At 69.6% G+C, this 57,671-nt stretch carries 44 protein-coding genes, 2 pseudogenes and 1 riboswitch (1 of these 47 running past the window's edge); of the genes and pseudogenes, 26 read left to right on the forward strand and 20 right to left on the reverse strand.

Translation table 11 applies throughout. The features are described from left to right. The 3 genes and pseudogenes from AC1RN5_RS12480 to tauD all read right to left on the reverse strand — a co-directional run. A pseudogene (locus AC1RN5_RS12480) lies at positions 1-574 on the reverse strand (hypothetical protein); the annotation flags it as partial. 96 nt (positions 575-670) lie between these two features. Beyond that, entirely contained in the window at positions 671-1,069 is a 399-nt protein-coding gene (locus AC1RN5_RS12485; protein WP_493041490.1) for a hypothetical protein, read from the reverse strand. Beyond that, entirely contained in the window at positions 1,066-1,944 is an 879-nt protein-coding gene (tauD, locus tag AC1RN5_RS12490; protein WP_493041491.1) for a taurine dioxygenase, read from the reverse strand. The genes AC1RN5_RS12485 and tauD overlap by 4 nt, the downstream gene beginning before the upstream one ends. A gap of 88 nt (positions 1,945-2,032) precedes the next feature. On the opposite strand from tauD, the gene AC1RN5_RS12495 reads away from it, so the two are divergent. From AC1RN5_RS12495 to AC1RN5_RS12550, 12 genes are all read left to right on the forward strand, one after another. Further along, complete coding sequence (locus tag AC1RN5_RS12495; protein ID WP_493041492.1) at positions 2,033-2,302, forward strand: hypothetical protein; 270 nt, start codon at positions 2,033-2,035, stop codon at positions 2,300-2,302. Positions 2,303-2,534: 232 nt separating this feature from the next. After that, complete coding sequence (locus AC1RN5_RS12500; protein WP_493041493.1) at positions 2,535-4,451, forward strand: methyl-accepting chemotaxis protein; 1,917 nt, start codon at positions 2,535-2,537, stop codon at positions 4,449-4,451. A gap of 271 nt (positions 4,452-4,722) precedes the next feature. After that, positions 4,723-7,419, forward strand: coding sequence for a TonB-dependent receptor plug domain-containing protein (locus AC1RN5_RS12505; RefSeq protein WP_493041494.1), 2,697 nt, complete (start codon positions 4,723-4,725; stop codon positions 7,417-7,419). A gap of 66 nt (positions 7,420-7,485) precedes the next feature. Next, positions 7,486-9,168: a CocE/NonD family hydrolase gene (locus tag AC1RN5_RS12510; RefSeq protein WP_493041495.1), complete on the forward strand. Its 1,683-nt coding sequence runs from the start codon at positions 7,486-7,488 to the stop codon at positions 9,166-9,168. Between the two features lie 143 nt (positions 9,169-9,311). Beyond that, a complete protein-coding gene (locus tag AC1RN5_RS12515) occupies positions 9,312-10,334 on the forward strand; it encodes an aromatic ring-hydroxylating dioxygenase subunit alpha (protein ID WP_493041496.1) in 1,023 nt (340 codons plus the stop codon). 9 nt (positions 10,335-10,343) lie between these two features. After that, on the forward strand, positions 10,344-11,462 hold the full coding sequence (locus AC1RN5_RS12520) for a CapA family protein (RefSeq protein ID WP_493041497.1): 1,119 nt from the start codon (positions 10,344-10,346) through the stop codon (positions 11,460-11,462). A gap of 72 nt (positions 11,463-11,534) precedes the next feature. Further along, positions 11,535-12,026: a TRAP transporter small permease subunit gene (locus AC1RN5_RS12525; RefSeq protein ID WP_493041498.1), complete on the forward strand. Its 492-nt coding sequence runs from the start codon at positions 11,535-11,537 to the stop codon at positions 12,024-12,026. Beyond that, positions 12,016-13,320 (forward strand): TRAP transporter large permease, encoded by a 1,305-nt coding sequence (locus AC1RN5_RS12530; RefSeq protein WP_493041499.1) that lies wholly within the window; start codon positions 12,016-12,018, stop codon positions 13,318-13,320. The genes AC1RN5_RS12525 and AC1RN5_RS12530 overlap by 11 nt, the downstream gene beginning before the upstream one ends. A 2-nt stretch (positions 13,321-13,322) precedes the next feature. Beyond that, complete coding sequence (locus tag AC1RN5_RS12535; RefSeq protein WP_493041500.1) at positions 13,323-14,441, forward strand: 2-hydroxyacyl-CoA dehydratase; 1,119 nt, start codon at positions 13,323-13,325, stop codon at positions 14,439-14,441. Further along, a complete protein-coding gene (locus AC1RN5_RS12540) occupies positions 14,438-16,747 on the forward strand; it encodes a CaiB/BaiF CoA-transferase family protein (protein ID WP_493041501.1) in 2,310 nt (769 codons plus the stop codon). Before AC1RN5_RS12535 ends, AC1RN5_RS12540 begins: the two co-directional genes overlap by 4 nt. Before the next feature lie 5 nt (positions 16,748-16,752). Then, a complete protein-coding gene (locus AC1RN5_RS12545) occupies positions 16,753-18,069 on the forward strand; it encodes a 2-hydroxyacyl-CoA dehydratase subunit D (RefSeq protein WP_493041502.1) in 1,317 nt (438 codons plus the stop codon). A 19-nt stretch (positions 18,070-18,088) separates the two neighbouring features. Then, positions 18,089-18,583 carry a MarR family winged helix-turn-helix transcriptional regulator gene (locus AC1RN5_RS12550; protein ID WP_493041503.1) on the forward strand — a complete coding sequence of 165 codons (495 nt, stop codon included), beginning with the start codon at positions 18,089-18,091 and terminating at the stop codon, positions 18,581-18,583. A 112-nt stretch (positions 18,584-18,695) separates the two neighbouring features. Here the strand turns inward: AC1RN5_RS12550 and AC1RN5_RS12555 are convergent, their stop codons facing one another. The 6 genes from AC1RN5_RS12555 to AC1RN5_RS12580 all read right to left on the reverse strand — a co-directional run bounded on the left by AC1RN5_RS12555 (position 18,696) and on the right by AC1RN5_RS12580 (position 26,236). Next, positions 18,696-19,622: an aldo/keto reductase gene (locus tag AC1RN5_RS12555; protein ID WP_493041504.1), complete on the reverse strand. Its 927-nt coding sequence runs from the start codon at positions 19,620-19,622 to the stop codon at positions 18,696-18,698. Positions 19,623-19,690: 68 nt separating this feature from the next. Next, complete coding sequence (locus AC1RN5_RS12560; protein WP_493041505.1) at positions 19,691-22,081, reverse strand: ATP-binding protein; 2,391 nt, start codon at positions 22,079-22,081, stop codon at positions 19,691-19,693. 78 nt (positions 22,082-22,159) lie between these two features. After that, entirely contained in the window at positions 22,160-23,632 is a 1,473-nt protein-coding gene (locus tag AC1RN5_RS12565; RefSeq protein ID WP_493041506.1) for an amino acid permease, read from the reverse strand. Positions 23,633-23,745: 113 nt separating this feature from the next. Beyond that, positions 23,746-24,522, reverse strand: coding sequence for an ethanolamine ammonia-lyase subunit EutC (gene eutC, locus AC1RN5_RS12570; protein WP_493041507.1), 777 nt, complete (start codon positions 24,520-24,522; stop codon positions 23,746-23,748). Beyond that, a complete protein-coding gene (locus AC1RN5_RS12575; RefSeq protein WP_493041508.1) occupies positions 24,519-25,898 on the reverse strand; it encodes an ethanolamine ammonia-lyase subunit EutB in 1,380 nt (459 codons plus the stop codon). The genes eutC and AC1RN5_RS12575 overlap by 4 nt, the downstream gene beginning before the upstream one ends. Positions 25,899-26,086: 188 nt before the next feature. Then, a complete protein-coding gene (locus AC1RN5_RS12580; RefSeq protein WP_304699850.1) occupies positions 26,087-26,236 on the reverse strand; it encodes a hypothetical protein in 150 nt (49 codons plus the stop codon). Positions 26,237-26,482: 246 nt separating this feature from the next. Here AC1RN5_RS12580 and AC1RN5_RS12585 point away from each other — a divergent pair, with 246 nt between their 5' ends. Genes AC1RN5_RS12585 through AC1RN5_RS12595 form a run of 3 tightly spaced genes read left to right on the forward strand, consistent with a single transcriptional unit; the run spans position 26,483 to position 31,211 of the window. After that, positions 26,483-28,324 (forward strand): FAD-dependent oxidoreductase, encoded by a 1,842-nt coding sequence (locus AC1RN5_RS12585; RefSeq protein ID WP_493041509.1) that lies wholly within the window; start codon positions 26,483-26,485, stop codon positions 28,322-28,324. Then, on the forward strand, positions 28,312-30,159 hold the full coding sequence (locus AC1RN5_RS12590; protein WP_493041510.1) for a 2-oxoacid:acceptor oxidoreductase subunit alpha: 1,848 nt from the start codon (positions 28,312-28,314) through the stop codon (positions 30,157-30,159). Before AC1RN5_RS12585 ends, AC1RN5_RS12590 begins: the two co-directional genes overlap by 13 nt. Then, positions 30,156-31,211, forward strand: a complete 1,056-nt coding sequence (locus AC1RN5_RS12595; protein WP_493041511.1) for a 2-oxoacid:ferredoxin oxidoreductase subunit beta — start codon at positions 30,156-30,158, stop codon at positions 31,209-31,211. Before AC1RN5_RS12590 ends, AC1RN5_RS12595 begins: the two co-directional genes overlap by 4 nt. A gap of 7 nt (positions 31,212-31,218) precedes the next feature. On the opposite strand, the gene AC1RN5_RS12600 is transcribed toward AC1RN5_RS12595, so the two are convergent. Continuing rightward, entirely contained in the window at positions 31,219-32,007 is a 789-nt protein-coding gene (locus AC1RN5_RS12600) for a phytanoyl-CoA dioxygenase family protein (protein ID WP_493041512.1), read from the reverse strand. Positions 32,008-32,063: 56 nt separating this feature from the next. Here AC1RN5_RS12600 and pseH point away from each other — a divergent pair, with 56 nt between their 5' ends. Together pseH and AC1RN5_RS12610 are read left to right on the forward strand one after the other, a co-directional pair. Further along, the gene (gene pseH / locus AC1RN5_RS12605) at positions 32,064-32,624 is read left to right on the forward strand and encodes a UDP-4-amino-4,6-dideoxy-N-acetyl-beta-L-altrosamine N-acetyltransferase (protein WP_493041513.1); all 561 of its coding nucleotides are present in this window, start codon (positions 32,064-32,066) and stop codon (positions 32,622-32,624) included. A gap of 118 nt (positions 32,625-32,742) precedes the next feature. Then, complete coding sequence (locus tag AC1RN5_RS12610) at positions 32,743-33,207, forward strand: hypothetical protein (protein ID WP_493041514.1); 465 nt, start codon at positions 32,743-32,745, stop codon at positions 33,205-33,207. A 7-nt stretch (positions 33,208-33,214) separates the two neighbouring features. On the opposite strand, the gene AC1RN5_RS12615 is transcribed toward AC1RN5_RS12610, so the two are convergent. Next, positions 33,215-33,907: a cytidylyltransferase domain-containing protein gene (locus AC1RN5_RS12615; RefSeq protein ID WP_493041515.1), complete on the reverse strand. Its 693-nt coding sequence runs from the start codon at positions 33,905-33,907 to the stop codon at positions 33,215-33,217. A gap of 46 nt (positions 33,908-33,953) precedes the next feature. Between AC1RN5_RS12615 and AC1RN5_RS12620 the strand changes: the two genes are divergently transcribed. Then, positions 33,954-35,342, forward strand: coding sequence for an AMP-binding protein (locus AC1RN5_RS12620; RefSeq protein ID WP_493041516.1), 1,389 nt, complete (start codon positions 33,954-33,956; stop codon positions 35,340-35,342). Between the two features lie 12 nt (positions 35,343-35,354). On the opposite strand, the pseudogene AC1RN5_RS12625 reads toward AC1RN5_RS12620, so the two are convergent. The 6 genes and pseudogenes from AC1RN5_RS12625 to AC1RN5_RS12650 all read right to left on the reverse strand — a co-directional run. Then, positions 35,355-35,453, reverse strand: a pseudogene (locus tag AC1RN5_RS12625) (hypothetical protein); the annotation flags it as partial. Positions 35,454-35,459: 6 nt separating this feature from the next. Next, a complete protein-coding gene (locus AC1RN5_RS12630) occupies positions 35,460-35,822 on the reverse strand; it encodes an MmcQ/YjbR family DNA-binding protein (protein WP_493041517.1) in 363 nt (120 codons plus the stop codon). Beyond that, the gene (locus AC1RN5_RS12635; protein ID WP_493041518.1) at positions 35,809-36,399 is read right to left on the reverse strand and encodes a TMEM175 family protein; all 591 of its coding nucleotides are present in this window, start codon (positions 36,397-36,399) and stop codon (positions 35,809-35,811) included. Before AC1RN5_RS12635 ends, AC1RN5_RS12630 begins: the two co-directional genes overlap by 14 nt. A gap of 172 nt (positions 36,400-36,571) precedes the next feature. Further along, positions 36,572-36,955 (reverse strand): GFA family protein, encoded by a 384-nt coding sequence (locus AC1RN5_RS12640; protein WP_493041519.1) that lies wholly within the window; start codon positions 36,953-36,955, stop codon positions 36,572-36,574. Between the two features lie 51 nt (positions 36,956-37,006). Then, entirely contained in the window at positions 37,007-39,610 is a 2,604-nt protein-coding gene (locus AC1RN5_RS12645) for a DEAD/DEAH box helicase (protein WP_493041520.1), read from the reverse strand. After that, the gene (locus tag AC1RN5_RS12650) at positions 39,607-40,662 is read right to left on the reverse strand and encodes a HamA C-terminal domain-containing protein (RefSeq protein WP_493041521.1); all 1,056 of its coding nucleotides are present in this window, start codon (positions 40,660-40,662) and stop codon (positions 39,607-39,609) included. The genes AC1RN5_RS12645 and AC1RN5_RS12650 overlap by 4 nt, the downstream gene beginning before the upstream one ends. A 259-nt stretch (positions 40,663-40,921) precedes the next feature. Next, positions 40,922-41,114: riboswitch (cobalamin riboswitch) on the forward strand. A gap of 147 nt (positions 41,115-41,261) precedes the next feature. Between AC1RN5_RS12650 and AC1RN5_RS12655 the strand changes: the two genes are divergently transcribed. Both AC1RN5_RS12655 and AC1RN5_RS12660 read left to right on the forward strand, forming a co-directional pair. Further along, the gene (locus AC1RN5_RS12655; protein ID WP_493041522.1) at positions 41,262-43,244 is read left to right on the forward strand and encodes a TonB-dependent receptor plug domain-containing protein; all 1,983 of its coding nucleotides are present in this window, start codon (positions 41,262-41,264) and stop codon (positions 43,242-43,244) included. Between the two features lie 57 nt (positions 43,245-43,301). Then, positions 43,302-44,765: a cobyric acid synthase gene (locus AC1RN5_RS12660; RefSeq protein ID WP_493041523.1), complete on the forward strand. Its 1,464-nt coding sequence runs from the start codon at positions 43,302-43,304 to the stop codon at positions 44,763-44,765. Here AC1RN5_RS12660 and AC1RN5_RS12665 read toward each other — a convergent pair. Both AC1RN5_RS12665 and AC1RN5_RS12670 read right to left on the reverse strand, forming a co-directional pair. Then, entirely contained in the window at positions 44,743-47,082 is a 2,340-nt protein-coding gene (locus AC1RN5_RS12665) for a TonB-dependent receptor (protein ID WP_493041524.1), read from the reverse strand. The two genes, AC1RN5_RS12660 and AC1RN5_RS12665, sit on opposite strands and share 23 nt — an antisense overlap. A gap of 150 nt (positions 47,083-47,232) precedes the next feature. Then, the gene (locus AC1RN5_RS12670) at positions 47,233-49,197 is read right to left on the reverse strand and encodes a tetratricopeptide repeat-containing sulfotransferase family protein (RefSeq protein WP_493042136.1); all 1,965 of its coding nucleotides are present in this window, start codon (positions 49,195-49,197) and stop codon (positions 47,233-47,235) included. Between the two features lie 171 nt (positions 49,198-49,368). On the opposite strand from AC1RN5_RS12670, the gene AC1RN5_RS12675 reads away from it, so the two are divergent. Genes AC1RN5_RS12675 through AC1RN5_RS12695 form a run of 5 tightly spaced genes read left to right on the forward strand, consistent with a single transcriptional unit; the run spans position 49,369 to position 55,412 of the window. Next, positions 49,369-50,175 carry a class I SAM-dependent methyltransferase gene (locus AC1RN5_RS12675; RefSeq protein ID WP_493041525.1) on the forward strand — a complete coding sequence of 269 codons (807 nt, stop codon included), beginning with the start codon at positions 49,369-49,371 and terminating at the stop codon, positions 50,173-50,175. Next, a complete protein-coding gene (locus tag AC1RN5_RS12680) occupies positions 50,175-52,298 on the forward strand; it encodes an alpha-galactosidase (RefSeq protein WP_493041526.1) in 2,124 nt (707 codons plus the stop codon). Before AC1RN5_RS12675 ends, AC1RN5_RS12680 begins: the two co-directional genes overlap by 1 nt. Further along, entirely contained in the window at positions 52,295-53,428 is a 1,134-nt protein-coding gene (gene galK / locus AC1RN5_RS12685; RefSeq protein WP_493041527.1) for a galactokinase, read from the forward strand. Before AC1RN5_RS12680 ends, galK begins: the two co-directional genes overlap by 4 nt. Further along, positions 53,425-54,438, forward strand: a complete 1,014-nt coding sequence (locus AC1RN5_RS12690) for a UDP-glucose--hexose-1-phosphate uridylyltransferase (RefSeq protein ID WP_493041528.1) — start codon at positions 53,425-53,427, stop codon at positions 54,436-54,438. The genes galK and AC1RN5_RS12690 overlap by 4 nt, the downstream gene beginning before the upstream one ends. Next, a complete protein-coding gene (locus AC1RN5_RS12695) occupies positions 54,435-55,412 on the forward strand; it encodes an aldose epimerase family protein (RefSeq protein WP_493041529.1) in 978 nt (325 codons plus the stop codon). Before AC1RN5_RS12690 ends, AC1RN5_RS12695 begins: the two co-directional genes overlap by 4 nt. Here the strand turns inward: AC1RN5_RS12695 and AC1RN5_RS12700 are convergent. Beyond that, a complete protein-coding gene (locus tag AC1RN5_RS12700) occupies positions 55,409-56,635 on the reverse strand; it encodes an MFS transporter (protein ID WP_493041530.1) in 1,227 nt (408 codons plus the stop codon). The two genes, AC1RN5_RS12695 and AC1RN5_RS12700, sit on opposite strands and share 4 nt — an antisense overlap. A 182-nt stretch (positions 56,636-56,817) precedes the next feature. Between AC1RN5_RS12700 and AC1RN5_RS12705 the strand changes: the two genes are divergently transcribed. Beyond that, on the forward strand, positions 56,818-57,671 hold the 5' portion of the coding sequence (locus AC1RN5_RS12705) for an aldo/keto reductase (RefSeq protein WP_493041531.1). Its footprint extends 40 nt past the window's final position; only the first 854 of its 894 coding nucleotides appear in the window; it begins with the start codon at positions 56,818-56,820; its stop codon lies off the right edge, out of view.

Consider the following 57,671-nt stretch of genomic DNA (forward strand, 5'->3'; position numbering starts at 1 on the left):
GCGCACGAGGGGTCGCCCTGGGCGCCGCGAGAGCGGGTTTGGCGGGCGGCGCTTGCAGGACCGGGGCGGGCGGGGGCGCGGCCGCCGGCGGCGCGGGGAGGGCGGCGACGGGCGCCGGGACGGGCGCCGCGGCCACCGGGTCCGGCTTCCTGGGCGCCAGCAGCAGGGCGGCGATCACGGCGGCCGCGGCGATCAGGACGCCGCCGCCGGCGATCAGCGGAATCCGCGACCCCCCGGCCTGGGCGCCTGCGGCCTGGCTGGTGCGGGCCAGGACCGAGTCGCTCACCAGGGTCCGGTCGGGCGCCGGAGCCTCGACCGGGGGCGGGGCGACCGGGGCGGCGACCGGCGCGGGCCGTGCCGCCGGGGCGGGGGCCATTCCGCCGCTGAGGATGCCGCCGCTGAGGATGTTGCGCGGGGCCGGCGCCTCGGCGCGGGGCGCCGGGGCGCGGATCAGGTTGGGCCGGGCGGGAGGCCGCGGCCGGGGCGTGATCGTCCGGCTGAGGCCGAAGGTGGTGGGGGGCTGGCGGCCCCAGGCGCCGCGGGGCGTTCCAAACGGGTTTTCGTCCTGGGACATGAGACCTCCCCCGCCGCCGCGGGCGGCGCGCTGCAGATCCCCCGACCCGCCCCCTAGGTCGCCCGGGACTTCGGCGGTTCTATGACGCCGCGCGCCTCAGGCGGGGCGGGGCGCGAACATCCGCCGGAACCGCTCCACCACCACCGGCGCCAGGGCCGCCGCCGTGCCGCCGGCGTCGGCCACCCAGTTCTGGACCGCCACCTCCAGGCTGGCCCCGCGCGCGAACTGGGCGACCGCCAGGACCAGGGCGAAGACCAGGTAGCCGATGGCGATGCGGCGGATCTGGGTGCGCGGCATGGCCGCCAGACCGGCGCAGGCGGCGACATAGAAGGCCGCGAAGTGCTGCAGGTAGTGGGAACGCAGCAGCTGGGGGGTCAGCCAGCCCGGCGCGATCACCGCCAGGAAGATCGCCAGCACGCAGAGGCCGAACCCCAGCCGGGCCAGGACGGCGAGAAGGCCGGTGTCGGGATAGTAGGTGACGGGCGTCTCGCTCACGCGGCGGCCGCCTTCATCCCAGCCGGCATGCGCGAGCGGTGATAGGGCCGGTCCCCCAGCACGGTGGCCCGGTTCATGATCCGGCGATGGGGCAGGTAGTCGTTGACCGCGTAGTGCTGGGTCACCCGGTTGTCCCAGAAGGCGATGGCGTTGTCCTTCCAGCGCCAGCGGACCAGGAACTCCGGCTTCTGGATGTGCTCGAACAGCATGTTGAGGATGGCGTCGCTCTCCTTGCGGCGCAGGCCCTTGATGCGGTCGGTGAAGCCGTAGTTGATGAACAGGCCGTCCTCGCCGGTCTCGGGATGGGTGCGCACCACCGGGTGCAGGACCGGGGGATTGGCGGCGAGCGCCTTGGCGTGCTTCTCGGCGCCGGCGCCGGCCGCCACGATGCCCTGCTGCGGGAAGCCGCGGGCGAAATCGTGCACCGCGTCGAGCCCCGACAGGAACTCGCGGAAGGTGGGCGACAGGGCCTGATAGGCCGCCCTCATGTTCGACCAGATGGTGTCCCCGCCGCTGGGGGGCAGGTGCTTGGCGTAGAGGATCGAGGCCATGGGCGGGGTCTCGATGAAGGTGACGTCGGTGTGCCAGCTGTCGTTGTCGGTGGGGTTGTCCTTGTGGTTGTCCAGGATGAACAGCTCCGGCGCCTCCGGCACGCCCGGATAGAGCGGGTGGGTATGGAGCGCGCCAAATCTCGCGGCGAAGTCGCGATGTTGAACGGGCGTGATGTGCTGGTCCTCGAAGAAGATCACCTGGTGGGCCAGCAGGGCGGCGCGGACCTCCGCCAGCTCTTCGTCGTCGAGCCGTCGCGACAGGTCGATTCCCTCGACCACCGCGCCGATGGTGGGGGTGAGCGGCGTCACCTGGAACTTGGCCATCCTTGATCTCCCTTAACGCCGGCATCTAAGCGCGCCTCGCCCCGGCTTGCCAGGGGTCGGGGGCGGGGAATCATGCGAGTTTGCCGCCATGTCCAGCCCGCCCGGCCTTCCCGAGTTCGACCTGCCGATGATCTTCGCCGACAAGGTCGCGGGCCTGGGCTTCCAGTCGGGGGTCTTCCGGGTGGCCCTGGCGGCCAGCGTGGCGGGCGCCACCGGCGAGACCGAGATCATCAAGTCGGGCTACCTGATCCTCAGCCCCGAGGGCATGCTGGAGCTGCGCAGCCAGGTCGATCAGCTGATCGGCGAGCTGGAACGCCGCGGCCTGATGAACCTGAAGCCCGCCAAGCTGGACGGCTAGCGCGCCGGATATAGTTGTCTGCGACAATCTGTCGTGCGCGCCCTGAATCCCGGTAAGTGAGCTGTTAAGTCGGGCGCCGCACGTTGCGGGACGGCGTCCGGTCTGCGTGCGCCGCGGAGGCGAATATGCGGACTTCAGGCCCCGTGGCGTCGGCGCGTCCACCTCGCCTTAACCCTGTCACTTTACCCAGGATTGCGATTCCGAGTGCGCGCTCGGTCCAAGGACATATTTCATGAGCTTCATTTCAAACCTCCGCATCCCCGGCAAGATTCTGCTGATCGTGGCGATGCTGCTGTCCCTCACCGCGGCCATGACCGCCTTCGCGGTGATCAAGGCCAACGAGATGGCCGCCGCCACCTCCCGCCTGGTCAATGATCCGGTGAAGGGCAATTCCCTGGCCGCCCGCGCCGACAGCGCCTTCACCCGCATGCACCAGATCGCCTACGAGAGCGTGGTGGAGACCGACGACGCGGCGCTGGACGGGCTGAACAAGGAGTTCGACGCCCAGGTGGCCCAGGTCCGCGCCGCCCTGACCGAGATGAAGCCGCTCATCGATGGCGAGCATGTCGCCCCCTACAACACCCTGCTGCAGAGCCTCGACGCCTATGTCGCCCTGGACAAGGAACTGCGCGACCAGCGGATGATCCACCTGCTGTTCGACTGCGAGACCACCCTGCAGGACAAGATGACCCCGGTCTTCGACAAGGCCGACGCCGCCGTCACCCTGCTCACCAAGCAGCAGCAGAAGGATATCGACCAGTCGGCGATCGACGCCGACGCCGACCGCCATGCCGTGCTCTGGTGGCTGGTGGGGGCTGGCGCCCTCGGCGGCCTGCTGATCGGCGCCCTGTCGCTGTACATCTCCCGCAAGGAGATCGCCGGCCCCATCGCCGGCATGACCGACGCCATGGAGCGGCTGGCCGGCGGCGACCTGTCCACCCACGTGGCCGGCAAGGAGCGCCACGACGAGATCGGGGCCATGGCCCGCGCCGTCCAGGTGTTCAAGGAGAACGGCCTGGCGCTCACCACCGCCGAGGCCGAGAAGGTCCGGCTGGAGGCCGAGACCGCCCAGGAGCGCCAGCGCGCTGAGGCCGAACGCGCCGCGCTCGCCGCCGAGCAGGCCCATGTGGTGTCGGCCGTGGGCGAGGGGCTGTCGCGCCTGTCCGACGGCGACCTGCTGCACCGCCTGCCCGACGATTTCCCCGCGGCCTATGTGAAGCTGCGCGACGACTTCAACCGCGCCATGAGCGGCCTGGAGGAGGCCATGCTGGTGATCGCCGCCAATGCGTCCAGCATGCAGAACGGCGCGGGCGAGATCTCCGGCGCCGCCGACGACCTGTCGCGCCGCACCGAACAGCAGGCCGCCTCCCTGGAGGAGACCGCCGCGGCCCTCGACGAGATCACCGTGACGGTGAAGAAGTCCGCCGCCGGCGCCGAGCAGGCCAATGCGGTGGTCAACGCCGCCCGCGGCGACGCCGAGCGCTCCGGCGCGGTGGTGAGTGAGGCCGTCGCCGCCATGGGCGAGATCGCCTCGTCCTCCACCCAGATCAGCCAGATCATCGGCGTCATCGACGAGATCGCCTTCCAGACCAACCTGCTGGCCCTGAACGCCGGGGTCGAGGCGGCTCGCGCCGGCGACGCCGGCCGCGGCTTCGCGGTGGTCGCCTCCGAGGTCCGGGCGCTGGCCCAGCGCTCGGCGGAAGCGGCCAAGGAGATCAAGACCCTGATCGCGGCCTCCACCCGCCAGGTGGAGAGCGGCGTGCGCCTGGTGGGCGAGACCGGCCAGGCCCTGTCGGGCATCGTCGACAAGGTCAGCGAGATCTCGGGCCTGGTGTCGGAGATCGCCGCCTCGTCCCAGGAACAGGCCACCGGCCTCAACCAGGTCAACGCCGCGGTCAACCAGATGGACCAGGTGACCCAGCAGAACGCGGCCATGGTGGAGCAGTCCACCGCCGCCAGCCACAGCCTGGCCCAGGAAGCCCAGGAGCTGAACCGGCTGGTGGCCCGCTTCAAGACCGGCGGCGCGGCCGCCGCGCCGCAGTCGGCCCGCCGCGCGCCGCCCGCCGCCGCCCACGCCCCGCGTCCGCAGATGCGCGCCACCGCCCAGGCCAAGGCGCGTCCGTCCGAAGACTCCTGGGAGGAGTTCTAGGTCCTCCCGGACGAACCCTTCTAGCCGCCGCCCCCTCCAGATGCGCGGCTAGGCGTAGAGCCCTTCCCCTCCCCAGGGGGAGGGCTTTTTCTTGCGCCGTCGACGCGAGACTGCGGCGCCGGCGCCACGGTTGGCCCATGGTGAAGCTCGGGCTTCGCGAGCGGCTTGCGTGCATTTAGTTTGTCGAACATACTAATTGTCAGGACAACGGTTGAGCGATAGCTCCATCGGCCCGCAGCTTAGACGGGACAACACGCCACGGGAGGGCGTCATGGGTATGAAGCGGCCAGTTTCACTGCGTCTCGGCGCATCTGTCATCGCTTTGGCGGCGGGCCTCGCCAGCCAGGCCTGGGCTCAAGACGCCAGCGAAGTCTCCGAAATCGTCGTCACCGGCACCTCGATCCGCGGGATCGCGGCCACCGGCTCGCCGGTCACCGGGGTCGACCAGGAACAGCTCAAGGCCTCGGGCGTGGCCTCGGCCAGCGAGGTCACCAAGCTGTTGCCGGTGGTGCTGAACCTCGGCGCCGACGAGGCGCGCAACTCCTTCACCGGCGGCGCCCAGGACGCGGCGGCCAACGGCACGGCGGTGCGCACCGTCAACCTGCGGGGCATCGGGCCGGAGGCCACCCTGCTGCTGTTCAACGGCCGCCGCCTGGCCCCCAACGGGGTGATCAAGGCGCTGTCGGACATCGACCAGATCCCCGCCGTGGCCCTGGCCCGCATCGAGGTGGTGGCCGACGGCGCCTCGGCCATCTACGGCTCCGACGCCGTGGCCGGCGTGGTCAACCTGATCACGCGCAAGAACTTCGACGGGGCCGAGACCGCCTATCGCTACGGGGCGGCCGACGACCTCTATCAGCGGGTCTATTCCCAGACCTTCGGCAAGACCTGGGACGGCGGCAGCGCCTTCTTCGCCTACGAGCACAACGAGCGCAGCCATCTCTCCGGCGCCGACCGCCCCTGGGCCAGCCAGGATCGCCGCGCCCGCGGCGGCTCCGACGCCCGGCCCTTCACCGCCGCGCCCGGCAACATCGTCATCTCCGGCGTCCGCTACGCCCTGCCCAACACCAATGGCGTGGGCGTCAGCCCGGCCGCCCTCGTGGCCGGCACGGCCAACCGCTATGACGAGGCCGCCGCCGCCGACCTGCTGCCCGCCCAGGAGCGGGACACCATCCTGTTCAACGTCCACCACAAGGTCGATGACCGGCTGGAGCTCTGGTACGAGGGCTTCTATTCCCGCCGTAAGTTCGACCTGGCCGCCCCGCCGGCCCTGTTCAGCCTCTCGGTCCCCAACACCAATCCCTGGTTCGTGGCCCCGGCCGGGGTGACCCCGACGCCCACCAGCGAGACGGTGGAATACCGCTTCGTCGACGACCTCAATCCCAACTCCACCGGCTGGGAGAACTCCCAGCAGAACGCCGTCGGCTTCGTCTTCGACATCACCGACGACTGGCAGATGCAGGGGTCGATCGACCACGGCGTGGATCGCGGCTTCCAGTCGCGTCAGAGCGTGCTGAACAATGTCGTGCTGGGGGCCGCCCTGCGGTCATCCAATCCGGCCACCGCCTTCAACCCCTTCGGCAACGGGACCTTCAACCGGGGTAACAACCTGGCCCTGCTCAACCTGATCGACGGCGAGCGCGACCAGTACGGCACGGCGATCAGCAAGGACTTCCAGCTCAAGGCCGACGGCCCGCTGATGAGCCTGCCGGCCGGCCAGGTGCGGCTGGCCGTCGGCGCCGACTACCATAACAACAGCTTCCGCCAGTCCCTGTTCGCCACCAATGTCGCCGCCGACGGCAGCGTCACCTCCAAGCTGGTGGTCAACCGCCGCAATGTGCGCGGCGTGTTCGGCGAGCTGTTCATCCCCCTGGTGGGGGCCGAGAACGCCGTCCCCGGCGTCGAGCGCCTGGACCTGTCCCTGGCGGGCCGGGTGGAGAAGTACTCCGACTTCGGCCGCACCTCGAACCCCAAGGTCGGCCTGGTCTATTCGCCCTTCGCGGGGCTCAGCCTGCGAGCCACCTACGGCACCTCCTTCCGCGCCCCGTCCCTGGTGGACGGCGCCGACCAGATCCTCAACATCTTCATCCAGAACCTCACCGACCCCACCTCGGGCTCGGGGACGACCCGGGGCATCTTCTACAACGGCGGCAATTCCAAGCTCGGTCCGGAGGAGGCCACCACCTGGTCCTACGGCCTGGACTGGAACCCCTCGTTCCTGAACGGCCTGCGGGTCTCGGCCACCTATTACAAGATCGACTACACCAACCGCATCGACGTGGTGCCCAACAGCGCGCTCACCAACGCCACGGTCTACGGGGCCTACGCCCTGCGCCGGCCGCCGGCCTCGGACGTCGCCGGCAACGCGGCCTTCGACGCCCTGGTGGCCACCTTCATGACCAGCCCGGACCTGCAGAACCCGGCCGAGCCGGTGACCAATATCAGGGCCATCATCGACGGCCGCCGCCAGAACCTGGGCAGCCTCAAGCAGGACGGCCTGGACGTGAATGTCGGCTACCGGATGGAGACCGGGATCGGCGAGTGGAGCGCCTCGGTGGACGTGGCCAAGATCTTCAACGTCAAGCGGCGCACCGCCGCCGGCGCGCCGGAGATCGACGTCAACGACACCTTCGGCAATCCGGTGGACCTGCGGGTCCGCTACGCCCTGGGCTGGCGGCTGGGGGGCTGGAGCGCCAACGCCTTCGCCAACTATGTCGACAGCTTCAAGAACACCGCCATCACCCCCAATGTCGAGGCGCCCAGCCAGACCACCTATGACGCCACGGTCTCCTACGCCTTCCCGGAGACCGCGCCCTATCACCTGGACGGGGTGCGCCTGACCCTGTCGGCCCAGAACCTCACCGACGAGGATCCGCCCATCGTCCTCAACGGCACGGTGAGCTGGGACAGCCAGACCGCCTCACCCATCGGCCGGATGGTGGCCTTCGAGATCAGCAAGAGCTGGTAGCCGACCTCCGTCCCCTGGCGGCGCGGCCCCCAGCCGCGCCGCCGTCTTTCCCTCGTGGAGCCCGCGATGCGCCTTTCAGCCCCCCTGGCCTGGCTGGCCGCCGCCGCCCTCCTGGTCCTGGGCTCGCCCGCCGCCGCCGCGGCCTTCGGCGAATATCATCCGGCCCCGCGCTACGACGAGGAGGTGGTCACCTCCTTCTACCTGCCCCTGCGCGACGGCACGCGGATCGCCGTCTCCCTGCATCGTCCGTCCAAGGACGGTAAGGCCGTCGAGGCCCGTCTGCCGGTGATCTGGCACAATACGCTGGCCATCGACGCGGCCGGGACCGGCAAGCCGCCGCCGGGCCTCGCGAGCCTGACCCGCCAGGGCTATGTGGTGGCCGTGGTCGCCCGGCGCGGCAATGGCGCCTCCTTCGGGACCCGGCGCGGCTATGAGGACCTCACCGAGGGCTTCGACGCCTATGAGGTCACCGAGTGGCTGGCCGCCCAGCCCTGGTCGGACGGCAAGGTGGGCATGTTCGGCTGCTCCAACACCGGCGAGGCGGTGATGCACGCCATCAGCGCCCGGCCGCCGCACCTGGCCGCGGCCTGGGCCGGCTGCTTCGCCTGGGACCGCTTCGACGGCCATACGCGCGGCGGCATCATCGCCCAGTTCGGCACCGGCCCCAGCCGCACGGTGGAGCAGGACCTGCAGACCAACCCCGTCCAGGGCGACGAGTCCATGACCCTGCTGCGCCAGGCGGCCGAGGAGCACCAGCTCTCCACCAACCTGCTGGAGCTCATGAAGGGCATGCCCTATCGCGACTCCTACTCGACCCTGGTGATGAGCCGCTTCTGGTACGAGGTCAGCCTGGGAGCCGTGGCCGACCAGGTGAGGCGGGCCAATGTCCCCCTCTATATCCAGGGCGGCTGGCTGGACGATTTCCGCACCCAGGGCCTGGTGACCATGGCCAACCTGCCCGGAACCCGGATGCTGATCGGCCCGTGGCGCCATTGCCGCAACGAGGGCTTCGACCTGCAGAGCGAGCAGCTGCGCTTCTTCGACTATCACCTGAAGGGGATCGACACCGGCATCGCCGCCGACGCCCCGCTGCACTATTTCACCATGCGCGGTCCCAAGGGCGGGGAATGGCGCGCCACCCGCCAGTGGCCGCTGCCGGCCGCCAAGGCGACGCCGGTCTTCCTCGACGGCGGCAAGCTGGCGGCCAGGGCCGGCAAGGGCGCAACCCCCTTCACCGTCACCTACGACACCCCGTGCCCGGCCGAGCCGGTGGGCGCCTTCTCGGTCTCCTGCCATCCGGTGGGCGGGGTGAGCTTCAGCCAGGCGCCGCTGAAGGCGGACACCGAGATCACCGGCCACCCCATCGCCGACCTCTGGATCACCTCGAGCGCGCCGGACGCCAATCTCTTCGTCTTCCTGGAGGACGTGGCCCCGGACGGGACGGTCACCGTGGTCACCGACGGCCGCCAGAAGGCCTCCCTGCGCAGGCTCAACCCCTCGCCCTGGCCGCTGCTGGGCCTTCCCTGGCATCGCAGCTGGAAAGAAGACGCGCAGGATTTGAAGTCCGGCGAGCCGGCCCAGGTCACCTTCGACCTGCTGGCGGCCTCCTATGTCTTCAAGGCCGGCCATCGCATCCAGATCACCGTGGCCGGCGCCGACTACCGCGAACGGGCCCAGCCGCGGTTCACGCCCGCGCCCACCCTGACGGTGCTGGCCAAGTCGTCGGTGAGCCTGCCGGTGGTGAAGTAGCATCCCAGCGTCATCCCGGGTCTCCGCTACGCCTCGCCCGGGATGACGGGATTTTTGCTCGCACGCTTGACCCGACCGCGCCGTCCGTAAATAGTATGTAGAACATACAAACTGACTTTTCGACCTATCTGGGAGGCCGCGCCATGTTCATCCGCAATCGCTGGTACGTGGCCGCCTGGGACAAGGAGGTCGGGCGCAAGCCGCTCGCCCGCACGATCTGCGGCGAGAAGGTGGTGCTGTACCGGCGGGCCGACGGCTCGGCCGCGGCCCTGGCCGACTTCTGCCCGCACCGCCTGGCGCCCCTGTCCCTGGGGACCGTGGAGGGCGACAACCTGCGCTGCGGCTATCACGGCCTGGTGGTGGACGGGTCCGGCGCCTGCGTGGAGATGCCGGGCCAGGACGCGCCGCCGCGGCTCTCGGCCCGCGCCTATCCCCTGGTGGAGCGCTACCGCTTCGTCTGGGTGTGGATCGGCGATCAGGCCCTGGCCGACCCCGCCCTGATCCCGAACTTCTGGTTCTGCGAGCACCCCGACTGGACCTTCGACGGCGACGTCTACGCCGTGGCCTGCGACTACCGCCTGCTTGTCGACAACCTGATGGACCTCAGCCACGAGACCTATGTCCACCCGTCCTCCATCGGCCAGAAGGAGATCGTCGAGGCGCCCATCGACACGCGCCTTGAAGGTGAGCACGTCGTCGTGGAGCGCTGGATGAGGGGCATCGACGCCCCGCCGTTCTGGCGCACCTTCCTGGGCAAGGAGGGCCTGGTGGACCGCTGGCAGATCTGCCACTTCGCCCTGCCGTCGGCCGTCACCATCGAGGTGGGCGTGGCGCCGGTGGGGACGGGGGCGCCGGAGGGCGACCGCTCCCAGGGCGTCGAGGGGGTGGTGGTCAACTTCATGACCCCGGAGAGCGAGACCACCTGCCGCTACTACTGGGGCATGGCGCGGAGCTTCGACGTCGGCGACGCCGGCCTCACCGAGCGCATGCGCCAGAGCCAGGCGGGCGTCTTCGACGAGGACGTGGTGGTGCTGGAGGCCCAGCAGCGCAACATCGACCTGCGCCCCGACCTGCGCCTGGTGACCCTGGCCATCGACGCCGGCGGGGCCCATGCCCGGCGGCTGATGGAGCGCGCGGCCCTGGAGTCGGCCCCGGCCACGGCCTAGGCTGAACCCATGACCCTGAGACTGATGCTGGTGGGCGACCTCGTCCTGGACGAACCCAAGGCCGACTTCTTCTTCGACCTCTCCCGGGACGCCCTGGCCCAGGCCGACATCCTGGTGGGCCATGTGGAGGTGCCCCACACCGATCGCGGGACGGAGTCGGTGGGGGACATCCCGGCCCCCGGCGCCCCGCCGGAGAACCTCGCCGCCCTCGGCCGGGCCGGGTTCCACATCGCGACCCTGGCTGGCAACCACATCCACGACCGGGGCGCCGAGGGCATCGCCGACACCGTCGACGGCCTGCGGGCCCTGGGGATCGCCACCACCGGCGCCGGCGCCAACCTGGCGGCCGCCCGGACGCCGGCCATCGTCGAACGCGGCGGGCTGAAGGTCGGCGTGCTCTCCTACAACTGCGTGGGGCCCAGGGAGGGCTGGGCGGCCGAGCGCCGCGCCGGCTGCGCCTATCTCAAGATCATCAGCCACTATGAGCCGGAGGGCGCCAATCCGGGCGGCCCGGCCAAGGTCTACACCTTCGCCGATCCGGATACGGTGGACGCCATGGCCGCCGACATCGCCGCCCTGCGGCCCCGGGTCGACGTCCTGGTGGTCGCCTTCCACAAGGGCGTGGTCCACACGCCGTCGCACCTGGCCATGTACGAGCGCGCCGTGGCCCGCGCCGCCATCGAGGCCGGCGCCGACATCGTCACCGGCTCCCACGGCCACGTCATCCAGGGGGTGGAGACCTACAAGGGCAAGCCGATCTTCCACGGCCTGGGCAATTTCGTGGTGGTGACCCGGGCCCTGTCGGTGGAGGGCAATGACAGCCCCGAGCGCAAGGCCTGGGCGATCCGGCGCAAGGCCGTGTTCGGCTTCGAGCCGGACCCGGACTATCCCCTCTATCCCTTCCATCCGGAGGCCAAGAACCTGATCCTGGCCGACTGCGCGATCGGCGACGACGGCACGGTGAGCGCCGGCTTCCGGCCGGGCTGGATGGCCCCCACGGGCCAGCCGCAGGTGCTGGGGAACGACCCCCGCGGCCAGGCGGTGGTGGACTATGTGGCGCGCATCGGCGCGGCGGCGGGGCTGAGGACGAGCTTCGCCTGGGACGGCGATCGGGTCACCTTCTCCTGACGTTGACACGGCCTGCCGAAAACCGTTTACTCAACAAACGATATAACAAACAAACGAATTGGGAGTGGCAAGGTGGCGGAGGGAGAGGACAGGCTCGGCCGTCCGGCGGCCGTCTGTTTCGCCCTCGGCGGCGTGGGCCTGTTCGCGGCCATGGCCGTGGACTTCCTCAGCGTGGTGGGCCGCCACATCGGCCTGCCCTTCGCCGGCGCCATCGAGATCGTCCAGGTCTGCGTGGTGATCGCCGCCTCGGCCGCCCTGGTGGGGGCGACCCTCGCCGGAACCCATGCCGCCGTCCATGTGATCACCGAGCGCCTGCCCGCCGGGCCGCGCCGGGTCCTGGCCCGCCTGGCCGCCCTGCTGGCCACCCTGTTCTTCGCCGGCCTCGCCCTCGGCGGGCTGTGGCTGCTCTCCGACACCCTGCCGGGCGATGAGCGCACCGACCTGCTGCACCTGCCCCTGGCCCCCCTGCGCCTCCTCTGGTGCGGCGCCTGCGCCGCCGCGGCCCTGCTGTTCCTGATCCAGGTCTTCCGCCCCAAGCCCGCGGAGGCCGTCCTTGAGCCCTGACATGATCGGCGTCCTGGGCGTCGTCGCGCTCCTGGTCCTGCTGGCGCTCGGCGCCCCCATCGCCGTGTCCCTGGGCGTGGTGGGAATGGCGGGCCTGGCGGTGTTGATCTCGCCGGAGGCGGCCCTCATCAAGGCCGGGGTGGTGGCCTTCGACATGGTGTCGAAGTACGAGCTCGGCGTCCTGCCCCTGTTCCTGCTGATGGCCCACCTGTGCTTCGCCGCCGGGGCCAGCCAGAACTTCTACGACTCGGCGGCCAAGTTCATCGGCCACAAGCCCGGCGGCCTGGCGCTCGCCTCCATCGTCGGTTGCGCGGGGTTCGGGGCCATCTCCGGCTCCAGCCTCGCCACCGTGGCCACCATGGGCCTGGTGGCCCTGCCGGAGATGCGCAAGCGGAACTATTCGCCGGCCCTGGCCACCGGGGCCCTGGCGGCCGGCGGCACCATCGGCTCGCTCACCCCGCCCAGCGCCGCCCTGATCGTCTACGGCATCCTGGCCGAGCAATCGATCGGCCGGCTGTTCACCGCCGCCATCATCCCGGCGGTGACCCAGGCCCTGTTCTACATGGCCGTCATCTGGATGATCTGCAAAGTCCGCCCGTCCATGGGCCCCCCCAGCCCCCGCGTCGCCTGGCCCGAACGGATCGCCTCGCTCAAGGGCCTGATCGATGTGGGCCTGCTGGTCCTGCTGGTGATCGGCGGGATCGCGGCGGGCTGGTTCTCCCCCACCGAGGCCGCCAGCATCGGGGCCGTCGGCGCGCTGGCCATCTGCGCCTGGCGCCGCCGCCTGACCCTGCCGGCCCTGTCCAAGGCCGTGGGCGACACCCTGCGCACCACCGGCATGATCTACGCCATCATCATCGCGGCCATCATCTTCTCGACCTTCATCAGCGCCACGGGCTTCGGCGAGCTGATCAGCGGCGCCATCGCCGACGCCGGCCTCTCGAAGCTCGGCGTCATCGTGGCCTTCGTCATCCTGCTGCTGGCGCTGGGCATGTTCCTCGACGGCCTGGCCATGATGACCCTGGTCATTCCGATCTTCCTGCCCATCACCCATCAGATGGGCATCGACCCGATCTGGTTCGGCATCCTGATGGTGCGGACCATGGAGATCGGCTTCGTCCACCCGCCGGTGGGGATGAACGTCTACGTCATCCACAACCTGGCCCGCGACATCCCGCTGATGACCATCTTCAAGGGCATCGTGCCCTTCCTGCTGGCCGACCTGGCCCACGTCGCCCTGATCGTGGCGGTCCCGGCCATGGCGCTGTTCCTGCCCAAGCTGCTCGGAGCCTGATGATGGCCGACGCCTATTCGCCCTTCGTCGCCGCCCTCGCCGACCGGGAGGCCGCCGCCCGCGCCCACAAGGCGGCCGGCGGCAAGGTGGTGGGCTGGCTCACCAACACCAGCCCCACCGAGCTGATCGCCGCCACGGGCGCCTTCCCGCTGCAGCTGGCGGCCGGCGCGGACGCCACGCCGCTCGGCGACCGCTACATGGAGGACCTGTTCGACCCCATCGTGCGGGCCGTCTTCGAGGGCCTGTTGGCCGGCCGCTACGACTTCCTCGACGCCGTGGTCCTGCCGCGCACCTCCGACTCCGTCCAGCGCCTCTACTACTATCTCTGCGAGGTCCGCCGGATGGGGGAGGCCCACGTCCCCGAGCCCCTGCTCTTCGACCTGCTGCACACCCCCTGGTACTCCAGCGCCGAGTACAATTTCAGCCGTATCGGCGAGCTGAAGGCCGCCCTGGAGAGGGTCACCGGGACCGCCGTCACCGGCGCCGGCCTCACCGCCGCCATCGCGGACTCCAACGCCCGCCGCGCGGCGATGCGCGGCCTGGTGGCCCTGCGCCGCGAGGGGCGGATCACCGGCGTCCAGGCCAACAGCGTCTTCGCAGGCAGGGGCGCCATGGCCGGACCCGCCTTCGATGCGGCCCTGGCCCAGGTCCTGGCCGCCCCTGGACCGGTCTCCCGGGCCCCCCGCATCGTGCTGGCCGGCAGCCCCCTGGACACACCGGCCCTGCACGCCCTCGTCGAGGCCGTCGGCGGGCGGGTGACAGGCGACTTCCACGAGTTCGGCGAGCCGATGATCGGCCCCGATGTCGAGGCCGGCCCCGATTCCCTGCGGGCCCTGGCGGCCCACTATCATCGCGACGTGGCCTCCAGTCGCACCTTCCCCCAGTCGCCCAAGCCCCTGGCCGACTTCGCCCGGGCCTGCGGGGCGCAGGGCGTGATCTTCAACTTCTACGCGGAGGAGGAGGCCCTGACCTGGGAGTACCCGGCGCAGCGCCGCGCCCTGGAGGCCCACGGGATCGCCACCCTCTGCTTCGAGGGCCAGCCGCACCATCCCGACGCCGCATCCCTCGCGCCCCTGCTGGCCAATTTCATTGGTGGGCTGACGACCCGCGTGCCGGCATGAGCGGCCTGCTCGCGGGCTATCGCGTCCTCGACCTGGGCGGGGGCCTGGGGGCGGCCTGCGGCCGGTTCCTGGCCACCCTGGACGCCGACGTGGTCAAGGTGGAGCCCCCCGGCGGCGACCCCGCCCGCACCGATGCCCATGGCCGCGCCGACCCCGCCTGGATCGCGCGCAACCTCGGCAAGCGCTCGGTGGTGCTGGATCTGGACGGGCCCGATCTCAAGGCCCTGGCCGCCAAGGCCGACATCCTCATCGACGCCCTGCCGGCCGCCCGGCGGACGGCCCTGGGCCTCGACCACGAAACGCTGGCGAAGACCAATCCCGGCCTGATCGCCGTCTCCATCACCCCCTTCGGCTCGGCCGGCCCCTATGCCGACTGGGCGGGCGGCGAGCTGGTCTGTTCGGCCCTCGGCGGGACCCTGGCGGTCACCGGCTATCCCGACCGCGCCCCAGTGAAGGAGGCCGCCGACGCCTGCGTCTTCCACGCCAACGGCGCGGCCGCCGCCGGCGCCCTGTTCGCGCTGGTCGAGAGAGCGACCTCAGGCTTGGGGCAACAGGTCGATGTCTCGGTCCAGGAGGTGGCGGCCAGCCGCAACACCAACGGGATCCTCGCCTGGCAGTTCGACCGCAAGCTGCTGCCCCGCACCGGGGTCCAGATCGCCTATGGCATGGCCAGGATCCGCTGCATCTGGCAGCTGGCCGACGGCTACGCCTTCCACAGCCTGGCCTCCGGCCGCGCCGGCGCCGCCCCCAACGCCGCCCTCTGCGCCTGGATGACCGAGGCGGGGTTCGACTGCCCGATGGCCGATGTGGACTGGCCCACCTACAACCGCTCCACCATCGCCCCCGAGACCCGCGCCCAGTGGGAGGCGGCGATGGACGCCTTCTTCCAGACCCGGACGAAGGCGCAGGTCGCCGCGCGGCGCGAGATCAACGCCACGGTCGCCAACGAGCCTGGCGATGTCCTGGCTGACCCCCATCTCCTGGCCCGCCAGCTGTTCGCCCAGGCCGGCGACGTGGTGGCGCCCAAGGCCTTCATCCGGGCGGGCGAGCTCTCGGTCGGGACCGCGCCGCAGATCGGCCAGCACACCGCCGAGGTCCTGGCCGGGTGGCGGGCCGCGCCGACCGCGCCTGGCCTCGCCAAGCCCAGCCACGAGCCGCCGCTGAAGGGCTTGAAGGTCCTCGACTTCTCCTGGGCCCTGGTGGGCTCGGTCACCACCAAGAACCTGGCCGACTACGGCGCCACGGTGATCAAGGTGGAGAGCTCGACCCGCCCCTGCCTGTCGCGCATCGACGTCCAGGTGGCGGCCTCCAAGGCCGGCCAGTTCGACGACAAGCCCTGGTTCATCCACATGAACACCTCCAAGCAGGGCCTGCGGATCAACATGAAGCACCCCCGCTGGCGGGAGGTGATCGACCCGCTGATCGCCTGGGCCGACGTGGTGGTGGAGAACTTCTCGCCGGGCACCATGGCCTCCCTGGGCCTCGACTATGAGACCCTCAAGGCGGGCCGCCCCGACCTGATCATGCTGAGCGGCTCCATCTACGGCCAGACGGGCCCGCTCGCCCGCACCCCCGGGGTCGACGGCACCGGCGCGGCGCTTTCGGGGCGCCTGTTCATGACCGGCTGGCCCGACCGCCCGCCGGTGACCCCCAGCGCCGTGCCCTATGGCGACCTGCTGCTGCCCCCCTACATGGCCGCCGCCCTGGCCGCGGCCGTCGACCACCGCCGCCGGACGGGGGAGGGGTGTCACATCGACGCCTCGATGTACGAGATCTGCGTCCAGCAGATGGCCGGCGCCATGCTGGAGGCCCAGATCGACGGCCCGCCCCAGCGCACCGGCAACGCCGACCGCGCGGTCCGGCTGCAGGGGGTCTATCCCACCGCCGGGGACGACCGCTGGATCGCCATCAGCGCGCAGGACGAGGCCGCGGTCGCAAGGCTTGCGGGCCTGATGGGCGCGCAGCCCAGCGACGACACGATCGCCGCCTGGACGCAGGGCCAGGAGGGCTACGGCCTGATGGCCCGGCTGCAGGCCGCCGGGATCGCCGCCGGGGTGGTCCAGACCTGCGCCGACCTGGTGGACCGTGACCCGCAGCTCCGCGAACGCGCCTTCCTCACCCGCCTCGACAACCCGGTCCTGGGCGCCTTCGAGCACCAGGCCCTGCCCTACAAGCTCTCCCGCACCCCCGCCCTCATGACCACGGCGCCGGGCCTGGGCCAGCACAACGAAACCATCTGCCGCGACCTCATCGGCCTCTCCGCCGAGACCTATGCCGAGCTCGCCGCCGCCCAGCTTTTCGAGTAGCCGCCATGACCGACAAGACCGACGACATGATCCGCCAGACCGGCGAACGCTCCAGCAAGCGGCTCAATTCCACGGCGCTGGCCACCCGCTTCCAGCGGGAGTTCGTCAAGGAGCTGCAGGAGCGCGTCGTGGAGAAGGGCGAGCCCTTCGCCATCGTCCAGGCCGACACCCCGCACGAGATCTTCCACGTGATGGACATCCCCATGGTGACCAACCAGTGGTGGGCCGCCTACATCTCGGCCAAGCAGCTCTCGCCCTATTACTTCGAGGTGATGGAGCGGGAGGGCTTCCCCGCCTCTTCCTGCCGCTACTGCTCCCTGGGCCTGGCCTGCACCCTGGACAACGATCCGGAGAAGGCGCCCTGGGGCGGCCTGCCCCGGCCCACCGTCCTGGTGGCCCGGCTGACCTGCGACTGCATCCAGCGGGTCTTCTCCCTCTGGGCCGAGGCGCTCGGCTCGCGCTTCTATCCCCTGGAGGCGCCCGGCTGGGAGCACAAGGACGGCCAGTGGTTCACCAAGGGCAAGCTGGAGTGGGACGAGGTCTACACCGCCCAGCGCATCGACCTCCTGGTGGAGGAGATGAAGGGCCTGATCCGCTTCCTGGAGGCCGAGACCGGGCGCACCTTCGACAACGGCAAGCTGCTGGCCCTGATGCACAGGATCAACGAGCAGGAGGAGCTGATGGAGGAGGCCGCCCACCTGGCCACCCGCACCATCCCCTGTCCCGTCGGCATCGCCGAGCAGATGCCCAACGCCATGATCCCCCAGTGGCATCGCGGCGCCGACTGGGCCGTGGAGCACGCCCGTCTGTTCCGCGACGAGGTGAAGGCCCGGGTCGAGGCCGGGGCGTCTGTCGCCAGGACCGAGAAGATCCGGCTGATGTGGATCGGCGCCGGCCTCTGGCACGACCCCGGCTTCTACGACGCCCTGGAGGAGCGGCTGGGGGCGGTCTTCGTCTGGTCCATGTACCTGCCCTTCACCGGCGCCAAGTACATCCGCTACAATCTCGACGATCCGCTCCGCGCCCTGGCCAGCCGAATCTGCGGCATGAACGAGGTGCTGCACCTGCCGCCATGGATGAACGACTGGATGGTGTCGGAGGCCAAGGCCTGCCAGATCGACGCCGCCGTCATCCTGCAGCCCACCACCAATCGCCTCTCGGTCTCCGGCACCAAGTTCACCAAGCTGGCCCTCGAAAAGGCCGGGGTGCCAGTCTACGAAATGCCTGCCGACATGGTGGACGCGACGGAATGGAGCCACGAGAGAATGGTTGACGATGTCGCCCGTTTCCTCAAGGAACGGACATCCGCCGCGCGCGAATAGCGCTGAAAGTTAGCCGCCCATGCCGCCAGTCTCCCCCAAGGCCGCGCCGGTCGTCGACCTGCCCGCCGACGTCGATCTGGGCGTGCTCAAGGACATCATCGGCTTCCGCATCCGGCGCATCCAGAACCACCTGTCGCGGTCCTTCATCGATCGCATCAACCGCAAGGAGGTGCGGCCCGGCGTGTTCAGCGCCCTGGCCCTCATCGCCGCCAATCCGGGCCTGTCCCAGACGACGCTCGCCCGCGAGATCGGCTTCGACAAGGCCACGGTGGTGGCCCTGCTCGACAGCCTGGAACGCCTGGGCTGGGCCGAGCGCCAGCGTTCCACCGAGGACCGCCGCCGCCACTCCCTCTATGTGACCCCGGTGGGGGAGAAGGCCCTGGAGGACCTGCGCGAGGTGGCGGTCATCAACGAGGCCAAGATCCACGTCGCGCTGAACAAGGACGAACGCGCCCAGCTCTTCAGCCTGCTCGACAAGCTCTACGTCGCCTGCTTCGCCGACGAGGAGATCTAGTCAACCGCCGTCATCCCGGCCGCAGCGCAGCGGAGAGCCGGGACCCAGGGGCGGTGCGCACGGCCCCTGGGTCCCGGATCGGCCTGACGGCCGTCCGGGATGACGATATTGGTCAGTCCTTGCCCACCAGCTTGGTCACTTCCTCCACCTGGTCGGGCGTCAGCTTCCAGTCGCCGGCCTTGGCGTTGGCGACGATCTGCTCGACCTTGGTGGCGCCGGCGATCACCGAGCTCACCACCGGGTGACCCAGGATCCAGGCGAAGGCCAGCTCCAGCAGGGTGTGGCCGTTGTCCTTGGCCCAGGCGTCCAGCTTCTCGATCCGGTCGAAGTTCTTGTCGTTCAGGGCCGCGGCGCCGCGCGGGCCCCAGGCGGCCAGGCGGGTGCCCTCGGGCGGGGCCTCGCCGCGGCTGTACTTGCCCGACAGCAGGCCCGAGGCCAGGGGGAAGAAGGGCAGGAAGCCCAGGCCGAACCTCTCGCAGGCCGGCAGCACCTCGCGCTCCACATTGCGCTCCAGCAGGCTGTAGTTGTTCTGGGCCGAGACGAACCGCTCCAACCCTTGCGTCTTGGAGATCCAGTCCGCGTCTGCGATCTGCCAGCCGGTGAAGTTGGAGTTGCCGAGGTAGAGGACCTTGCCGTCGCGCACCAGGTCGTCGAGGGCCCTCAGGGTCTCCTCGATGGGGGTGTCCGGATCGGCGCGGTGCATCTGGTAGAGGTCGATGCGGTCGGTGCCCAGGCGCTTGAGGCTGGCCTCCACGGCGCTCACCACATAGCGGCGCGAACCGCCGGCGTTCTCGCCCATGGCGAACTTTGTGGCGAGCACGGCCTTGTCGCGCTTGCCCTTCAGGGCCGCCCCCAGGAACTCCTCGGACTTCGTGCCGCCATAGACGTCGGCGGTGTCGAAGAAGGTGATGCCGTTGTCCAGGGCCGCGTCGACCACGACCTGGGTCTCCTCGGCGCTGATCCGCATCCCGAAATTGTTGCAGCCCAGGCCGATGGCGCTGACCTTCAGCCCGCTGGTTCCCAATCGCCGCTGTTCCATGTCGCCGCTCCCAAATGCATTTGTGTGAATGCGGGGAACATAGGACCGGATTGCGCGGCCGCGCTAGCTCAGCCGCAACTCACCGCGGCCTGGGGTTCGGCGTCGGTCGCCTCCAGCACGGTCTGGATGGCGATCAGCAGGCGCTCCAGCTCCAGCGGCTTGGGCACCAGGACGTCCATGCCCACGGCGGCGTACTCGGCCTCGTGGTGGGCCATGGCGTTGGCGGTGAGCGCGATGATCGGGGTGCGGCGGCGGCCCTCGGCCTGCTCCCACTGGCGGATCAGCCGGGTGGCGGTGGGGCCGTCCATCACCGGCATCTGCACGTCCATGAGGATGGCGTCCCAGTCGCCGCTGGCCGCGGCGGCGACCGCCAGCTCGCCATTGTCGACGCAGGTCACCTCGACTCCGACCTGGGCCAGCAGGGTGCGCAGCACCAGCTGGTTCATCGGATTGTCCTCGGCCGCCAGGATGCGCAGGGCCGAGCCGTCCCGCAGGGGCGGGGCCTCGAAGGCTTCGTCGCGGACGGCGTGGGGCTCGGAGTCCCCCAGCCGCGTCAGGGGCAGGCGCACGGTGAACACCGAGCCCTCCCCCAGGCGGCTGGCGACCTGGATGTCGCCCCCCATCAGGGTGGCTAGCTCTCGGCAGATGGCCAAGCCCAGGCCCGAGCCGCCGAAGCGCCGGGTGGTGGAGGTGTCCTCCTGGACGAACTTCTGGAACAGGGCGCCCTGGCGGTCGGGATCGATGCCGGGGCCGGTGTCGGCGACCTGGAACACCAGGTGCGGGCCGGCCACCGAGACGCCGACCCTGACCTCGCCGGAGCCGGTGAACTTCACGGCGTTGGAGACCAGGTTGTAGAGGATCTGGCGCACCCGGGTCGGGTCCCCGGCCCAGACGCCGCGGGCCTCCGGCGCCACCTGGACGGTGAAGCTGAGATCCTTCTCGGTGGCCAGCGTGGTGAAGGTGGCCTGGGCTCCCTGGACCAGCTGCAGGACGTCGAGGCTGGAATCCTCCAGCTCCAGGCGGCCGGCCTCGATCCGCGACAGATCCAGCAGGTCGTTGAGCAGGGCCAGCAGGGTCTCGCCGGCCTGGCGGATCACCATCAGCCGGTCGCGCTGCTGCGGCGGCAGCTCGTCGCGGGCCATGGCCTGGGCCATCCCCAGCACCCCGTTGAGCGGCGTGCGGATCTCGTGGCTCATGGTGGCCAGGAAGGCGGACTTGGCGGCGTTGGCGGCGTTGGCGTCGTCGCGGGCGCGCTTGAGGTTGGCGTTGAGCTCCCGCAGCCGCCGCTCCGACCGCTTCAGGTCCTGGACCGACTGGGTGATGACCACGCAGCGCACCGGCCCCTCGCCGGCGAAGCGGGCGGCGGTCATTCGGAACCACTCGCCGCTGACCGCCTGGTAGGCGCGGATGAAGGACTCGGTCTTGCCGGCCAGGACGTTGCGCAGGCCCCGGCTGAGCGCCTTGCCGTGGGCGCCCGGCAGCCGCTCCACCACGCTGAACAGGTTGCGGCCCAGGGCGTAGGTCTCGGTCTTGGTGATCTCCGCCCCAGCGGCCTTGAAGGCCTTGTTGGCGGCGATGATGGCGCCGGTCTCGTCGATGACGGTGAGCATGGCCGCCACCCCGTCGATGACGCCGCGGGCGAAGCGCTCGGATTCCAGCAGCTCGGCGTGGGCCAGGCGCTGGGCGGTGATGTCCTGCATGGCGCCGTGGATGGCCACGCACTTGCCGTCCACCAGCTCGGGCTCGCCGACGATGCGGAACCACTTCTCCTGGCCTTCGGCGGTCAGCACGGGGGAGTCCAGCTCGATGCGGGCGCCGCTCTGCATGGCCGCGCGCAGGTGCTCGCGCACCGCGTCCCGGGCGCCGTCCGGATAGATCTCGAGGGAGCCCTGCAGGGTGTCGACGGCGCGGGGCCGGCCCAGCATCTCGCAGATCTCGGGGCTCCAGCGGACCTCGCCGCTGCGCAGGTTCACCTCCCAGCCGCCCAGCTGGGCCAGGTGGCCGGCCGAGCGCAGGGAGGTGGAGGTGGCCTTCAGCCGGGTCTCCAGGATCTTGGCCGAGGTGACCTCGGTCTGGACGGAGACGAAGCCGTCATGGACGCCGTCGGCGTCGAAGGTCGGGCGGACGTCGAGGTCGATCCAGAACCGGCGGCCGGCCTTGCCCTGCAGCTGCACCTCGCGGCGGAAGCCCCGGGCCTCGGCGATGGCCTGGCGGATGTCGGCCAGGGTCTGGGGATCGGTGTCGGGGCTCTCCAGCAGGGCGCACGGCGTCATGCCGCGGGCCTCCTCCTGATTGAACCCGCAGATGGCGGTGAAGCCGGCGTTCACCCAGTCGATCCGGCCCTCGCGGTCGAGCAGGATCATGCCATTGGCGCTGGCGCGCGCGATCTTGGCCAGACGGGTGTCGAGGTCGGCCTGCATCCTGGGGGCGAATTCCTCGAAGCCAGCGATCCTTCCCATGCTTAATACTCGCCGCCGGGAATGAACAAAGGGGAAAGTCGGCCGCGGAATCGGTCCCTGACCTGGGCGCGGCGACCGCTAGCCGGCCTTGGACATGGCGAATTCCTCCTCCGGCGACAGCACCAGCCGGTGGCGGCCCACCAGGGCGAAATAGGCGATCCCGACGGCGAACCAGATGGCCACCCCCAGGACGCCGGTCCGGTAGATCGGGTCCTTCAGCTGGTAGACGATGGTGACCAGCGCGATGACGACGGTCAGGCCCGCGCCGGCCACCCCCAGCGGGCTGCGATAGGGCCGGGGCAGGTCGGGGAGCTTGCGGCGCAGCAGGATGAAGCTCAGCCCCTGCATGACGTAGGAGAACATGGCCCCGAACACCGCCATGTTGAGCAGGGCCCCCCCGATCACCGCCGCCCCCTTCTCGGCCCCCAGGCCGAACCAGACCGCCAGCATCACCGCCAGCCCCACCAGGCCGCCGATGGCGAGCGCCAGGTCGGGGGTCTTGCGGGCGCCGTGGGTCACCGACAGCGCCCGGGGAAAGTAGCCGGCCCGCGACAGGGAATAGATCTGCCGGCCATAGGCGAAGATGATGGCGTGGAAGCTGGCCACCAGGCCCGCCACCGCCACCGCCGACAGGGCCTTGGCCAGGCCCCCGCCATAGATCACCGCGAACCCGTCCAGGATCGGCTGGCCCGACTTCGACAGGCCCGCGGTGCCGGGCGGGATCGACGCGTTCAGCCACAGGACCAGGAGGGCCGAGGCGATCAGGGTGAACATGCCCGCGAGGATGCCCTTGGGCAGGTCCCGCTGCGGGGTGTGGGATTCCTCGGCCGCCAGCGGCAGCTGCTCGATGGCCAGGAACAGCCAGACGGCGAAGGGCAGCTGCGCGAGCGCCCCGCCGATCCCGGCCGGCAGGAAGGGCCCATGGCCCTCGGGAAGCACCACGCCGCCCGGCCCCACATTCATGGCGTATTTCAGGAAGTCGGCCTGCGGGAAGGCGCTGACCCAGAAGACCACGAGGCTGGCGAGCGCCAGCAGGGTCACCGCCACCGTGACCTGGAAGGACAGCGCCACCCCGGCGGCGTTGATCCCCACGAACAGCAGATAGGCGCCGATCCAGTAGACCGGCTGGAATTCCGGCGGCGTCTCGAAGATGGCCGACAGATAGGTCCCGATGAAGAAGCAGACCACCGCGGCGGTCAGCACATATTCGACGTTCTCGCACAGGCCGGTGATGAACCCGCCCCAGGGCCCCATGGCCGCCCGGGCGAAGGAATAGGCGCCGCCGGTGTGGGGCTGGGCCGCGGCCATCTCGGCGATGGAATAGGTCAGGCCCAGATACATGGCGGTGATGATGGCGGTGGCTGCCAGCATGCCGCCCCAGCCGCCGGTCCCCATCCCCAGGTTCCAGCCGGAGAACTGGCCGGAGATCACCGCCCCGACCCCCAGGGCCCACAGGGAGAAGACCCCGGCATAGCGCTTCAGGCCCCGCCGCTCGAAATAGTCGGCGCCCACGGTCTCGTAGCTGACGCCCGCTTCCTTCACCTCGGTCATGATCGCCCCCCGGTTGAGGGGGTCAGAATGCGCGCCTCCGAAACGCCTGCAACCGGAAGGTTAAGGGCGACGGCCTCGCGCCCGCCTCGGCCCGGTTTGGCGGCGCCGGGCGGTCAAGGTCGCGGCAATTGTCCGGGGGGCTCGGCGGTCAGGCTCACCAGGTCGCTCTCGTCCTTCAGCCCCACTCCGGTCAGGCCCAGGCGCCGCGCCTCGGCCACGTGCCAGGCCAGCTTGAAGGCGGCCTCCTCGTAGGAGAGGCCGGCGGGGCGGATGTTGGAGATGCAGTTGCGCTCGGCGTCGGTGCGGCCCACCGCCGGGCCGTGGGTCAGATAGACCCCCAGGCTGTCGGGCGCCGACAGGCCCGGCCGCTCCCCCACCAGCACCGCCACCATGGCCGCGCCCAGCAGCTGCCCGATCTCGTCGCCCAGGGCCACGCGGGCCTGGCGGGCCACCACCACGGGGCCGAGCCGCCAGCCGGCGCGCGCCACATAGGGGGCGAGGGCGGCGACCAGGGGCGCGGCGTGGGCGTGGACCGCGGCGCTGGACAGACCGTCGGCCACCACCAGGACCAGGTCGGCGCCCGGAGGTCCTGCCGCCGCCAGCGCCGCGCGGCTCTCCACCGACAGCCGCCGCCCCAGGTCGGGGCGCCGCAGATAGGTCGCCCGGTCGGGCGCGGCGCTGGCCACTTCGAGCGTCGGGTGGCCAAGGGCCTCCAGGCTAGCCGCCACCGCGGCGGCGTCGAAGGGGGCGTGGACGGCGTCGCGGGCCTGGGCGTGGGCCAGGGACAGGGCCAGGACCTCCCGGGTCGGCAGGGCCGGACCCGCCCGGCCGAGCGCGATCCGCGCCGGGGTCAGGGCCGCCAGGTGGGTCCAGGGATCGGGCAGGCTCACCCCGGGCTCCCGGTCAGCAGGGGATGGCCGGCCGAAGGCGGCAGCAGGACGCCGCCCGCCCCGGTGATCCTCATTTGGCTCAGCCAGGCCTCGAACTCCGGCGCCCGCTTCAGGCCCAGCAGCTCGCGCACATAGAGGGCGTCGTGGAAGGAGGTGGACTGGTAGCCCAGCATCACGTCGTCCCCGCCGGGCACCCCCATGACGAAGGTCACCCCGGCCGTGGCCAGCAGGGTCAGCAGGGTGTCCAGGTCGTCCTGGTCGGCCTCGGCGTGATTGGTGTGGCAGATGTCGCAGCCGAGCGGCAGGCCCAGCAGCTTGCCGCAGAAATGGTCCTCCAGCCCGGCCCGGATGATCTGCTTGCCGTCATAGAGGTATTCCGGGCCGATGAAGCCGACGACGGTGTTCACCAGCAGCGGCTTGAAGGCCCGGGCGACGGCGTAGGCGCGGGCCTCCAGGGTCTGCTGGTCGACCCCGTGATGGGCGCCCGCCGAGAGGGCCGAGCCCTGGCCGGTCTCGAAGTACATGACGTTGTCGCCCACCGTGCCGCGCTTCAGGGACAGCGCCGCCTCCCGGCCGGCCTTCAGCAGGGCCAGGTTCACGCCGAAGCTGGCGTTGGCGGCCTCCGTGCCGGCGATGGACTGGAACACCAGGTCCACCGGCGCGCCGCGTTCGATCAGCTCGATGGTCGAGGTGACGTGGGCCAGCACGCAGGACTGGGTGGGGATGGAGAACCGCCCGATCAGCTCGTCCAGCAGCCGCAGCAGCTCGCCGTTGGCCGCCAGGCTGTCGCTGGCCGGATTGATCCCGATCACCGCGTCGCCGCAGCCGTACATCAGGCCGTCCAGCACGCTGGCGGTGATCCCGGCCGGGTCGTCGGTGGGGTGGTTGGGCTGCAGCCGCACGGCCATGGTCCCGGGCAGGCCGATGGTGTCGCGGAAGGCGGTGGTCACCTGGCGCTTCGACGCCGCCAGGATGAGGTCCTGGTTGCGCATGATCTTGCTCACCGCCGCGGCCATCTCCGGGGTGATCCCCGGCGCCAGGGCGGCCAGCACCTCCGTGGTGGTGGTCTGCGCCAGCAGGAAATCCCGGAACTCGCCCACCGTCAGGGCGGCGATCGGGGCGAAGGCGGCGGCGTCATGGCTGTCGCAGATCAGCCGGGTGACCTCGTCGCTCTCATAGGGGATCAGGGGCTGGTCCAGCAGCGCCTTCAGCGGCAGGTCGGCCAGGGCCAGCTTGGCCGCCACGTTCTCCTGGGCGCAGGAGGCCGCCAGCCCGGCCAGCGCATCCCCCGACCGCAGGGGCGAGGCCTTGGCCAGCAGGTCCTTCAGGTCCGGAAAGGTCCATGTGGTCGCCCCGACCACCTGCCGATAACCCATGTCGCGCCCCGGGTGAGGCGGCGATCATGGCGCCTTCGCGCACAGGCCCCAACCCCGCTCATCCCGGCGAAGGCCGGGACCCAGATTCATCCGGGGCGGAAGAGTCGATCGCCACTCAATTGGGCGCGTCCTGAAATCAATGTGGGCTTCAACTGGGTCCCGGCCTTCGCCGGGATGAGCGGTGCTGGCTAGAGCGCCCTCGCCAGACGCAACGCCTCGGCGTTCTCGGCGCGGGCGCGGCGGTCGTTGATCTCCACGTCGGCGTCATAGAAGGCCGCGTCGTCGTCCTCGAAAGGCGAGGGAATGGCGTCGGGCAGCAGGTCCATTTCGTTCGGCATCGGACGCTTCTCCAAGGCTAGCGCTCGCCTGTCGCGGGAGGTCCAGAGTGCCGTTCATCTTTCATTAAGGAAAGCGTCATGATGCGCCGGGGTCGGACTCTCACGCACTGTTGACCCTGGCGACGCTGGCCGGGCCGGGACGCCGATTCAGTGATCACCGATCAGAAAGCGTATTGGCGCGGCGGCGGAACGGTATTTAGATGAATTCCAACGCCGCGTCGGGGCTGGCGAACGCATTCCTGCAACATGGAGGGCGTTTTCGCTGCCGCGAGAGTAGAGCGTCGCGGGAAGGAAATTGTTTTGCAGCGCACCAGTACCGAGGGGCCTGACTACTTTCACAAGGTCGTCGATTGTCAGTGGGCCTGTCCGGCCCATACGCCCGTCCCCGAATACATTCGCTTGATCGCCGACGGCCGCTACGCCGACGCCTACATGGTCAACTGGCGGTCCAACGTCTTCCCCGGAATCCTCGGCCGCACCTGCGACCGTCCCTGCGAGCCGGCCTGCCGCCGCGGGCGGGTGGAGGACGAACCCGTCGCCATCTGCCGGCTGAAGCGGGTGGCGGCCGACAACAAGACCGACATCACCGGCTTCCTGCCCCAGGTCCCGGCGGTCTCCAACGGCAAGACCGTGGCCCTGGTGGGCGCCGGCCCCGCGGCCCTGACGGTGGCGAGAGACCTGGCCCCCCTCGGCTACACCGTGGTGGTCTTCGACGGCGACGAGAAGGCCGGCGGCATGATCCGCCGCCAGATCCCCCGCTTCCGCCTGCCGGAGGAGGTGATCGACGAGGAGGTGGGCTACATCACCGGCCTCGGCATCGACATGCGCCTGGGCCAGAGGATCGACAGCCTCAAGGGCCTGCTGGCCGACGACTACGACGCCATCTTCGTCGGCACCGGCGCGCCGCGCGGCCGCGACCTCGACCTGCCCGGCCGCAAGGAGGCCGCCGCCAACATCCACATCGGCATCGACTGGCTCTCCAGCGTCGCCTTCGAGCATGTGGACAGGATCGGCAAGCGGGTCATCGTGCTCGGCGGCGGCAACACCGCCATGGATTGCTGCCGCACCTCGCGCCGGCTGGGGGGCGAGGACGTCAAGGTCATCGTCCGCTCCGGCTTCGAGGAGATGAAGGCCTCCCCCTGGGAGAAGGAGGACGCCCTCCACGAGGACATCCCGATCCTCAACTACCTGGTGCCCAAGGCGTTCACCCACGAGAACGGCCGCCTCACCGGCGTGCTGTTCGAGAAGGTGGTCGCCGAGTTCGACGCCAATGGCCGCCGCAAGCTGGTCCCCTCCGGCGAGCCCGACGAACACTTCGAATGCGACGACGTCCTGGTGGCGGTCGGCCAGGAGAACGCCTTCCCCTGGATCGAGCGCGACCTCGGCCTGGAGTTCGACGACTGGGGCATGCCCAAGGTCGATCCGATCACCTTCCAGTCCACCCTGCCCAGGGTCTTCTTCGGCGGCGACTCCGCCTTCGGGCCCAAGAACATCATCTGGGCCGTGGCCCACGGCCATGACGCGGCCATCTCCATCGACCGCTTCTGCCAGGGCCAGGACGTGGCCGATCGCCCACCGCCCGGAACCTCGATGGTCAGCCAGAAGATGGGCATCCACGAGTGGAGCTACGACAACGACGTCTCCAACGACCAGCGCCACCGCGTCCCCCTGCGGGAGAAGGGCGAGGCCCTGCGGAACGTCAAGCTGGAGGTGGAGCTGGGCTTTGACCTGCAGCTCGGCCTGGCCGAGGCCCAGCGCTGCCTGAACTGCGACGTCCAGACGGTGTTCTCCGACCCCATCTGCATCGAGTGCGACGCCTGCGTCGACATCTGCCCAGTGGACGCCATCACCTTCACCGCCAATGGCGACGAGGGCGACGTGCGGATGCGTCTCAACGCCCCGGCGCTCAACCTGACCCAGGACCTCTATGTCTCGGGCGAGCTGAAGACCGGCCGCATCATGGTCAAGGACGAGGACGTCTGCCTGCACTGCGGCCTCTGCGCCGAACGCTGTCCCACCGGCGCCTGGGACATGCAGCAGTTCACGCTCGAGATGACCCACGCGGGAGAACACCCATGCGCCCGCTAGAGGCCGTCAACGACTTCGTGGTCAAGTTCGCCAACGTCAACGGCTCGGGCTCGGCCAGCGCCAACGCCATGTTCGCCAAGTCCTTCCTGCGGATGGGCGTGCCGGTGGCGGCCCGCAACATCTTCCCCTCCAACATCCAGGGCCTGCCCACCTGGTACGAGGTGCGGGTCACCGAGGCCGGCCATCTGGGCCGCCGCGGCGGGGTCGACCTGATGGTGGCCATGAACCCCCAGACCTGGGACCGCGACCTGGCCGAGATCGAGCCCGGCGGCTACCTGTTCTACGACTCCACCAAGCCCCTGCCGCCGTCGAAATTCCGCCAGGACATCACCGTGGTCGGCGTGCCCCTGACGCGGATGTGCAACGAGGCCTATTCGGTCCCGCGCGAACGCCAGCTGTTCAAGAACACCATCTATGTGGGGGCGCTCGCCGCCCTGATGGACATCGAGATCGGCGTCATCGAACAGCTGCTGGCCGAGCAGTTCGCCGGCAAGGAACGGCTGATCGCGGCCAATGTCGCGGCTCTGCGCATGGGGGCCGACTATGTCGCCGCCAACCTGCCCAAGCTCGGCCTGCGGGCGCGGCGCGCCGACAAGGTGGGCGACCGCATCTATGTCGAGGGCAACATGGCCGCGGGCCTGGGCGCGGTCTATGGCGGGGCCACGGTCTGCGCCTGGTATCCCATCACGCCGTCCACCTCGCTGGCCGAGGCCTTCACCGACTTCTGCGCCGACTACCGGACCGATCCCAAGACCGGCAAGGCCCGCTACGCCATCGTCCAGGCCGAGGACGAGATCGCCTCCATCGGCATGGTGGTGGGCGCCGGCTGGAACGGCGCGCGCGCCTTCACCGCCACCTCGGGGCCGGGCATCTCCCTGATGCAGGAGTTCGTGGGCCTGTCCTACTTCGCCGAGATCCCCGCGGTGATCTTCGACGTCCAGCGGGGCGGCCCCTCCACCGGCATGCCCACCCGGACCCAGCAGTCCGACATCCTCTCGGCGGCCTACGCCAGCCACGGGGACACCAAGCACGTCCTGCTGCTGCCGCAGGATCCCGGCGAGTGCTTCGAGTTCGGGGCGCTGGCCTTCGACCTCGCCGACCGCCTGCAGACCACCATCTTCGTCATGCTCGACCTCGACATCGGCATGAACGAGTGGCTGACCGCCCCCTTCGCCTGGGACGACAGCCGGTCGCTGGATCGCGGCAAGGTCATGACCCATGACGAGCTGGAGGCCGGCCGCGACTTCGGCCGCTATCTGGACGTCGACGGCGACGGCATCCCCTTCCGCACCTATCCGGGGACCCATCCCACCAAGGGCGGCTATTTCACCCGCGGCACCTCGCGCAACCCCTATGCCCGCTACAGCGAGGAGGGCGGCGTCTATGTCGACAACGTCCAGCGCCTGCTGAGGAAGTTCGAGACCGCCAAGTCCATCGTCCCGGCCCCGATCCGCCGCGACGCGCCCAAGCCCACCAAGACCGGGGTGATCTATTTCGGCTCCACCGCCGCGGCCATGGACGAGGCCCTGCAGGTGATGGAGGCGCAGGGCCGCCACGTCGACGCCCTGCGGGTCCGCGCCTTCCCCTTCTGCGACGCGGTCTTCGACTTCATCGCCGCCCACGACCAGGTCTTCGTGGTGGAACAGAACCGCGACGCCCAGCTGCGCGCCCTGCTGATCAACGAGGGCGGGGTCGATCCGGCCAAGCTCACCGCCGTCCTGCACTATGACGGCACCCCGATCACCGCCCGCTTCATCGCCGGCGAGATCGCCGGACGCCTGACCCCCGCCGAGCCGACCCCCGAACGCCGCCAGGTCCCGGAGGCCGCCGAATGACCTACATCACCAAGCCCCAGCTGCATCACCCCAACCTGGCCCCCAACGCGCTCGGCAAGACCCGCCGCGATTATGAGGGTTCGGTCTCCACCCTCTGCGCCGGCTGCGGCCACGACTCCATCTCCGCGGCCATCATCCAGGCGGCCTATGAGCTGGACCTGCCGCCGCACCGGGTGGCCAAGCTGTCGGGGATCGGCTGCTCCTCCAAGACCCCGGACTATTTCCTGGGCGCCTCCCACGGCTTCAACACCGTGCACGGCCGCATGCCCTCGGTGCTCACCGGCGCCAACCTCGCCAACCGCGACCTGATCTATCTGGGGGTCTCCGGCGACGGGGATAGCGCCTCCATCGGCTTCGGCCAGTTCGCCCACGCCATCCGGCGCGGGGTGAACATGACCTACATCGTCGAGAACAACGGGGTCTATGGCCTGACCAAGGGCCAGTTCTCGGCCACCTCCGACAAGGGCTCGAAGTCCAAGAAGGGCGTGGTCAACCACGACAGCGCCATCGACCTGGTCAGCGTCGCCCTGCAGCTGGGCGCCACCTTCGTGGCCCGCTCCTTCTCCGGCGACAAGGCCCAGCTCGTGCCCCTGATCAAGGCCGCGCTCAGCCACCAGGGGGCGGCCTTCATCGACTGCATCAGCCCCTGCATCCAGTTCAACAACCACGCGGGCTCCACCAAGAGCTTCGACTATGTGCGCGATCACAACGAGGCGGTGAACAGCCTGGACCTCATCGTCCCGCGGGAGGCCATCCACGTGGACTACGCCCCGGGGACCACCACCCTGGTCACCCAGCACGACGGCTCGGTGATCAACCTGCACAAGCTGGCCGAGCACTACGACCCCACCGACCGCATCGCCGCCATGGCCTATCTGGCCGCCCGCCAGGCCCAGGGCGAGATCGTCACCGGCCTGCTCTATGTCGACCCCCGCGCCACCGACCTGCACGAGGGCCTGGAGACGGTGGACACCCCGCTCAACGCGCTCTCCGACGCCGAGCTGATCCCGGGGTCCAAGGTGCTGGACCGGCTGAACGCCTCGCTGCGGTAGGGGTCGCCTACCGGTCCCAGATCGACTTGAAGTCGCCGCCCCCGGTCAGCCGCTGGGCGGGGCTCTGCTTGTCGATGTGGCCGATCAGGCCGCGATAGACGCCGTACCCCACCAGCTCCTGCAGCCGGGGCGGGAAGCCGCGCACCACCTCCGGCGGAATGCCCAGCTGCTGGTTCTCCTGCTGGCGGACGAAGCCGGCGCAATAGTTCATGGCGATCCCGGTGCGGCGGGTGTCGGTGGCGTTGGCGCCGCCGCCGTGCCACAGCGCCCCGTCCCAGATCAGCACCGACCCCTTGGGCATCTCGGCGGGCACGGTCTCGTAGGTTCCGCCGTATTCGGGATTGGGCCTCAGGTGGCTGCCGGGGACCAGCCGCGTCGCGCCGTTCGCGGCGGTGAAGTCGGTGAGCGCCCACATGGAGTTGCAGACCAGGGGCGCGTGCGGCTTGGCCAGCGGGATCACCTGGTCGTCGGCGTGGATCGGCTGGGCGATCTCGCCGGGGTCGATGGCGATGGAGGAGAGCGAGGAGATCAGGCAGCCTTCGTCCAGCACGCCTTCCACGATCGGCAGGACGGCGCTGTGGACCGGGATCTGGGCGAAGACCGGGTCGTGGACCAGCAGGTTGTAGATCCGCACCGTCCGATGGCCCTCGAAGCCGTTCATGGCCGGCTTGGCCTCCAGCTCGCGCTCCAGGCGGATCAGCGCGTCGTTGAGCGCCTCGATCAGGTCCGGCGCGATGGCGTTCTCCACGATGGTGTAGCCGTCGCGCTTCACGCGGGCGATGTGGTCGGCGACCATCGGCTTGCTCCCTGTCGGTTTTGCGCGATCTTAGCGACTCATCTGGGGGAGGCGCCATGACCGTCGATGTGAGGATGCGGCCCCCGGGGCCCGAGGACAGCGAGCGCCTGCTGGCCTGGCGCAACCTGCCGGAGGTGGCGCGCTGGATGTATTCCGACCACGTCATCACCCAGGCCGAGCACGACCGCTGGTTCGCCGGCCTCGCCGCCGACCCCACCCGCACCTACTGGATCATCGAGCTGGACGGGGAGCCGGTCGGCCTGGCCAACCTCGTCGACATCTCCACGCAGAACCGCAAGGCCTCCTGGGCCTATTACCTCGCCAGCCCGTCGGTGCGCGGCAGGGGGATCGGCGCCTGGGTGGAGGTCTTCGTCCTCGACCACGTGTTCTCCACCCTGGGCCTCCACAAGCTGTGCTGCGAGGTCCTGGCCGACAACGAGGCGGTCTGGAAGATGCACGAGTCCTTCGGCTTCCAGCGCGAGGCCCTCTACCGCGACCACATCTGGAAGGGCGGCGCGCCGCACGATGTGGTGGGCCTGGGCATCCTCGCCGCCGACTGGGAACAGGCCCGACCGGTCAGCGTGGAGCGCCTGCGGGCCAGGGGGTTCGAGATCTAAGCATTCTGCCGCTCGAGCAATTCGGCCAACCGACCGAGCAGGAGGCCTTCCCGCTAGCTCTCCCCTTGCAGCCAAGGCTGATCTGATGTTCACTTTACGTTCTATCGAGGGGGCGAAGATGAAAACGGCCGATGCGGGGTTTGAATTTCCGGTTCTGGGGTTCACGCCGGATCTGGAGATATGGGCCTTTCCGGATCTGAACACCCTGACATCGTGTGGACCTAGATCGCTCAAGGACAAGATGCACATCGGCATGGAGCTCGTGGACGCCACGGGTCGCCGGTGGATCGTCCGGTCGGCGACCCGGACCGGACGGGCGGAATCATGGCTGTCCTGGGCGATCTCGAGGCTGCTTTCCACACCACAGTCCCGCGTCGAGCTTGAGCTGGAGATGCTTGAACCCCTGTCCCTCGCCGAGGTGCAGGCGCGGGTCTGCGCCGCCCTGGAAGCCTTTCCCGAGGACTACGGACAGTACGACGAGTCCGACAACGTCCTGGCCCCTTTGCTGGCCCAAGTGCGGGCCACGAAGGATATCGCCAGTCTGCCCACCTTGCTGGGGCTGGACAGCTTCATGGCCTACTAATTGGTGATCAAACGGCCGTTGAACTGTTCCAGTCCAGGGCGGCGATCTGCGCCGTGCCGAAGTCCGGGTCGTCCGCGTAGAGCGCCCCATAGACGTGGCGCACGAAGTCCAGGTCGGCGGGGTGGTCCACGGTCCAGCGCAGGTGGGCCAGGGACGGCTCGCGGGTCAGGACCTGCGTCCGGAAGCGGCCCCCGCTGTTGTAGATAAAGGGCGTCACGTGCTCGCGGTCATAGGGGCGGGTCGCCTCCTGGGCGGCCAGGCGCAGGACGCCCGCCTTCATCACCTCCACGTCCAGGCCGTGGGGGAAGGTGCGGACGGCGGTGTTGTTGGCGTAGTCGGCGCCCGTGGCCTTGTAGAGGTCGATCAGGTCGTCCAGCACCCGCCAGTCCGTGAGCGGACAATCGGCGGTCATCCGCACCAGGCTGGCGGCCTCGGGATAGGCGTCGAGCGCCAGGACGAACCGCCCCAGCACGTCCTCCAGCGGTCCACGCACCACGGTGAGGTCCAGGCTGGCGGCGTAGTCGGCCAGGGCGTCGTCGCCCGCCTGGTCGCTGGTGGCCAGGACCAGCTCGTCCAGCCGCCGCGAGCGCCGCAGCCGCTCCACCTGCCGCCCCAGCATGGGGACGCCCGCCACATCGGCCAGCACCTTGCCGGGCAGCCGTGTGGAGCTCATCCGCGCCTGGATTATCCCGAGGATCATCGGCGCATCTTACCCATGGCGCGCGCGTCGCGGTAGGCTGACGCCCATGAACCTCTACGACCGCCTCATCGCCGCCTCCGACCGCCCCTGCTTCCTGCTCCCGGACGGCGGCCAGATCACCTACGCCCAGCTCGCCGACGGCGCGGGCCGCATGGCCGCCCGGCTGATCTCGCAGGGCGTGGTCCCCGGCGACCGGGTGGCGGCCCAGACGGAGAAGTCGCCGGAGGCGGTGATGCTCTACCTGGCGACGCTGAAGGCCGGCGCCGTCTACCTGCCGCTCAACACCGCCTATACCGCCAGCGAGGTGGACTATTTCCTCACCGACGCCGAGCCGCGCCTCTTCGTCCAGGACGCCGCCGCCTTCGCCGCCCAGGCCGCCGCCCACGACCCCCTGGCCCAGAGCGTGCCGCGCGACGACGCCGACCTGGCCTCCATCATCTACACCAGCGGCACCACCGGTCGCTCCAAGGGCGCCATGCTGACCCACGGGGCGCTGCACGCCAACGCCAGCGCCCTGCATCAGGCCTGGGGCTTCACCGGCGACGACGTCCTGCTGCACGCCCTGCCGATCTTCCACGTGCATGGCCTGTTCGTGGCCCTGCACTGCGCCTTCCTGTCGTCCGCCCCCATGGTCTGGCTGCCGAAGTTCGAGGACGCTTCCGTCCTGGCGGGCCTGGCGCGGTCCACGGTGATGATGGGGGTGCCCACCTTCTATGTCCGGCTGCTGGCCAACCCCGGCTTCACCCGCGAGGCGGCCGCTCCCCTGCGCCTGTTCATCTCCGGCTCGGCCCCCCTGCTGGAGAGCACCTTCGCCGAGTTCGAGGCCCGCACCGGCCAGCGGATCCTGGAGCGCTACGGCATGAGCGAGGCGGTGATCATCACCTCCAATCCCCTGCACGGCGAGCGCATCGCCGGCAGCGTCGGCTACCCCCTGCCGGGCGTGGAGCTTCGCATCGAGGGCGGCGCCGAGGTGGGCGTCATCGAGATCAAGGGCCCCAGCGTCTTCTCCGGCTACTGGCGCATGCCCGACAAGACCGCCGAGGACTTCACCCCCGACGGCTTCTTCAAGACCGGCGACGTCGGCCGCCGGGACGCCGACGGCCGGGTCTGGATCTCCGGCCGGGCCAAGGACCTCATCATCTCCGGCGGCTACAACGTCTATCCCAAGGAGATCGAGCTGATCCTCGACGAACTCCCCGGCGTCACCGAGAGCGCCGTCATCGGCCTGCCCCACCCCGACTTCGGCGAGGCCGTCGCCGCCGTGGTGATCGGCGCCGGCGACGAGGCGGCGATGATCGCGGCCGCGCGGGAAAAGCTCGCCGCCTTCAAGGCCCCCAAGCGCATCTTCTTCGTCGAGGACCTGCCCCGCAACGCCATGGGCAAGGTCCAGAAGAACCTCCTGCGCCAGACCTATGGGGACACGTTCACCGCCTGAGCTTCCCTCAACGTCATCCCGGGCGACCCGCAGGGGAGACCCGGGACCCAGGTGACGGGGCTGGGCTCCTGGATCCCGGCTCTCCGCTTCGCTGCGGCCGGGATGACGCGCAGGGGGTTAGTCCCGCACCAACCGCCGCGGCGCCGCCAGCCGCCAGCTCGTGGCCAGCCGCGCGGCCACATGGTCCCAGTCGGGCTGCGCCAAACTCATCCCCACCCAGCCCGAGGGCCAGAGATAGGCCGGCTTGCTGAACAGCTCCGGGTCGGCCTCGATCAGCATCTCCTGTTCGTCGCGGCCGGTGGTCTTCACGCAGACCACGGTCATCCCGTCCCCGTGATGGTCGTGGCGGAAATAGGCGAACATCTTGCCGGCCACCCGGAAGGCCGGAATGCCGTGCGACACCACCTCGTCGGTCTGCGCCATCCCCAGGCACAGCCCCCGCAGCCGGGCCAGCACGCCGTCGGGATCAGGGCTGAGCATGGTGCGCCACGATATGCCGCTCCACCCGCCGGTCGGGGACCAGCCACATCAGGGCCACGGCCAGGTAGGCCATCGCCGCCCCGGGCGCCCAGACGAAGGCCATCCCGATCCCGGCCAGATAGATCACCGGCGAGATCTTGGACTTCAGGTCCCGCCCCAGGGCCTCGCGCAGCACCGAGTGCGCCCCCTGCTTGCGGAAGATCACCCCCTGCATCACCCACCAGGCCACCGCCGCCATCAGCAGCGACACCCCATAAAGGGCCGTGGGCGCCGGGGCGAAATGGTTCTCCCCCATCCAGGCGGTGGTGAACGGCACCATGGACAGCCAGAACAGCAGGTGCAGGTTGGCCCACAGGATCGCCCCGTCCACCTGCCGCACCAGCTGGAAGAAGTGGTGGTGGTTGTTCCAGTAGATGCCGACATAGACGAAGCTCAGCACATAGCTGAGGAACACCGGCGTCAGCCCCGCCAGGTCGGCGAAGGTCGCCCCATGCGGCGGCCGCAGCTCCAGCACCATGATGGTGATGATGATCGCCAGCACCCCGTCGGTGAAGGCCGTCAGCCGCTCGCGTTCCATGAAGCCTCTCAACCCACGCCCGTCATCCTCGGGCTCGTCCCGAGGACCCCTCGCCCCGCCGCACCGCGCCAACTCCCGCGCGCACCGCCCCGAAACCGTCATCCTCGGGCCTGTCCCGAGGATCCATGATCACCGACTCGGATCAGATCGCACAGCCTCCGCCGACCGGGCCTCAGTCGAGATACCGCTCGCTCACCGCCCCATCCAGATGCCGCACCCGCGCCGCGGCCAGGACCTCCAGGTCGAACAGCCGCGCATTGACCCCCATCCGGTTCCGCCCCGGATCCACCGCGCTCCAGTGGGTGACGCAGCCGCAGGCCGCGCAGCGGTGGAACCCGATCGACCGGTCATCCCACATATAGACGTCGGTCGCCCCGCCCTCGATCCGCACCTGGGCCGGCTCATAATAGGCCCACAGCACCCCATAGCGCCGGCAGATGGAGCAGTTGCACGCGGTCACCTCCACCGGCGCGGGATCGCAGGTGAGGCGGACGGCGGCGCAGTGGCAGGTGGCGAGGGTGGGCATGGGGGAGTGGCCGGCAAACAAATCGAACATGGGCTGGGCAGAGCGATGGGGGCGCGGGTAGGCGTAGACCTAACCTCGACCCTAGGCGGCGTCTTTAAGGAGTCCTAGGTTCTGTATTTCATCCAGAATTACTTGGCTCAATCGAAGCGGACCGACGTCCAATTCACGAAGCCAAGTTCTGGCCTCCGCTACGCCGAGTTCAGAATTGGGAAAATGAGGTTCAAGCGCAGCAGCAGCGATGCGTGAAAGGCCCAACTCCATGAACGACCAACCCGAGCGCGTGGATACTCCCAGTTCGAGTGCCAGAGGAAAGTCAAAAATCTCTTTGACGCGCTCGTCACGCCCGCACTCACGGAGCGCGTGGCCTAGTACATCGACATAGGCCTTTCCGAGTTGAACATATTGGAACCGGATAACGTCTTCGATCAAATCGAATTCATTCCGAATGACATCATTGACATCGACCGGCCGTGGAGGGCGCTTCCGTGTCAGAGGGTTTCGCGCGAGTTCCTCTTCGTATTCCTTGAGCTTCTTTTTGTAGCCACGCTCCGCCCTCTTGATCGCATCCGCTAAGAGCGCCGGGTATGGCTTCCCTTGCATCCATTTGACGGCAACGCCCGCCACAAGGCTTGGAAATTTTGTCGCTGAAAGGTTCACTAGGCGCTGTACCCTCATGAAGATGGATTCATACGCCTCCCTCGCCGTCATGTAGTCGTGCGGATTACGTGGAATTAGGATGTCGATCTCATCTGCAATGATCTTGGCCACTAGCTCGTTGAAAAGCCGCTTCAACCCAAATGGGTCGATCGTCCAGTTTGTCGCGAGTAGCGATGCTGGCAGCGCAATCTCGTCGCTTGCTTGTTGAGCTGCAGTTACGAGAGCCAAACGGGTCTGATCGTCAATTGAGGCGAGCGATCTATCTGCGAACGCGGCTACATCTCCGCGCGCAGCGCGGGAGATGAGCAAACCAGCAGCCGCTCGCACCTTGCTGACTTCGTCGTCCCCAGGAAGCTGCCTTGGCAGTTCTCCAGAAAGAGCCTTGAGGATGTCAGCAGCGCGTTCGGTCGCAACTTTAGAAAAAGCGGGCTCAATTAAGAATCCGACGAACGAATTCATCGGCTGTTCGGGCCAGTCTTCGTAGTCGACAAGAAATACGTTGCCAACGACGTCGGCCTTCATGCGGCCAGCGCGTCCTGCAAAGTTCCATAGTGCCGCTGGCTCCAACCTAGACCTTGTTCCGCGCGTCGGCGTATCAATGAACACATTGCGCGCGGGCAGATTTACACCCTGGAACAGTGTCGTCGTGCAAACGAGATAACTAAGCGCCCCCGACTTAAACGCGCCTTCGATCGCCTCCCTCAGAAGGGTGGGCATCTTGCCATAGTGGAACGCTACGCCTCGACGCACTAGGGCGCCCAACGAGTAGCGCGGATGGATATGCTTCTCGATGAACTCGGCGAGGTCGAGCAACTGCTTGTCGCCTTGGTCATGGGAGTCTTGAAACAGCTGCAGAGCTACCGTTTCTGCGTCCTTCGGGCCTGTAGCATAGACGAGAGAGCCGCCGATCCTGCCGAGCTCGAGAGCGACAGCCGCCAATCGGCTAGCGGGAAGGTCGAAACCGCGCTGGCTCTGCAATGTCCCCAATGGAACCGAACCAAGGGCCGTGAGAAGGCGCAGCTTCAAACTTCGCGGCTCGGCAGCCTTGCTGACAAGTATTCGGTTCTGGATCACAGACGGCAAGAGCGACACAGAAGGTTGGAGGTTTTTCAAACCCACGGCTTTTGCGATGTCCTCAAAGCCTTCGGCTCCCGGCGCAAGGAAGATGACCCGGGTTGTGGCCCTGCGGGTCACGGCCTGTTCGAGACATTCCTGTAGAATCATCCCTCGAGCGCCGTCGGACAGGTTCTGTGCCTCGTCGACGACAATGAGGTCAAACTCGATATTCGAAACTGCAAGCAGAACCTGAAGGCGTTCCTGAGTGAGGATGAATATTTGTTGGTCCGGATCGGAAGGATCTATGGTGGGGACCGTCGTCACGCGGATATGCTCAGAAGATACTAAGCGGCGCTGAATTGCGCCATAGACTTCCGAAAGCAACGCGCGTGTGGGAGCCACGTAGACGGCGCAAAACGCCTTCGGCTCTTCGGCCGTCCGACACAGATGCTCTATAACCAAGAAGGACTTGCCGGCGGACGTTGGGGCGGAGACCGCCAAGACATCAGCTGAACCCAGTAAGTCCCAAGCTTTTCTCTGGAAGTCCGTTAACGCGATCCGCTCCGAGCCGATATCGATCCCATTCAACTCCCGCGAAATAGCGGCCCTCATTGTTTGTCTGAAATTATCCGCGCTTTGGAAGCGCGTTTCGGCGTAAGTCAGGGCGGGGAAGTTGCCCAGATCAGTGAGAAGTCGAAGGCTAGCATCAACAGGAACGTCATCGCGCTTTGCTAGGAGAGCGCCGAGAGCGACTGCCTGTGCGAGCGCGCGCAAGGGCTCGTCGTCTGTCTGTGCAAAGACGCTGGCGCAATAGAGAAGGCCCAGCACCTCTCGACGCGTGAGGGCATCATCAACTTGTGCGAGCTCCCCCGAAAGCGTAGCCCTTGCGGCCTCCGCTTGAAGTCGATCGAAGTTCGTTCGGAAGATTTCGCTGCCCGTCATACGCATTGAGAGGTCGAAGGCGAAGCTCATTTTTCGCCTCCGACTGTAAGAGTATCGCTGGTTTCTTCAGGCTCGTTGTCGTCGTCCGACAATGGGATTTCATCGCCGACTGGATCCACCCCCATTGCTCGATAGAACTCTTCCCGCAGTACATTTACATCCGGTACTGCAACGAAGAACACGAGGCTTTTTGCGCTAGAGGCCCCGCTTGCCTTGATGTGTTTGCCGGCCAGTTGTCGCAGCCGTGCATGGTCGCCCTTGAGCTGCATTGCGAAGTGAGCTTCGTGAGCGGTGACGGGCCCATCTGTTATTGGCAGCGTATTCTTGAAATGTTTCTGTTCGGAATAGCATACGACCCCCACAAAGCGCTCCCGACGTGGCAGCGAGGGCTTTCCGATGATGTCAAAGAAGTCCAGTGCTGCTTCCCTCGCCGCGCCTTCAAGGGAGTCGAGGTGTCCTAGGTCGGAAACGAGCTCGTACTCTCTGAGGTACTGCTTTCGGTTGCTCAGGAAACCCGCAGCCGAGGCAGCGTAATCCTTAGCTCCTGCGTTTGCCCCACCCGCGAGCTTCGATTCCAAAAAGTAAATTGTGAGCGCTTCATTCTCGAATACAGCGTGAATTCCGTCGAGCCCATGCACCGGCATGTTATTGCTGGTCTTCAAAGCCATCTTCGCGGCCACCTGAGCTGCTGACAAATGGTGCTGTGTTATGCAATAAGCAAGCACTTCACCAAGCTCGCTAGCGCGGGATGGATACGCTTTGTTGAATGTTATAAACGCGTCCCGAACGGCTTGGTGAACGCGTGCAGTGACAGTGAAGTCCTCCTGGATCGCAGCGGCCATCTCCAGGCGACGTTTTCGTGGAAGGGCATAGTACATGCACTGCCGCCACAAAAATTCTCCCAGTGCAGCGACTTGAGGCTCGTCTTCCTTGAAGCGGACATGAAGCAGTCCGGTCCGCGGCCCTTCGCCTTCGCAAGGGGCGTCATGAGGGACCACGCAAGCGAGTAGCTGGTCTACCTTGGAAGGATTGAGCAGGCTTCCTATCGCCTCCTCAATTTCGGTGTCGATCTCGTCTTCCACAAGCACCCCGCCGACGAACCAAAGCACAGTCTAGCGCAATGCGAGTGTTTGGCGAGTCGACCACCGGAAGGCATTCAAACCGCGCTGAATGCCTCGTCTGACGGTTACCCTCCAGATATCTCGTGGTGGTCGGGCAAACTCTGGGCAGCAACTAGTTCAACCTAACATGTCGGGCAGACTTTGCGGGGCCCGTCGTTCTCCGACCCAATTGGTTGCCATCGCTCCCCCCCCACATTGACCCCACCCCCGCCTTCGCCCTAAACCCACCGTTGCGACAGGTTCCCCGTGAGGGGATGAAAAGGGAACTCGGGTGGAAAACCCGGGCTGCCCCCGCAACTGTAAGCGGCGAGCCCGCGCGCCATCAGCCACTGGGCCCCTCGGGGTCTGGGAAGGCGGCGCGCAATGGGTGCTGACCCGTGAGCCAGGAGACCTGCCTGACGCAGTCGTCCTTCGACCGGCCGGGGTGCGCCGAGCGAACGGGGTCTTCCCGAGAGGCGACGTTTGTTGGGCCGCGGCCCGGCGATCGTGCGCCTCGACGCCCCGCGTCCTGACGTCCGCGCGCCGGTCACGGCCCGCCGTCAGTGAAAGGGGCAAGACCCATGAAGACCCATCTCTACTCGACCTGCGCGGCCCTGGCCGTGCTCTGCGCCACGCCTGCCTTCGCGGAGGTTCCGGCGTCGGTGACCCCTGTGTCCGTGACACCTACCCCGGACGCCGGGGGCGCCGAGGCGGCCAATCCGGTGAGCGAGCTGATCGTGACGGCGGCCCGTGGGCCGCAGGACCCGGCCAAGGTCGGCGCCTCGGTCACGGTGCTGAACCAGGCGGCCATCGAGGCCCGCCAGCAGGTGCTGGTCTCCGACCTGATCAGCCGCACCCCCGGGGTGGCCTATTCCCGCAACGGCGGGCCGGGCGGCATCACCACGATCCGCATCCGCGGGGCGGAGGGCGACCAGACCGTGGCGGTGGTGGACGGGGTGAAGATCAACGACCCCTCGGCCCCGGGCGGCGGCTACAACTTCGCCAACCTGCTCACCGGCGACGTGGCCCGCATCGAGGTGCTGCGCGGCGCCCAGTCGACCCTGTGGGGCAGCCAGGCCATCGGCGGGGTGGTCAATATCGTCACCGCCGAGCCGACGCGCGCCCTGGAGGCCGGGCTGCAGGCCGAGGCCGGGACGCTGGGCGAGAGCTATCTGCGCGGGACGGCGGGCGGCAAGGGCGAGCATCTGGTCTGGCGGCTGGCGGCCAGCCGGCACGAGACCGACGGCGCCTCGGCCTACCGCCTGGGGACCGAGCGGGACGGCTATCGCCAGGAGGCGCTGAGCGGGCGGGCCCGGGTGATCCTCACCGAGGCCCTGTCGCTGGACCTGCGCGGGGTGTGGAGCCGCAACCGCAACGATTTCGACGGCTTCCCGGCCCCGGCCTACGCCTTCGCCGACACCGCCCAGTACGCGGAGATCGAGGAGACGGTCGGCTATGGCGGCCTGAACCTGGACCTCGGGCGGCTGAAGAACCGGCTGGCGGTGGGCTATACCCGCTCGGCCAGCCAGAACTTCGACCCGGCCCAGGCGGTGACGCCGCTGACCTTCGACTCCACCGGGACCAACCGGCGCTATGAGTACCAGGGGGCGTTCGCCCTCTCGCGCGCCTGGACCGCCACCTTCGGGGCCGAGGCCGAGCGGGCGTCGATGCGCACCCGCTCGCCCAGCGCGTTCTCCCCCAACCCGCCCACGGCCCGGGCCAAGGCGGGGATCGACAGCCTCTACGGCCAGGTCGCGGGGGACCTCAACGATCACTTGTCGGTCACGGTCGGCCTGAGGCGCGACCGCCACGACACCTTCGGCGACCACACCACCGGCCAGGTCTCGGCCGCCTGGTCGCTGAACGAGGGGGGGACCATCCTGCGCGCCAGCTTCGGCCAGGGGTTCAAGGCGCCGACCCTCTACCAGCTCTACTCCCAGTACGGGAACCTGGGGCTCCAGCCGGAGAGCGCCGACAGCTACGATTTCGGTGTGGCGCAACGGGTTGGCGTGGCCACGCTGTCGGTCACCGGCTTCGCGCGGCAGACGGAGAACCAGATCGATTTCGTCTCCTGCACCTTCGGGTCGGGGGCGGCGGCGTGCAATCCGGGCGGGGTGTTCCGCTTCGGCTATTACGACAATATCGCCCGGGCCAAGGCCCACGGGGTGGAGCTGGCGGGCGTGGCCACCGTCGGCCCGCTCACCGTGGACGCCAACTACACCTGGACCCACACCGAGAACGACGCCGCCGGAAACCCCAATCGCGGCAAGGCCTTAGCCCGCCGCCCCGAACACCAGGCCAACCTCGCGGCCACCTACCGATGGGGGTCTGGTCTCTCCGCGAGCGCCGACATTCGCTATGTGGGGGCCAGCTTCGACAATGCGGCGGGCAGCTACGTCCTGCAGAGCTACACCCTGCTGGACCTGCGGGCCTCCTATCCGGTGAGCGACGCCGTCGAGGTCTATGGCCGGGTGGAGAACGTCTTCGACGACGACTACGAGACGGTGCGCAACTATGGCGCGCTCGGCCGCACCGCCGCCCTCGGCGTGCGCGCCAGGTTCTGATGGGATAAGGGTTCGCGGCGGGGGCAGGGTCCCCGCCGCGGCCTCCCGGAGACCCCCTTGCCGGCATTGATGATCCAGGGCTGCGGGTCCGACGTCGGCAAGTCGGTGCTGACAGCGGGCCTGTGCCGGCTGTTCGCCAACCGGGGCCTGCGGGTCGCCCCCTTCAAGCCGCAGAACATGTCCAACAACGCCGCGGTGACGGCCGACGGCGGCGAGATCGGCCGCGCCCAGGCCCTGCAGGCGCTCGCCTGCCGGGTCGCCCCCACCGTCGACATGAACCCCGTCCTGCTCAAGCCGCACAGCGACACCGGCGCGCAAGTGGTGGTGCGTGGCGAGCGTGTCGGCAACCTCGAGGCCGCCGCCTATCAGGGCCGCAAGGGGCAGTGGCTGGGGGTGGTGCTGGAGAGCTTCGCCCGGCTGCAGGCCGCCCACGACCTGGTGCTGGTGGAGGGCGCCGGCAGCCCCGCCGAGACGAATCTCAGGGCCGGCGACATCGCCAATATGGGCTTCGCCCGCGCCGCCAATGTGCCGGTCGTCCTGGTGGGGGACATCGACCGCGGCCACGTCATTGCATCCCTGGTGGGCGCCCACGCGGTGCTGGATCCCGAGGACCGGGCGATGATCAAGGGCTTCCTGATCAACAAGTTCCGCGGCGATCCGGCCCTGTTCGACGCCGGCCGCGCCGAGATCGTGGCCCGCACCGGCTGGTGCGACTGCGGCATGGCCCCCTGGCTGGCGGCGGCCCGCGTCCTGCCCGCCGAGGACGCCCTGGTCTTCGACCGGCCGGCCGGCGCGAGGACGAAGATCGCCGTCCCCCTGCTGTCGCGCATCGCCAATTTCGACGACCTCGACCCCCTGCGGGCCGAGCCCGGCGTCGACCTGGTCTTCGTTCCCCCGGGGACCGCCCTGCCGGGCGACGCCGACCTGGTGATCCTGCCCGGCACCAAGTCGACCCTGGCCGACCTCGCCTTCCTCCGCGCCCAGGGCTGGGACATCGACCTCGCCGCCCACGTCCGCCGCGGCGGCCGGGTGCTGGGGATCTGCGGCGGCTTCCAGATGCTGGGGACCCGCGTGGCCGACCCCGCCGGCCTGGAGGGGCCGCCGGGGGAGGCCAGCGGCCTCGCCCTGCTCGACGTCGAGACCGTGCTATCGGGCGACAAGGTGCTGCGGCCGGCGGCGGGGCGGCTGGCGGGCGGGGCGCGGTTCGCGGGCTACGAGATACACCTCGGCCGCACCACGGGCCCCGGCCTGGCGCGGCCCTTCCTGGTGGGGGAGGACGGCGTCCCGGGGGGCGCGATCTCCGCCGACGGCCGCGTCGCCGGCGCCTATGTCCACGGCCTGTTCGACGCCGGTGAGGCCCGCGCCGCCCTGCTGGCGCAACTGGGGGCGGCCTCCCAGGGCGGCGACCACCACACCGTGGTGGACGCCGCCCTGGACGCCTTGGCTCAGGCCCTGGAGCAGGCCTTCGACATCGAGGCCCTGGCCGCCATCGCCGGCCTTAGAACGACTGGCCGAAGCTGATGGCGATGGTCCGCGGGCGCGTCGGCCGGATATAGGGCTGGGCCCCGCAGGAGGGGCATTCGATGTAGCGGTAGACGTCGCCGCGCTTGTCGAAGGCGTTGAGGATGGAGAGCTCGGCCTTCCAGCTGTCCCGCGCCAGGCCGGCGGTGAAGTCGGCCTGGGCGAAGGCCCGCAGCCGGCCGAGTTCGTCGCGCTGCACCAGGCGCAGGTCGCCCCAGCTGCGGCCCTGATAGACGAAGGCGCCCTGGATGTGGGCGTCGTAGTCTCCCCAGGGGAATTCGTAGCGCACCGTGGCGTTGGCCTTGATCTTGGGCGTGATCGGCAGCTCGGTCCCGCTGGGCGCCTCGGGCGAGGCGCAGATCTGGATGGGCTTGCCGGTGGCCGGGTCCACCCCGCCGCAATAGTCCTTGGTCAGCTTGGCGTCGGTGTAGGTGGCCGCCGCCCCGATGGTCAGGCCCTGGATCGGCCGCCAGCTGATCTCGGTCTCCGCGCCCTTGATGCGGGCCTGGCCAGCGTTCTGGATCTCGGTGAAGGCGTTGGGGCCCAGGAACGAGAACTGGAAGTCCTTCCAGTCCTCCCAATAGACCGCGCCGTTGAAGCGGAAGGTGTTCTCAGCCCACTGGGTCTTCCAGCCCAGCTCGTAGTTGTAGAGATAGTCGGACGAATAGGGCGCCCGGGTGCCGCGCCGGTTGATCCCGCCGGGCCGGAAGCCCTGCGAGTAGGTGGCGTAGACCATCTTGTCGTCGTCGATGTGATAGGTGAGGTTGATCTTGTAGATCTGCCCCGTCTCCTTCACCCGCTTGTCCAGGTTGGTGCAGGGCGCGGTTCCGACGCTGGAGGGCGCGAAGCAGGCGGCCTCGCCGGTCTTGGAGCTGACTCCGGAACTGAAGCCGAAGAAGCCCTTCAGGCTGTTGTCGGACTTGAAGGCCCGCATGCCCGCCGTCAGCATCAGCTTGGGGGTGATGTCGAAATAGGCCTCGCCGAACGCCGCATAGTCCCGGTCCACCCGGAACTGCTCGGTCAGCCACAGCGTGCCGGGCCAGCCGGTGACCGACAGGGCCGGGTCCAGGTTGTTGATCTGGTAGTTCTGCTCGATGAAGTGGGTCTGGCGCTGGGCGAAGGCCCCCACCACGAAGCGCAGCCGCTGGTCCTGCGGCGAGGACAGCCGCAGCTCGTGGCTGTAGCGGGTGAACTTGTCGTGGCCGCTGATCCTCTGGGTCGGATCGATGATCGCCCCGGTGGAGTCGGTGATGTAGGCCCCCGACCCGTAGAGGGTGTCGTAGAAGTAGGAGTAGTCGCTGTAGTCGGTGTGGCTGTCGATCTTCCGGGCGTTGTAGGCACCGGTGTAGACGATGTCGAAATCGCTGATCTTGCCCTCGATGGCCAGGGCCGCCTGGTACCAGCGGTCGTGGTTGTCCTCGGGCAGGTAGTGCTGGACCTTCAGGTCCCCCACCTGCGGGTCATAGGAGAAGACCCCGTCGGTCTTGGTGTCCTGGCCCATGATCGAGGGCCGGAGCGTCCAGTTCTCGTTGAGCTCCAGGGCGAGCGCGATGCGCGCGCCATAGGTGTCGGTCTCGTTGTAGTCCTTCTTGGCGGTGGAGCGGATCGTCACGCCGGAGACCGGATAGGTCCGCGAGCCGGCGACATTGTCGATATAGCCGGCGTCGTGCTCCTTCCAGGCCACCAGGCGCACCGCCATCTGGTCGGTCATCGGAACATTGACCATGCCCTCGGCCACATAGCCCTGGCCGCCGTGGTCGACGGTGTTGGCCTGCAGGTCGTAGCGACCCTTGAACACCCCCAGCTCCGGCTGGTTGGTGATGATCCGCAGGGTGCCGGCCTGGGAGCTGGCGCCGTAGAGGGTGCCCTGGGGGCCCGCCAGGGCCTCGACCCGGGCGATGTCGTAGATGTGCAGGTCCAGCGCCCCGCCGATGGTGGTGATCGGCGCCTCATCCAGATAGGTGCCGACGCTGGGCAGGGAGCCGGAGTGGTTGCCGTCGCCGCCGGAGGCCACGCCGCGCATATAGACGTTGGAATAGCCCGGCGCGGCGCTCTGGAAGGCCACGCTGGGCAGGAACTTCACATAGTCGTCGAAGTTGTTGACGTTCAGCTCTTCCAGCTTCTTGGTGGTGAAAGCGGTGACCGCCACCGGCACGTCCTGGATGTTCTCCTCGCGCTTCTGGGCGGTGACCACCAGTTCCTCGACCTCGGCGCTCCCCCCCGACTGGGCGTAGGCCGCCCCGGCCAGCATGGTGCTCGACAGCAGCAGGGCGCTCAGCGCCGCCTTCCGCCGCAGGTTCCGGTTCACAGGCATCATGGTTTCAGGCCCCTCTGGTCGACACGCCGACTCTCTGGGCGCCAGTGCCACTCCTGGTCGCGTACACTGTCAAGCTACCGAAGGCAGGTCGTCGAACGGTGTTGCCCGGGCGCCACCCCGCGAGCCGCGGATTGGCGGGGTCCGGATAGTTCAGGCGTCGAAAACGGGCGCCTCGGGATAGGCCTCCAGCACCGGCCCCAGGGCGGTCTTCAGCGGCCCCAGCCAGGGTTCGAACTTGCGCCACTGGTCGACCCCCTCGGTGAAGATCGGGCGGCGGACCTGCTCGGAGCTGGCGGTGCGCACCGCCCGGTCGTTCTCGTGGAAGGCCAGGCAGCCGGGCTCGTAGTCCAGGCCGCAGGCCGCCAGCAGGGCGCGGACCTCCCCCTCCGGATCGGCCACCATCGCCTCATAGATCACCCGATGGACGCGGCCGGGCAGGACCGCGTCGAAATGGGCCATCAGGGCCACATAGTCGGCATAGTAGCGGCCGAGGTCGGTGAGGTCGTAGGTGAAGGCCTGGCCGCGGGCGAAGTGCTGCTTGAAGCCCGAGAAGCAGCAGCCCAGGGGATGGCGCCGCGCATCGATGATCCGCGCCCTGGGCAGGATCAGGTGGATCAGCCCGACGTGGCTGAAGTTATTGGGCATCTTGTCGATGAAGAAGGGCCGGTCGGTCTTCCGCTGCCGGCGGGTGCGCTCCAGATACTCCTCCCCCAGGGTCTTCAGCTCGCCGGGGTCGAGGTCGGCCAGCACCTGCGGATAGGCGCTGGGGTCGTCGCGCCGCGACCGGGCGCCCAGGCGCTTGGCCATGGCCGGCAGATCGGGCAGCTCCATGGTCCCTTCCACCAGGCTGTGGCTGGACAGGATCTGCTCCACCAGGGTGGAGCCGGACCGGGGCAGGCCCACCACGAAGATCGGGTCGGGGGCGTCATGGCCCTGGCCGGTCCGCGCGGCGAAGAAGGCCGGCGTGAACAGGGCCTTGGAGCGCGTCACGTGGGCGTGGGTCTCCTCGGGGTCGTAGTCCAGCGTCTCGCGGCGCCGGGCGTTTCCCCGGGCATAGGCCTCGAAGGCGGCCTGCGCCTCGCCGGCGTCCTCCAGGGCCTTGCCCAGGGCGAACTCCAGATGGAAGCGGTCCTCGTCGGAGATGTCCTCGCGCCCCAGGGCCGCGCGCATGGCCGCCAGGTCGGCGGGTTCGAACCGCCAGGTCTTGAGGTTGGCCAGGCTCCACCAGGCCTCCCCCAGATGCGGCGCCAGGGCCAGGCTGCGACGGTAGGCGGCGATGGCGTCGGCCTGGCGCCCCACCGTCTTCAGCGCGTGGCCCAGGCTCATCCAGGCCTTGGGCTGGGCGGGGAAGTCGGCCAGCAGGGCCTGATAGATCTCGATGGTCCGCTGGTACTCGCCGAGCTGGCCCAGGGCCGCGGCCAGCAGGTTGCGGTAGCCGGGATTGCGCGGGTCGTCCGCCAGCAGGCGTTCGGCCTGTTCCGCGGCCGCCGCGGCCTTGGTCTGGCGATAGAGCACCACGGCGTAGTTCATCCGCGCCGCGGCGAACTCCGGCGCCAGCTCCAGCGCCCGGGCCAGAAGGGTCTCGGCGTTCTCATAGCGGGCCAGGCGGGTGGCCACCTCGGCCAGCATGCGCAGGGCCGCGACCTCGTCGGGGCGCTCGCGCAGCAGGTCGCGCAGGGCGTGCTCGGCCACGGCGAGCTTGCCCTCCACCAGGGCGGCGGCCGCGGCGAGGAGCTGGGGGTCCTGGGTCGAGGCCGCCAGGTGCCGGGCCACGGCGGCCTCGGCGGACCGCGTGTCGCCCGCCAGACGGTGCTGCTCGGCCAGCAGCCGCCAGGCCTCGGCGAGGTCGGGCTTCAGGGTCACGGCGGTCTGCAGGGCGGCCAGGGCGCCTGACCCGTCCCCGGCCTCGCCGCGGGCCCGGCCCAGTTCCAGGTGCGCCATCGACCAGCGCGGCTGGGCGTCGGCCAGGGGCTCCAGCAGGGCCAAGGCCTCGCCCAGCCGCCCCCGGCCGCCCAGGGCCTGGGCCAGCAGCAGGACGGCCTCCGGATGGCCCGGCGCGACCGCCAGGATCTCCCGGGCCTGGGCCTCGGCGAGGTCCGGCCGCGCGGCCAGCATCCGGCGGGTATGGGCCAGGGCGGTGGCCAGGGTTCCGACCGGCTCGGAGGTCTCGGTCACGGGCGCGCCTGGGCTTGGGACATGGCCGATCAAGACCGGGGCGGGCCGAAGCTGTCAATTGCAGCGTCAGGCCTGTTTCCACGGGCGGCGGGTTCAACCTATGTTCGGGGCATGAGCTATGCTGATGAAGTGGCCGCCTGGATCAAGGCTCGGGTGGCGCGCGACCCGCCCCTCGCCAAGGAATCCGAACTGGGGACCATGCTGCGGGTGCTGGCCATCTGGCGCTCCCGGTCCATCGCCGCGACCCTGGCGCGGCTGCACGACGGCAAGATCCTCAACGGCCCGTTCGCCGGCATGGACTATGTCAAGGACGCCACCGAGGGGGCGCTGGCGCCGCGTCTGCTGGGCTCCTACGAATCCGAGCTGCATCCGACGATCGCGCGGTTCGCCGCCGAGGACTTCGACTGCGTCATCGATGTGGGCTGCGCCGAGGGCTACTACGCCGTCGGCCTGGCGCGCCTGATGCCCCAAGTCACGGTCTACGCCTATGACATCGTCGAGAAGGCGCGGGTCGCCTGCGCCGAGCTGGCCGCCAAGAACGGGGTTGGCGACCGGGTGATCATCGGCGAGCTCTTCACCCCCACCGGCTTCGAGGCCTTCGCGGACCGCAGGTGCCTGGTGATGATGGACGTGGAGGGGGCCGAGGACGACCTGCTGCGTCCCGACCTCTCGCCGGCCCTGGCCCAGATGAGCCTGATCGTCGAGACCCACGACGTCTACAAGCCCGGCGTGCTGGAGCGCCTGCGGGAGCGGTTCGCCGCCACCCACGACATCCAGCGCCTCGACCAGCAGGGCAAGACCACGCCCCTGCCGGACTGGCTGGCGCAGCTTGGGCATCTCGACCACCTGCTGGCGGTCTGGGAGTGGCGCATCAGGCCCACCCCCTGGCTCGTCATGACCCCGAAGGCGCGGGCCTGATGTCCCAGGGCTTCCGCCTGGATGGGGGCGGCGAGACCCTCGTCTTCCTCACCACCGAGGCCGGGGCGCCGCGGCTGGTCTACTGGGGCCCGGACCTGGGCGTCGCCGACCCCGTGCCGGCGCTGGCCAGGCTCTCCCTGCGCGCCATTCCCCACGGGATGTTGGACGGCGGCGAGCGGCTGACCTGGCTGCCGGAGGCGGGGCAGGGGTTCACCGGCCACCCCGGCCTGCTGGCCCATCGCGACGGCGCCGAGCTGGTCACCCAGATGACCCTGGCCGCCTGCGAGCTGGCGCCGGGCGCCGCCCACCTGGAGCTGGAGGACGCCGCTGCGGGGGTGCGCCTGACCCTGACCCTGGCCCTCGACGCGGCGAGCGGCGTGCTCTCCAGCCGCGCCGCCCTGAGCAACCTGGGGACCGAAACCCTGACCCTCGACTGGCTGGCGGCGGGCGCCTTCGACAGCCCGCACGCCGACCTGCTGCTGTTCGACGGCCGCTGGACGCGGGAGTTCATCCCCGTCCGCCAGACGCTGTCGACCGGCCTGATCGCCAAGGAGAACCGCACGGGCCGCACCTCCCACCACGCCCCGCCCTTCGCGGTGATCGGCGAGGCCGGGTTCGGCGAGATCCACGGCGAGGCCATCGGCCTGCACCTGGCCTGGAGCGGCGACCACCGCATCTTCGCCGAGCGGCTGCGGGACGGCCGCATCCAGGTCCAGGCCGGCGAGCTGCTGCACCCGGGCGAGGTGATCCTGGCGCCTGGCGAGACCTACGAGACCCCGGCCCTCTACCTGGCCCGCTCGGGGGGCGGCCTGAATGGCCTGTCGGACCGTTTCCACCCCTTCGTGCGCGACGTGATCCTGGGCGGCCGGCTGCGGGGCAAGACCCGGCCGGTGCACTACAACGGCTGGGAGGCCATCTATTTCGACCACGACCTGGCCACCCTGAAGACCCTGGCCGACCTGGCCGCGGCGGCGGGCGCCGAGCGCTATGTCCTGGACGACGGCTGGTTCAAGGGCCGCCCCGACGATCGCTCGGGCCTCGGCGACTGGAGCGTCGATCCCGCCAAGTACCCCGACGGCCTGACGCCGCTGATCGACCACGTGCGCGGCCTGGGGCTGGAGTTCGGCCTCTGGGTCGAGCCGGAGATGGCCAACGCCGATTCCGACCTGCTGCGGGCCCACCCCGACTGGATCCTCGGCGATCCCGGCCGCGACCAGCCCCTGGGGCGCGGCCAGTACGTCCTGGACCTGACCCGGCCCGAGGTCAGCGACAACCTCTACGGCCAGCTCGACGCCCTGCTGAGCCGCAACGCCATCGGCTATCTGAAGTGGGACATGAACCGCGACCTGACCCACGCGCTGAGCGGCGGGCGGGCGGCGGTGCATCGCCAGACGCTCGCCGTCTACGCCCTGATCGACCGCCTGCGCGCGGCCCATCCCGGGGTGGAGATCGAGAGCTGCTCCTCGGGCGGCGGCCGGGCCGACTACGAGATCCTGCGGCGGACCGACCGCATCTGGACCTCCGACTGCAACGACCCCATCGAGCGCCAGGCGATCCAGCGGGGCTTCTCCATCTTCTTCCCGCCCGAGGTGATGGGCTCCCATGTCGGGGCCGCGGCCAGCCACACCACGGCGCGCACCGCCAGCCTGGACCTGAGGGCCATGACCGCTCTGCCCGCCCACATGGGGATCGAGGCCGACCTGCGGGCCTTCTCCGACGCCGAGCGCGCCGCGCTGGCCGCCGCCATCGCCGTGCACAAGACCCTGAGGGCGGAGCTGCACGCCGGACGCACCCTGCGGCTGGAGCATCCCGATCCGGGCTGCCTGGCCTTCGTCCAGCTGGGCGAGACCCTGGGCCTGGTCTCCGCCGCCCAGGTGGCCACCCCCCCGACGGTGGGCCTGTCGCCCCTGCGTCTGGCGGGCCTGGAGCCCGGGGCGACCTACGAGATCACCATGATCAATCCGCCCGAGCGGCCCTTCGCGGTGATGAAGCGGCGCATCCCCCTGGTGAAGGGCGACGCCCTGCGCGCCACCGGCCTGATGCTGGCCCAGCTCGGCCTGCCCCTGCCGGTGATGCGGGCCGGCGAGATCGCGGTCTTCCGCCTGGAGCGGGTCGCCCCGTGAGTCTGGCCGACCTCGCCGCCGCCTTCCGCGCCCGCTTCCGCGCCGCGCCCCGCCTGTTCCAGGCGCCGGGCCGCATCAACATCATCGGCGAGCACACCGACTATTGCGGCGGATTCGTCCTGCCCGCCGCCATCGACCGCTGGTGCCGTGTGGCCGCCGCGCCGAACGATCGGGGCACCTTGCGGGTGGCCAGCGCCACGCTGGGGGAGGCGGCGGAGCTGGACCTCGCCGCCCTGGCCCGGCGCGGCGACTGGACCGACTATGTGGCGGGCGTGGCGGCGACCCTGCTGGCGGCTGGCGTGCCGGTCACCGGCGCCGACCTGCTGATCGAGTCCGATGTCCCCATGGGCGCCGGGGTCAGCTCCTCCGCCGCCCTGGAGGTGGCCGTCGTCCTGGCCTTGCTGGCCCTGGCCGGTCGGACGGCCGATGGCCGCCAGGTGGCGCTCTGGGCCCAGGCCGCGGAGAACGATTTCGTCGGCGTGCCCTGCGGGATCATGGACCAGTTCGCATCGGCCAACGGCGTGGCGGGCGGGGCGGTGATGCTGGACTGCCGCAGCCTGGAGGCCACCCCGGCCCATCTGCCGCCGGACGCGAGATTCCTGCTGGTCCACAGCATGGCCGAGCGCCGCCTGGCCTCGGGGGAATACCGGGCGCGGCGCGAGGACTGCGAGGCCGCCGCCGCCGCCCTGGGGGTCGCGAGCCTGCGCGACGTCGGCGCGGCCGACCTGCCGGCGGCCCTGGCGCGGCTGGGCGGCGGCCAAGCCCGCCGCTGCCGCCACGTGGTGAGCGAGAACGCCCGGGTGCTGGCGGCGATGAAAGCCATGGCCTTGGGGGACCTGCCGGGTCTAGGTCGGCTGATGGACCAGTCCCACCAGAGCCTGAGCGACGACATGGAGGTCAGCCTGCCGGCGCTCGACCGCCTGGCGCGGATCGCTCGGGCCACGCCGGGCGTGCACGGCGCGCGCATGATGGGCGGCGGCTTCGGCGGCTGCGTCATCGCCCTGGTGGACGAGGACCGGGCCGCCGCCGCCATGGCCGCCATCCAGGCCGCCTATGGCGAGGAGATCGGCCGGGTCCCCGACGCCTTCCTGTGCCGGACGGTGGGTGGCGCGGCGGAGGTGAGGCCATGACCGCGCCCCGGCCCGAACGGCGTCTCAACCTGCTCACCGGCGACTGGGTGCTGGTCTCGCCCCAGCGGGTCAGCCGGCCCTGGCAGGGGGCGGCCAGCGCCCCCAAGCCGGCCTCCGGCCTGATCCACGATCCCTCCTGCTATCTCTGCGCCGGGGTGACCCGGGCGGAGGGGGCGGTCAATCCGGACTATCAAGGGGTCTATGTCTTCGACAACGACTATCCCGCCCTGCTGCCGGGCCTGACGGCCCCCGCTCCGGAGACCGATCCGCTGCTGGTCTCCGAGCCCGAGGCCGGGGTCTGCCGGGTGATCTGCTACGCCCCCGACCACAGCCTCACCATGGCCGGGATGAGCCGCGCCCAGATCGAGGCGGTGATCGACACCTGGACCGAGCAGTTCGTCGAGCTGGCCGGCCGCCCCGACGTCGGCGCGGTGACCATCTTCGAGAACCGCGGCGAGATGATGGGGGCGAGCAATCCCCATCCCCACGGTCAGATCTGGGCCCAGCAGCACCTGCCCAACGAACAGGTGGCCGAGGACGCCTGCCAGCGCGCCTGGTTCGTCGCCAACGACGTCCCCCTGCTCGCGGCCTATCTGGAGCGCGAGTTCGAGGCCGGCGAGCGGATCGTGGTGCAGAACGACACCTTCGTCGCCCTGGTCCCCTACTGGGCCGCCTGGCCCTTCGAGACCCTGGTCCTGCCCCGCCGCTCGGTCACCGGCCTCGACGAGCTGAGCGTGCGCGAGCGGGCGGGCCTGGCCGATGTGCTCTCGCGGCTGACGCGGGCCTATGACCGGCTTTTCGACACACCCTTCCCCTACACCATGGGCTTCCACCAGCGTCCGGTGGACGGGCGGCCCGAGGAACACATCACCCTGCACGCCCACTTCTATCCGCCCCTGCTGCGTTCGGCCTCCGTGCGCAAGTTCATGGTGGGCTACGAGATGCTGGCCATGCCCCAACGCGACCTGACGCCCGAGGAGGCCGCCGCGCGGCTGCGGACCCTGGTATGAACGACCCCATCGCCATGAAGCCCCTCAGCCGCCTGCCCGGCGGCCCGATGGTGGACGCCTATACGCTCACCAATGTGCACGGGGTCTCGGTGCGGATCCTCACCTATGGCGGGACCGTCCAGTCGATCCGGGCGCCCGACCGGGACGGGACGCTGGACGACATCGTCCTCGGCTACGACCACCTGGAGCGCTATCTGGAGAGCCCGCGCTATTTCGGCTGCCTGGTGGGGCGCTATGCCGGCCGCATCGCGGGGGGACGCTTCTCCATCGACGGCCGCGCCTGCGAACTGGACCGCAACGACGGGGACAACTGCCTGCACGGCGGCCGCGCCGGCTTCGACAAGGCGGTCTGGACCGCCAAGGCGCAGGAGACCCGCGCCGGCGCCCAGGTGAGCCTCTCCCATGTCAGCCCCGACGGCGACATGGGCTTCCCCGGTGAGCTGACGGTCCAGGCGACCTATGAGCTCACCCGCGGAAACGAGCTGCGGCTGGAGCTGCGGGCGGCCACCACGGCGCCCACGGTGATCAACCTCACCAACCACACCTACTGGAACCTGGCCGGCCTCGACGCCCGCCACGTCCGCGACCACGAGCTGCAGGTCTTCGCCGAGGGCGTCCTGGCCACCGACGAGACCCTGTGCCCCACCGGCGAGATCCTCGACCTGGCGGGGTCCGAGCTCGACTACCGCCAGCCGCGGATCCTGGCCGAGGAACTGGATCACACCTTCGTCCTGGCCGGCAGGAAGCGCGGCGTCGTGGCGCCCGCCGCTCGGCTGAGCCACCCGGCCACGGGCCGGCGCCTCGACATCGCCACCACCGAGCCCTGCCTGACGGCCTATACCGGCTGGGGCGGGATCGCCTTGGAGACCGAGCACGCGCCGGACGCCCCCAACCAGCCCAACTTCGCCCCCACCCTGCTGCGGCCGGGCGTGGCCTGGACGTCGACCACGGTGTTCAAGCTGGGCGCGTTCTAGTCCGCCGGGGTGATCTTCGGGACCAGCAGGTGGATCCAGGCCAGCGCCAGCAGATAGGCCCCGGCCACCACCGCGAACATCGGCAGGTAGCCGCCGCCATTGTCCAGGGTCCAGCCCGTGAAGGTCTGGATGCCCAGGCCGCCGAGGGTGCCGGCGGTGGCCCCGATGCCGATCACCGCGCCGATGACCTTGGCCGGGAAGACGTCGGCGGTGAAGGCGAAGATGTTCGTGGAGAAGGCCTGGTGGCCGGCCAGCGCGATCCCCAGGACCAGGGCCGCGACCCAATAGTTCTGGGCGCCGAGCGCCAGCGGGATCGGGAGCACCAGCAGGGCTCCGCCCAGCATGACCGCCTTGCGGGCCAGGTTCACATTGACCCCGGCGGCCAGCAGCCGGCTGGCGACGAACCCGCCGCCGAAGGCGCCACAGGCCGCCAGGCCGTAGACGAGGGCCAGGGGCGGGCCGAGCCGGTCCAGGCCCAGGCCGAACTGGCGGTGGAAGAAGTCCGGCCCCCAGAACAGCAGGAACCACCAGCCCATGTCGGTGAGGAACTTGGCGCCCGCCACCGCCCAGGTGCGGCGGTCGGCCAGCAGGGAGAGCCAGGGGGTGGGGGCGCCCTCGACGGCGGCCACGTCCACGGCGCCTTCCTCCTCCACGGCCTCGCTGCGCTTGCCCATCACCAGCCAGGCGGCCAGCCAGACGAAGCCGATTCCCCCGGTGATCAGGAAGGCCGCCCGCCAGCCCAGGGCGAGCGCCAGGGCCGGCACCAGCAGGGGCACGAAGATGGCCCCCAGGTTCGGGGCGGAATTGACGATGCCCATGGCCAGGGACCGCTCCTTGGCCGGGAACCAGGCGGTGGTGGTCTTGATGGCGGCCGGGGTGTTCACGGTCTCGGCGACGGCCAGCACCACCCGGGCGCCGGTGAACTGGCCGATGGTGTAGGCCAGGCCGTGGGCCATGGCCGCCAGGCTCCAGACGCCCACACCCCAGGCATAGCCGCGGCGCACGCCCACCCGGTCGACGAACCAGCCCGCCGCCATCAGCGACAGGGCCGTGGCCAGCTGGAACTTCTCGATGATCCCGGCATAGTCGCTGTTGGTCCAACCGAGGTCGGCCTCCAGCACCGGCTTGAGCAGGGCGATGATCTGGCGGTCGGCGTAGTTGATGGCGCTGGCGGTGAAGACCAGGGCCAGGACCACCCAACGGAGACGGGATGCGGCCGCCATCTCAGGCGGCGCCGCGGGCGCGATGGGTCATGTGAAGTCCCGTTTCCTCGAGGCCTGGTCCGGCGTGAAAAATCTGCGCTCCGGGCGAAGGAGGACCTTGCGGTTCCGCGTCGCGCCCATCATTGGTTCGCTTCGCGCACAATCATCATATTTTTTCATTTTCCAACCGGCGTCCACACCCCATGACGGAAATGTCCCTCGGCCAGAGCGCCCTGAAGGTCTCGCCCCTGGCCTGGGGGATGTGGCGGTTCAAGGGCGCCGACGTGAAGGCCGCCCGCGCCCGGGTCGAGGCCGCCCTGGCCGCCGGCCTGACCTTCCTGGACACCGCCGACATCTACGGTCCCGACAATGGCGAGCCCTTCGGCGCCGCCGAGGCCCTGTTCGGCCAGGTGCTGAAGGAGGCCCCCGGGCTCCGCGACCGCATGGTGCTGGCCAGCAAGGGCGGCATCGTCATGGGCACGCCCTACGACTCCAGCGCCGCCTATCTGGAGAGCGCCGTCGAGGCCTCGCTCTCGCGCATGGGGGTGGACAAGATCGACCTCTACCAGATCCACCGCCCCGACCACCTGGCCCACCCCGCGCAGGTCGCCCAGGTCCTGACCGGCCTGCGCCAGGCCGGCAAGATCGGCGAGATCGGCCTCTCCAACCACACCGCCGCCCAGGTCGCCGCCCTACAGGCCCATCTCGACTTCCCCATCGCCTGCGTGCAGATCGAGTTCTCCCCCCTGGTGGTGGGGCCGCTCTATGACGGGACCCTGGATCAGGCCCTGGAGACCGGCATGGGGGTCATGGCCTGGTCGCCCCTGGCGCAAGGGCGCCTGGCCGACGGTCCGTCGACGGACGAACGGGTCCTGGCGGTGCGCGCCGCCCTCGACGAGATCGCCGCCGGCCATGGCGTGTCGCGCACCATCGCGGCCTATGCCTGGCTGCTGGCCCACCCCAGCAAGCCCATCCCCATCATCGGCTCGCAGCAGCCCGAGCGGATCGCCGAGGCCGCCAAGGCGCTCGATGTCCAGCTGACCCGTCCCGAATGGTA

The organism is Phenylobacterium sp. GW821-FHT12F10, assembly GCF_058806695.1.

Coding starts and splice junctions, on each gene's coding strand:
- AC1RN5_RS12630 (WP_493041517.1), bottom strand. CDS start 35,822: ATGCTCAGCCCTGATCCCGACGGCGTGCTGGCCCGGCTGCGGGGGCTG.
- AC1RN5_RS12500 (WP_493041493.1), top strand. CDS start 2,535: ATGAGCTTCATTTCAAACCTCCGCATCCCCGGCAAGATTCTGCTGATC.
- AC1RN5_RS12655 (WP_493041522.1), top strand. CDS start 41,262: ATGAAGACCCATCTCTACTCGACCTGCGCGGCCCTGGCCGTGCTCTGC.
- AC1RN5_RS12580 (WP_304699850.1), bottom strand. CDS start 26,236: ATGCCGAACGAAATGGACCTGCTGCCCGACGCCATTCCCTCGCCTTTC.
- AC1RN5_RS12670 (WP_493042136.1), bottom strand. CDS start 49,197: ATGCTGGCCGCGCGGCCGGACCTCGCCGAGGCCCAGGCCCGGGAGATC.
- tauD (WP_493041491.1), bottom strand. CDS start 1,944: ATGGCCAAGTTCCAGGTGACGCCGCTCACCCCCACCATCGGCGCGGTG.
- AC1RN5_RS12515 (WP_493041496.1), top strand. CDS start 9,312: ATGTTCATCCGCAATCGCTGGTACGTGGCCGCCTGGGACAAGGAGGTC.
- AC1RN5_RS12700 (WP_493041530.1), bottom strand. CDS start 56,635: ATGGCGGCCGCATCCCGTCTCCGTTGGGTGGTCCTGGCCCTGGTCTTC.
- AC1RN5_RS12690 (WP_493041528.1), top strand. CDS start 53,425: ATGACCGCGCCCCGGCCCGAACGGCGTCTCAACCTGCTCACCGGCGAC.
- AC1RN5_RS12510 (WP_493041495.1), top strand. CDS start 7,486: ATGCGCCTTTCAGCCCCCCTGGCCTGGCTGGCCGCCGCCGCCCTCCTG.
- AC1RN5_RS12635 (WP_493041518.1), bottom strand. CDS start 36,399: ATGGAACGCGAGCGGCTGACGGCCTTCACCGACGGGGTGCTGGCGATC.
- AC1RN5_RS12550 (WP_493041503.1), top strand. CDS start 18,089: ATGCCGCCAGTCTCCCCCAAGGCCGCGCCGGTCGTCGACCTGCCCGCC.
- AC1RN5_RS12540 (WP_493041501.1), top strand. CDS start 14,438: ATGAGCGGCCTGCTCGCGGGCTATCGCGTCCTCGACCTGGGCGGGGGC.
- AC1RN5_RS12495 (WP_493041492.1), top strand. CDS start 2,033: ATGTCCAGCCCGCCCGGCCTTCCCGAGTTCGACCTGCCGATGATCTTC.
- AC1RN5_RS12645 (WP_493041520.1), bottom strand. CDS start 39,610: ATGAGCTTCGCCTTCGACCTCTCAATGCGTATGACGGGCAGCGAAATC.
- AC1RN5_RS12665 (WP_493041524.1), bottom strand. CDS start 47,082: ATGATGCCTGTGAACCGGAACCTGCGGCGGAAGGCGGCGCTGAGCGCC.
- AC1RN5_RS12615 (WP_493041515.1), bottom strand. CDS start 33,907: ATGATCCTCGGGATAATCCAGGCGCGGATGAGCTCCACACGGCTGCCC.
- AC1RN5_RS12695 (WP_493041529.1), top strand. CDS start 54,435: ATGAACGACCCCATCGCCATGAAGCCCCTCAGCCGCCTGCCCGGCGGC.
- AC1RN5_RS12565 (WP_493041506.1), bottom strand. CDS start 23,632: ATGACCGAGGTGAAGGAAGCGGGCGTCAGCTACGAGACCGTGGGCGCC.
- AC1RN5_RS12595 (WP_493041511.1), top strand. CDS start 30,156: ATGACCTACATCACCAAGCCCCAGCTGCATCACCCCAACCTGGCCCCC.
- AC1RN5_RS12610 (WP_493041514.1), top strand. CDS start 32,743: ATGAAAACGGCCGATGCGGGGTTTGAATTTCCGGTTCTGGGGTTCACG.
- AC1RN5_RS12555 (WP_493041504.1), bottom strand. CDS start 19,622: ATGGAACAGCGGCGATTGGGAACCAGCGGGCTGAAGGTCAGCGCCATC.
- AC1RN5_RS12575 (WP_493041508.1), bottom strand. CDS start 25,898: ATGGGTTATCGGCAGGTGGTCGGGGCGACCACATGGACCTTTCCGGAC.
- pseH (WP_493041513.1), top strand. CDS start 32,064: ATGACCGTCGATGTGAGGATGCGGCCCCCGGGGCCCGAGGACAGCGAG.
- AC1RN5_RS12505 (WP_493041494.1), top strand. CDS start 4,723: ATGGGTATGAAGCGGCCAGTTTCACTGCGTCTCGGCGCATCTGTCATC.
- AC1RN5_RS12680 (WP_493041526.1), top strand. CDS start 50,175: ATGTCCCAGGGCTTCCGCCTGGATGGGGGCGGCGAGACCCTCGTCTTC.
- AC1RN5_RS12620 (WP_493041516.1), top strand. CDS start 33,954: ATGAACCTCTACGACCGCCTCATCGCCGCCTCCGACCGCCCCTGCTTC.
- AC1RN5_RS12520 (WP_493041497.1), top strand. CDS start 10,344: ATGACCCTGAGACTGATGCTGGTGGGCGACCTCGTCCTGGACGAACCC.
- AC1RN5_RS12535 (WP_493041500.1), top strand. CDS start 13,323: ATGGCCGACGCCTATTCGCCCTTCGTCGCCGCCCTCGCCGACCGGGAG.
- AC1RN5_RS12600 (WP_493041512.1), bottom strand. CDS start 32,007: ATGGTCGCCGACCACATCGCCCGCGTGAAGCGCGACGGCTACACCATC.
- AC1RN5_RS12590 (WP_493041510.1), top strand. CDS start 28,312: ATGCGCCCGCTAGAGGCCGTCAACGACTTCGTGGTCAAGTTCGCCAAC.
- AC1RN5_RS12560 (WP_493041505.1), bottom strand. CDS start 22,081: ATGGGAAGGATCGCTGGCTTCGAGGAATTCGCCCCCAGGATGCAGGCC.
- AC1RN5_RS12545 (WP_493041502.1), top strand. CDS start 16,753: ATGACCGACAAGACCGACGACATGATCCGCCAGACCGGCGAACGCTCC.
- AC1RN5_RS12640 (WP_493041519.1), bottom strand. CDS start 36,955: ATGTTCGATTTGTTTGCCGGCCACTCCCCCATGCCCACCCTCGCCACC.
- AC1RN5_RS12675 (WP_493041525.1), top strand. CDS start 49,369: ATGAGCTATGCTGATGAAGTGGCCGCCTGGATCAAGGCTCGGGTGGCG.
- AC1RN5_RS12585 (WP_493041509.1), top strand. CDS start 26,483: ATGGAGGGCGTTTTCGCTGCCGCGAGAGTAGAGCGTCGCGGGAAGGAA.